This window comes from Paenibacillus campinasensis, assembly GCF_002272015.1.
Classification (GTDB): Bacteria; Bacillota; Bacilli; order Paenibacillales; family Paenibacillaceae; genus Paenibacillus_AQ; species Paenibacillus_AQ campinasensis.
The window spans coordinates 1-57,671 of the sequence record NZ_NPBY01000011.1 but is presented as its reverse complement, the minus strand read 5'-3'; the positions used below and the strand labels follow the sequence as shown (position 1 = coordinate 57,671).

Sequence of the window (57,671 nt, the reverse complement as noted above, 5' to 3'; positions counted from 1 at the left end):
ATACGGAGCTCTGATCGGGGCATCGGCAGACAGCTCGAGGCTTCCGCCCTGAATGAATGTTCCAGCTGCCATAATAACCGGATGCTCGTAACCCGGCATATCCCATGGTTCCGGAACGACATGACTGTCGACCGCAGCCGCCTTCTGAATGCCCTGGACAAATGAGATCAGCTGATCTGCACTGGCAAATGAGACAGCTTGAATCAGATCCGTCCGCGATTCCTGCCAGCTTGGCTTCGTCTGAAATCCCACCTCCTCAAACATCGCCGCAGCAAAAATACTTCCTTTAATAGCTTGTCCAACCGTGGACGGTGCCATAAACAACCCCTGATAGATGCCTCGGGTCGTCCCGAGCATCGCTCCAACCTCGCGCCCGATACCCGGCGCTGTCAGACGATAGGCCGCCTGATCCACATAACGCGCCTTGCCGCAAATATAACCGCCGGTCTCGGCCAGCCCGCCCCCCGGATTTTTAATAAGCGAGCCCGCCATCAGGTCAACACCGACTTGGGTAGGCTCCAATTCCTCGGTAAACTCCCCATAGCAATTGTCCACAAACACGATCAGATCGGAACGGATCGCCCGAATACGCTCTACCATTTCGCCGATCTGTTGAACGGTAAAGGAAGCCCGCCAGTCATATCCGCGAGAACGCTGAATCCCGATCACCTTCGTAGCCGGGCTGACCGCTGCCTCAACAGCCTCCCAATCCACTTCTCCATCCGCTGTTAGCGCAACTTCGCCATAACCGATGCCAAAGTCACGCAGCGATCCCGTTCCATCTCCAGGTTGTCCGATCACCTTGTGCAGGGTGTCGTAAGGACGCCCCGTAATGTAGATCAGCTCATCGCCGGGCCTTAGCACCCCGAACAGCGCGGTGGATATCGTATGCGTTCCCGACGCAAAATGAGGACGCACCAGAGCCGATTCGGCCCCGAATACGTCCGCGTATACTTCATCCAGCACTTCGCGGCCACGGTCATTATAAGCATAACCCGTGGAACCGGAAAAATGAAAATCGCTGACCTGACGGCGCTGAAACGCCTCGATCACCTTCCATTGATTCGTATCTACGATGTGATCGATCTCCCGCACTTTCCCTGCGATCTTCTCTTCTACAGTGCGGCCCAGTTGCAATAATTCCTCCGAAAATGTTGCCATAACCAGCTGTTCTCTCCCCCGTCAGCACGTGAAATAATAATGAATGCCGCCCTGCTCCTAAGCTTCCGCCAGCAGGGCGGCTTGATGCTTACAACAATCCCTTACTTATCGATAAAATCTTCAAGCAGATAACCGGATTTCTCGTAATCCGCTGTATTGATCCGCACTTCATAGATCAGGTCATTCTCGTCGAATGACTGTTCCAGCACGTCCCCGACACGATAGACGACAGCATGCAGGTCACCGCGGTCAGCCGGAATCCGGAACCTGACATTGCCTCCGGACAGCCGGTCCTGAATCACTTCCCGGACCGTATTCAGATCGGCTTCATCATAAGCGCTAATCTTCAAGTATCCATCCCCCGATGGCAACATCTCCAGCTGTTCAGGTTGACACGCATCCTTTTTGTTAAACAGAACGATCTGCGGCTTCTCGGCCGCGCCAAGATCCTCCAGAATCGACTGCACAACGTCCATTTGAGATTCCCGCATCGTCGAGGATGCATCCACCACATGCAGAATCAGATCCGCTTCATTAGCCTCCTCCAGCGTCGCCCGAAAAGCTGCGATCAGGTCATGCGGCAGATTTTGAATGAAACCGACGGTATCGGTCAGCACAACTTCTTTGCCGCTCGGCAGCTCAAGCACTCTCGATGTCGGATCAAGCGTCGCAAACAGCTGATTCTCCACATAAACGTCCGATGCGGTTAAGCGGTTGAGCAGTGTAGACTTGCCTGCATTCGTGTAACCGACGAGCGCGACCTGAATCGCACCGCTCTTTTTCCGGCGCTCCCGGTGCAGCTTGCGATGACGAGTCACCTCGTCAAGCTGACGCTTCAAATCGCTGATCCGGTCCCGGATATGCCGGCGATCGGTCTCCAGCTTGCTCTCACCAGGTCCCCGCGTCCCGATGCCTCCACCGAGACGTGATAGATTCTTCCCGTGACCTGACAGTCTTGGAAGCAAATAGGTGAGCTGTGCCAGCTCGACCTGGATAATCCCTTCCCGTGTTTTGGCCCGCTGTGCGAAAATATCCAAAATCAACTGCGTACGGTCGATTATCTTCACATCAAGCGCTTCCTCCAGGTTGCGGACCTGGGCGCCTGAGAGCTCCTGATCAAAGATCGCCGTGGATGCGCCCAGGCCGTCGATCGCCATGCGCAGCTCTTCCACTTTGCCTTTACCGATAAACCATTTGGAATCCGGGGTCTCCCGGTTTTGAGTAATCACATCAAGCACTTCCACGCCTGCCGTCTCGGCAAGCTGCACAAGCTCCTGAAGAGACTCCTCGGGATCAATGCCCGAACGCTTCACACTATCGGTCACCAAACTGACCAGAATTGCTTTATCCTCAAGCGCTGATACGGTGTCATGTGTCTTGTTTGCCATGTATCCTGCTCCTTTTTGCCTGTAAAGTCTCTTGTAACATACCAAACCGCGGGCGCGGTTATGAATCAGCTCTCTTCTCCCTTGCAAGCTTGCAAGAGAGCCGTTGTTGCACAGAGCGGCACGCGGTATGGCGGTAAGTTTATTATCAACGCTGAATGGTCATAAATCATGGTATTTTTCCGTTAAACCTGAAGTCTTCCGGCCTGAGTGTCATCAGTTCCAGCTTCCCCGGATTCCCGGTCACGTACTGATTCAGCAAGCGCACCGATTGATTTCGGATGGATTTCTCGATTAGATTGCGGACGTAGCGGGCATTGCTGAACGAATGACTCCCGTTCTCCCGTTCGTTCTGCAAATGTTCTTTCAGCTTGACGAGCGACTGCGGCATCAGAATATAATCCCGCTCCTTCGCCATCAGTTCTGAAATTTGGATCAGCTGGTCCAGATTGTAATCCGGAAAATCCATCTGAATCGGAAACCTGGAATGAAGCCCGGGGTTCGTGCTCATAAAAAAATCAATCTCTTCACTATACCCCGCCAAAATCAAAATAAATTGATTCTTATGGTCCTCCATCGCCTTTACAAGCGTGTCAATCGCTTCCTTGCCAAAATCTTTCTCCCCGCCTCTTGCCAGGCTGTAAGCCTCATCAATAAACAGGATTCCCCCCAGCGCCTTTTTTACCAAATCCCTTGTTTTTTGCGCTGTATGCCCGATATATTCGCCGACCAGATCGGCTCGTTCCACCTCGACCAGATGGCCCTTGCTGAGCACGCCCATCTTCTGAAACAGTTTGGCAACGATGCGCGCCACCGTTGTTTTGCCCGTGCCGGGATTCCCCTTGAAAATCATATGGAATACATGTCCGTCGCTGATGAGCCCGGCATCTGAGCGCATGCGGGCAATCTGAAGCAAAGCGTAAATTTCAAATACCAGCTCTTTAATCTGCTCCAGACCAACCAATTGGTCCAGTTCCTTCTGAATGTCCTGGAATAGACTGTGCTGTGAAACGGCGTTCGGGGAAGGAGCCGGTTCGCGCTCGGGAGCCGTGCTGCTGATCAGCGGCGGTTCGCTGCTGCGGAGCACGACATTGATCTGTCTCGATGGCCGTCCTTCAGACCGGCCGCCAGCGGCCGTTGCACGCCCGTTCATTGCTCTCACCTCTTTATCCAAAGGGCTGACTATCTATTCCAATGTATTCTATTGACAGCCTGCATATTAGAAGTTTCGCCTTATCGCCAGCCTAGCGCCAGAAGCGCTCTGTCCATCTTCCATTTGGTATAAGCAAGAACCTCTCTCGACTTATGCTTGGCCATCGGCAGGACGGTAGATTCCGTCAAGGATATCGTAGGCTCCTGATACCCCAGCACACGAGCAATCTCCATCGCCCTTGACCCGTGGTAGTCATGGGTCATAATCAGAGCTGTTACCCAGCCCTGCTCCTGCATGATCTGTTGGCTGAACAGCAGATTTTCATATGTGCTTGTCGCTTCATTTTCAAGATAGATCCGCTCTTCAGGCACCCCAGCCTGCACGAGATAGTTGCGCATCCCTTCCGCCTCCGTATACTTCATACCCGGGGCATCCAGACCGCCGCTGACGATGAAGCTCTCAAACCGCCCCTGGCGGTATTCCTCCAGAGCATGTTCCAGTCTCTCGCGCAAACCCGGGCTCGGCTCCTCTCCCCACATGGAAGCGCCCAGTATGATGCCGACATCGGCCTGCTCCGCTGGCGCACTAACCGCGCTTTCGATTTTCCATACGATGTAACCTGTCCACATGGCGCCCAGCAGCAGTAGGCCAATGCCGACGAATACAAGCCTGCGCCCAAGCCGGCTTCGTCCCTGGCGCCTCTTCCGCTTCTGCCCTTTCTGGATCGCGGCGGTCATGCGCCTCAGATACACATCCTGTTCCATCATTTCTGCCTCCTAAATTCCCCGTTATGAAACAGCCGATTGCGATGTTTCAGAGACATCATGAAATACGGGAATTCATGCGCATCAATCGCCCGCAGCAGCTTGCGCGCCGTCGCCTTCGCCAATTGATAATCGTCGCGGGTGATATCATTTCGCTGCAGCGCTTCCTCCAATTCATCTTCATCCAGCAGGAACACCTCGCCGTTGCTGACGACAACGACATCAAGGTACAGATCATCAAACCAGGGAACCCCTTGATCGGTCACGCCTTGTTTCTTGCATATATCGATGTACCACTGGATAATATTCCGTTTGTCATCAAACATGGCGGTCACAATATAATGACTGTCCTTCGGATAGTACTGAAGCCAGGAGTAACCTTTATCCGCTATGCGGTATGTATGGCTGCCGTAAGTTTTCCATAAAGGTTCCTTCAGTCCATATATGGTATATAAAGTGAGATATCCTGTGAATTGCTCACATTCCACATAACGGGAAGTGAAGTGCCGACGGGTGATTCGGCGCCAATTTGCCCGATCTCCGAATTTACGTTTCATGGAACTTTTCCTCCCCATATCGTATTCTCAGCTTACCACATTTGGATTGTACACTCAAAATCCGTCATTTACTCAACCGCATCAGGCCAACCGCAAGCCCTTTCTATAAATTCCTTCCTTCGCAGGCTCGCTATGAACCGAAAAAAACGCGAGCCAGAGGGGGGACACCCCGCTGCTCGCGCTTCATTCATGGATTGTCGGTCGGTTCGGTTGGCTGTTCCGGTGTCACTACCGTTCCGGGTACCGTCTCCACTTCCGGCTCCGATACGCTGTCACCAGTGTCTTCACCGGTATTGGAGTCGCCCCCGTTCTCAGAGCCGTCTGGGGATCCTCCGGCCCCGTCTCCGGCACCTGGACCATTGCTGCCGGGACCGTTCCCCTGACCTGGACCACTGCCATTGCCGCCGTTTCCATTGCCACGGCCCGGCCCTTGGTTCTGGTCCGGGCTGCCTCCTTGACCTTGGTCGCCCTGATTACCGGGATTATCGATCATGCCCGGATCTTCAATCCCGTCCGTCCCGTTATCCGGGATGTCAGGATCGATGATATCCTCTGAATCCGGCTCCTCCGGGCCCTCTGGCGGCAGCTCGCCGGCAGCGACAATCTGCACGATGTTGGAACGCTCGGACTCGGTATCTGTAGCTGGATCATAGGCCGTCACATAATACTCGTATGTCAGGCCTTCCAATGCGCTCATATCATCCATAGAGGTTCCGCTCACATCCAGAATCCGCCTGTATTCAGCCTCTGACGTTTCCTTGCGATAGACGCGGTACATAATACCGTTTCCTTCAACCGGGTTCCAGCTCAGCTTGACGCTGAGGCTCTGCTCATCATACGAGCCCGTCAGACCGGTTACTGCGGCGAGCTCATGGTTTTGCTCCGGTGGAGGCGTTTCGGCTTCCATGCTCGGGAATGATTTCGCTTCATAACCCTGCACCGCCTTCTCCATAATCTTACCCCACATCGCCGCGGACATCGAACTGCTTCGCTTCAGCAGATGCTGGCGATCGGGCTGATCATAACCCATCCATATTGCTGCCGTCAGCTCCGGCGTATATCCGACGAACCACACGTCACGGTTCGAGCTGATGCCTTCATAACCACTCTGCGTGGTGCCTGTTTTACCGGCTACCGGCCTGCTGATTCGGGCATTGCGTCCAGTACCGTCCTGAACGACGCGCTGCATCATTTCCGTCATCTGAATCGCTGTTGATTCGCTCATGACGCGTTCGGCGTTGCGTCCCTTGTTCTCGTAAATGATTTTGCCTTTGCTGTCTTTAATCTGCTTAATGGCAAACGCTTCGTTCAGCTGGCCTCCATTGGCAAACGCACTGAACGCCTGGGCCATCTCAAACGTATTGGTGCCTGTACTCATCCCGCCAAGGGCAAGCGACAGGTTCATATCCTTTTCGGTCATTTGAATGCCGAGCTTCTGAGCAAAATTAACGCCGGTTTTCACACCGATATGATTCAGCAGCCACACCGCCGGAATGTTCTCCGAGTTCTGGATCGCATCCGACATACTGATCGTCTCGGAATAACCGTGTAGGTTTCTCGGACAATAGTTGCCGAAGCACTGCTGCTTGTTGCTCAGCCTGGAATCCTTGCTGAACTCTCCGCTCTCCAGCGCTGGCGCGTAAGAAACGATCGGCTTCAGGGAAGAGCCAGGCTGACGGCGGCTGTCCGTCGCCCGGTTGAATCCGCCCCGCATATAGTCTCTGCCGCCGGAAATCGCCACAATGCCGCCGGTTTCCTGGTTGATGATAACCATGGAGCCCTGCACGGGCTGATCATCCGGGCTTTCCTCAAAGTTCGCCGGATTGTTGAACTCATCTTCGACCGCACGCTGTGCGTTCATATCCATCGTTGTATAGATTTGATAGCCGCCAACGTTCAGATCATCCTCGGTTAAGTTCAGCTTCTCCTCCGCTTCTTCCATCACATAATCGATAAAGGCGGTGTAATGCTGCTTGCTTTCAGGCGGCTTGTACGTATAGTCCACCTTCTTCGCTTCCTCCGCCTCTTCTTGCGAGATGTAGCCCTGCTGCGCCATCAGCGTCAGCACAACCGCACGCCGCTCCTTGGAAAGGTCCGGGTTTTTGAGCGGATTGTAGCGGGAAGGCCCCTTCGGCATAGCCGCCAGTGTCGCCATTTCCCATAGCTCCAGATCATCCAGATTGGATTTGCCAAAATAGCGAATGGAGGCCGCTTTAATGCCATAATACGGACCCCCGAAGTTGATCCGATTCAAATACATCTCCAAAATTTCTTCTTTGGTATGATTCCGCTCAAGCGCCAAGGCGATCGACATCTCCGTCGCTTTCCGGAAGAATGTCTTGTCACGCGTGAGGAATATGTTTTTCGCCAGCTGCTGGGTGATCGTGCTGCCGCCCTCGACCATCGAGCGGGCCATAATATCCTTTACGGCCGCCCGTCCGATCGCCCAGATGTCCACCCCGTTATGCTCATTGAAGCGTTTGTCCTCTGTTGCGATAAACGCCGCCACCAGCAATTCGGGAATATCTTCATATTTAACCGGGTCGCTCTTCTGAATGGACAGTTCGCCCATAAGGACACCGTTGCGGTCATATACTTTGGAAGTTCCGTAAGCCGTCAATTTATCCTGATTTTGCTCCAGCAGCTTCTCGCCGCTGATCATGATGAACAAATAGCCGGCCAGCGCACAAAATATTGCAAATACAGCTGTGAAGAACAAAGCCCATGCAATGCGCTTCCCTCTGCCTTTTTTCTTTTTGGCTGTTTTTTTGCCAGCTGCGGGTGTTGGTTTATTTTTCTTTACCCTGGACATCTCGTTATCTTTTCCAGCCATTTGTCCCCCTCCTTGCTCCCTTGCGGGATATACTAGAACCTGTTCGCATCAGATGACGTCGGAACGAAAAGAACAACCTTTTCAGGTTGCTCTCTGCACTCCTTATACAACTAAACGAATTATAGACGAAAAAGTTTCAAATGCTTTTGTAACCGTATGTTTCGGACCCAGGGAATCAATCAGCAGATCGGGTTTATTCTTCGCTGCTGTTATCCTGCATCAGGGAAACATTGCGCTGCGGCATGAACGTGGAGATGGCATGCTTGTACACCATTTGCTGACGGCCATCGCTGTCGATCACGATCGTAAAGTTATCAAATGCCTTGATCGTTCCACGGATTTGAAAACCGTTTGTCAGGTATACCGTGGCCGGAATGTTCTCTTTGCGCAGTTGGTTCAAGAACGTATCTTGGATGTTAATGGACTTGTTCATTAGCCGTACCCCCAATGGATCAATTAGATTGTTTTGAAGTATATTCAAGATTTGAGCCGAACTTTCCTGCTATTATAGCACGGATTTTTTCATAATTAGCCGAAAAATTTGCCGGGTTCGATACATCCACCCATTCGATGTCCTTCATATGCCTGAACCATGACAGCTGGCGTTTTGCAAATCGGCGCGTATCCCGCTTGAGCAGCTCGACCGCATCTTCATAGCTGCATTGTCCTTGAAGATACGAAACGATCTCCTTATATCCGAGTCCCTGCATGGACACGAGGCTCGGTCCAAAGCCTCTGCCAAGCAGGAACGCCACCTCGTCAACGAGTCCCTCGCCCAGCATCTGATCGATACGTTCTTCAATACGTTTATATAGCATTTGCCTATCCATTGTCAAACCGATAAGGCATAGTTGATAGGGAGATTCCTTCTTTTGGGACGCCAATTGGGCTGACAGCGGGACACCTGTCAAATGATATACTTCCAGCGCCCGCACGACCCGCCGCAAGTCATTCGGATGAAGCTTTCCGGCCATCTCCGGATCAATTTGATGCAGCCGCTGATGCAGCGCTTCGGCCCCGTGCTCCTCCGCATAGCGGAGCTGCTCCTGCCGGAACGCCTCGTCGGCGCCCCCTTCCGAGAACCGGAAGCCGTAGCAGACGGATTCAATGTACAGCCCGGTGCCGCCCACAATGAACGGCAGGCGTCCCCGGTCTCCTACTTCCTGGATGATGCGGGTCGCCTGCTCCTGAAATTCGGCCGCCGAATAGGCATGTTCCGGATCATGAATATCAATCAGATGGTGGGGGATCCCCTCCATCTCATCCGGCTTGATTTTGGCGGTTCCGATATCCATCCCCCGATACACCTGCATCGAATCTCCGGATATGATCTCGCAGCCGAATGCCTTGGCGATTTCGATGCTCATTCTCGTCTTTCCGACCGCTGTCGGGCCGATCAGCACGAGCAATTTCGGTTTACTGTCAACTGTCAATGGAAATCACTCCGTACGTTATTTTCGATGTTCCCCGCTCCGGGACCGCAAAGCCCAGCCGCTCAAACTCCCCGCTGAATCTCGATTCCTTCATCACCACGGATTTTCTCGCTACCCGGACCGCTTCCCTGACACTGTCAGCATCCAGCGGCTCCCCATTGGCGTACAGCCGGAGCGGATGGATCGCAGCGGAATCCGTGAGCGGCTCGCGAAACATCGGGTCAAAATAGACGATATCCACGCTGCGGTCTGGCAAAGCGCGCAAATAGTCGAGATGATGCCCGTGCCTGACCTCAATACGCCGCATCGCGTCATCGCTGGCCTCCAGCTGGCTCTCATAGCAGCGCAGCCCCTCCTTGAGCAGCGCATACAGCGGCAGGGAGCTTTCCAGCGCGACGACCCGGCCACGAGGCCCGCTCTTGACCGAGAATACAAGCGAGTCTGAGCCGAGACCGGCCGTACAATCGATGACCGAGTCGCCTTCCTCCATCCCTGCTGCTTCCAGCATCGGGTCCGGGATGCCTTTCAGCACCCGCTTCAGTCGAATAAACCCCATGCTGGGATGAAACTCCATCACCGCACCGTCCGGCCCGCTGAGCCGGACATTGCCGCTCAGCACGACCAGAACGGTATCGTCCCCGGCTTTGGCAGCCAGCTTACGAACCGACATGCCGCAGCGCCGGACGTACCGGCAACCGGTTTCCCTGGCGAGCTGCCGTGCGCGCTCCACAATGTCAGGCGCCTCGGCTTCTCCAGTAGTTATAATCATGATACTCCTCCTTGCCGTCTACATAACACGCTTGAACATTTTCTCCAGATCGTAGGCGGAAAAGGAGACGATAATCGGTCGCCCGTGCGGGCAGGTATACGGCTGACGGCAGGCAGCGAGCCGCTCGATCAGCTTCATTGCTTCCTGCTCGGTCAGCTTCTGATTGGCCTTGATCGACGCCTTGCAGGAGCAGAGAATGGACGATTTCTCCCGCAGCTTCGCAACATCAATATTGCGCTCGCTCAACACCCATTCCGCCATTTCCTCAATCAGCTCCTTCTCATCGCCTTGAGGGAACCAGAACGGATGGGATCTGACCAGAAACGTCTGCCCGCCAAAAAACTCCAGATAAACGCCCGCCTGTTCAAACCAGTGCAGCCGCTCCTTCAGCTTCTCCGCTTCAGCTGGCGTAAACTCCAGCGTTATCGGCAGCAGCAGCTCCTGCGAAGCATCCGCCGGATTGCCAAACTTCTCGTAATAAAACTCGTAGTTGATCCGTTCATGTGCGGCATGCTGATCGATCAGATACAGGCCGCTGTCATTTTGGGCCACGATATAGGTCCCGTGGTGCTGCCCGATATAGGATAGCTCGGGAAACGCCGGTATTTCCGGCGTCGGTCCGGCTGCGCTCTGCAGCCATTCCCGGGTCACAGCAGCCACATTAGGGCTGCCAGCGGATGCAGGAGCCTTCCGGTAATCCGACTGATAACTGGAGGCTGCTGCCGTCTCTCTCATTTGCGCAGACGAGGCGGATGACCCTTGCCCTGCACGATAGGCCTGCCCATCCTGTGGCGGCCTTGTCGCGGCGCCTTGGGCGCTGCCGGCGGCGAATCCGCCTCCCCACGGCTCCGAAGGGAGCGATGCAGCGTCCCGGTCTACCCGCGCAGACGCGTTCCCGGATGACGGCGGCGAGGCTGGTGCATCCATCTCCCTTGTGTCCCGCTCAGGGGAAGCAGAAGGCGATGTCTGTCCTGGCGCAAACCGCAGCTGTTCCTGAATATACCCGCCGTCTCCTTTGCCAATCTGCTGTTTGGCCGGTCGCGGAATCAGCACCTCCTGCTGGTGCGCTCCCCGGATCTCTTCCTCGACAAACGAGTACAGCTCCGGCTCCTTGCTGAACCGGACCTCCAGCTTCGATGGATGGACGTTGACATCCACCAGCGACGGATGCATCGTCAGCTGCAGGACGGCAAGCGGAAAGCGGTTGATCGGCAGCAAGGTGTGATACCCTCTCAGAATGGCCTGGAACAGGCCATAATTCCGGATGTACCTGCCGTTGACGATGAGCGACATCCCGTTGCGGTTGGCACGCGTAAAGTCCGGACGGCTGACGTAGCCGCTCAACGTGTAGTCCATATTCTCCGCTTGCACCGCAACCATCGCCTTGGCCGCCTGGGTACCGTACACCGCCGCGATGACCTGCAGCACATCGCCATTGCCCAGCGTCTGCAGCAATGTATTGCCATTATGGCGAAGCGTGAAGGCGATATCGGGCCTGGACAGTGCCAGCCGGTACATGTAATCCGAGATGTGACCCAGTTCGGTCTGGATGGTCTTCATATATTTAAGCCTTGCCGGGGTATTGTAAAACAATTCCCTAACCAGAAAATCCGTTCCTCTTGTTGCAGCCGTCTCCTCATTCACCCGCAGATGGCCGCCCTCGATCTCAATCTTTCGTCCTTGCCCATCGCCCGTGCTGGAAGTAATAAGGCGCACCTTCGATACGGCGGCGATGGACGGCAGCGCTTCGCCGCGAAATCCGAGGCTCGTGATCCGGAACAGATCGCGCCCTTCAACAATTTTGCTGGTGGCATGCCGGTAAAATGCCGTCTCGCAATCCTCCGGATCGATTCCCGAGCCGTTATCGGTGACACGTATGCTGGCAAGACCGCCTTCTTCCACCGCTACATCGATTCTCGTGCTGCCGGCGTCAATCGCATTTTCGACCAGCTCCTTCACGACCGATGCCGGCCGCTCCACCACTTCACCCGCAGCAATCTGGTTGGCGATATGCTCGTCCAGCACATGTATTTTTCCCATGGTTCCACCTCCGTTACGGTAACGATCATCTATGATTCTTATGAATAAACGGCAAATCCGTTTACAAGTCTCTGGCTTTCTGCTTCAGCTCATTCAGCAATTGCATCGCCTGAAGCGGAGTCATATTCATGACATCCGCTCCTTTTACCGCATCGATAATGCCCTTCACCTGAGGGTCGAATGCTGCGGCCTCGGCTGCGGCCGCTGTCTGTCGCCGGGCATCCGCATACTCTGCAGCCGCCGTATCCGCCTCGTCAAAAATCGACAGCTGGATCACCTCGCCCGGCGCTGGCCCGCGCTCTGCGGCAGCTTCAGCCGTCCCGCTAGCGATGGCGACCGCTTCATCAGCCTGCGCCTCTGGCTCGCTGCGCCGCAGCTCCTTCAGCGGGGCAGCCCCGCCAGTTTCATGCGGGCGCGGGCTGCCATCGCCAGGCAGCCCACCAGCAGCTGCGGCTGCTCCCTGACCGGCGCCAACAGCCAGCAGCGATACCTGCTCCAGTCCCTGCAGCAGCCCGTAGGCGCGCTCGATAATGCTGTGCGGAAGACCGGCCAGACGCGCACAGTAAATGCCGTAGCTGCTGTCTGCCGCGCCCGGAATAAGCTTGCGCAGAAAATGCACCTTATCCCCGCTCTCCTGCACCGCCATCGAGAAATTCCGCAGGCCAGACAAGCTCTCCTGCAGATGAGCCAGCTCGTGGAAATGCGTGGACACCAGCGCTTTGCAGCCAATATGGTCATGAACGTATTCGATGACCGCCTGGGCAATCGCCATCCCTTCGCTGGTCGACGTTCCCCGGCCCAGCTCGTCAATAATGATCAGACTGCGCGGCGTTGCCTTGTCTGTCATCACCTGAATGTCGGCCATCTCCACCATGAAGGTGCTCTGGCCGCCAATCAGGTCATCGGCTGCTCCGATCCGGGTAAAGATGCGGTCGACCATCGGGATGACCGCCCGCTCCGCCGGAACGAAGCAGCCGATCTGCGCCAGGATCGACAGCAGCGCCACCTGGCGCATATACGTGCTCTTCCCGGCCATATTCGGGCCGGTGATGAGCAGGATGGACGAGCCGTCCTTCCGCAGCTCCGTGCCGTTGGCGACGAAGGACGTGTCCTTCATGACCGCCTCCACCACCGGATGGCGGCCGCCCTCGACGATCAGATCGTACCCTTCGCTCAGCTCCGGCTTGACGAAGCGGTGCTCGGCGCTGACCGCAGCCAGCGATTGATACACATCAATTTCCGCGATTTTCTCAGCCAGCTTCTGCAGCCGGGATACTTGGGTGTTCAGCTTGTCCCGCAGTTCAGTGAACAGCGCATACTCGAGGTCCACCATCTTCTCCTGCGCCTCCAGAATCAGGCTCTCCTTCTCCTTCAGCTCCGGTGTGACGAAACGTTCCGCATTAGCCAGCGTTTGCTTGCGCTCATAGCGTCCCTCCGGCAGCGAGGACAGATTGGACTTGGTCACTTCAATGAAGTAGCCAAACACTTTGTTATAGCCGATCTTGAGCGATTTGATGCCCGTCTCCGCCCGCTCTCTGGCTTCCAGCTCCGCGATCCAGCGCTTGCCGTTCGTGCTGGCCTCGCGCAGCTCGTCAAGCCGTTCGTGGAAGCCCGGCTTGATAATGCCGCCATCGCGTACCGAGACCGGCGGATCATCGACAATGGCTTCCTCGATCAGCTCGCGCAGGTCCTCGCAGGCGTCCATCTCCGCCGCCAGGCGGCGGAGCGTCGCCGACCCGGCAGTGCCGCACATCTCCTTGATGCCCGGCACCTGTCCCAAGGACAGCTTCAACGCATTCATATCCCGGCCGTTGGCGCTGCCAAAGGCGATCCGCCCCACGAGGCGCTCCAGATCATATATCTCCTTGAGCGCCCCGCGCAGATCCTCGCGGAGTATGTACTGATGATACAAATATTCAACCGCCTCCAGCCGCTCCTCGATCCGGCTCTTGGACAGCAGCGGCTTGTCGATCCGGCGGCGCAGCAATCTCGCGCCCATCGAGGTTTCCGTCCGATCCAGCAGCCACAGCAGCGATCCTTTCTTGGAGCGCTCGCGAACCGTCTCCACCAGCTCCAGATTGCGTCTTGTGAACGGATCAAGCACCATGTATTGCCCCGGTTCATACGACGAAATCTCGGTCAACTGACCGAGCGAACGCTTCTGTGTCTCACTTAAATAAGAGATCAGCAGCGAGACGCAAATTCGGCGCTCCTCCTCCAGACGGGCCCAGGCAGCCTCGCCGAACTGGGATTTCACCAGCTCGTCCTCCCGGCGTTCCCAAGGCGTATACACCACAGCCCGGCCTCCCGGCGGCATCTGCCCGGAGATGACGTCCAGCAGGTCGGCATCGCCGATCATTTCAGACGGCTCATACAGATTGATCTCATCGCGCAGCCATTCCTCCGATGCCGGCACCGAGGTCACGTACAGCTCCCCGGTTGACAGGTCGCACGCGGCAAGCGAGTACAAGCCGCCAGTGCCGGTCACGCACACCATATAGTTGTTGGACCTGTCGCCAACCACCTTGCTGTCCATGATCGTGCCGGGTGTCACCACCCGGACGATTTCCCGTCGGACCATACCCTTGACAGCGGAGGCATCCTCCATCTGTTCGCAGATCGCCACCTTGTAGCCTTTTTCAATGAGACGTTGAATATAGCCCTCGGCGGAATGGTAAGGGACACCGCACATCGGGATGCGCTCATCCCCGCCCCCTTCCCGGCCGGTTAATGTAATTTCCAGCTCTTTCGAAGCCAGAATCGCATCATCAAAAAACATTTCATAAAAATCGCCCAAACGGAAAAAAAGAAACGCATCCTGCGCTTGTTCCTTTATCTTTAAATATTGTTCAATCATCGGCGTATATTTAGCCATGACGTACCTCCATACCTCTCAAGCTTGACCTCTATTATAACAGAAATTGTCGGCATGGACTTACGGCTTGACCGGAATGTTCCATAGCGGGCGAATATCCCGGCTCTCATTCCAAGTCCGGCTCTCCCGGATGAATGCCATCAGCCGCTCGATCTCCGATGCGTATTTCGGATATTCCGGCAAGGAAGACATATCCCGATGCCACCCCGGCATACACTCCTTTAATAAATCGACGTCACCTTCGTAAAAAGCCCGGTGGTACCGTTCCGTATTCAGCGGTCTGGCCTGCAGTCGGTCGCTGTAGCGGGCAACCAGATAGGCAATGGAGAGCGCAACCTTCGTCACAAACGGCGACACCAGAAAGCTTGGCAGCGTACGATATTCAAACCCGCCGTGGGGCTGCCTGCGAAAATCGCCGAGAAAGCCGTAACGAGGTCTTCGGCCCCTCGCCCGCGGGTCCTCCACAATCAGGAGCGGCAGCGCCAAATAATTGTCCAGCGCCTGCAGAAGATGCAGCGTTAACGGTACCCCGCTGAAATGGATATGGCCGCCAAGCGGATAATCCGGTACAGGCAGTCCTCCTGCTTTCCAGGCGAGCGAGCGGTCCGTCACAATTCGGGAGGCTTCCCGCAGCGCCTTGCGCATCTCCAGCAGCAGCGCCTCCGGGTCCGGCTGCGGATCTGGCCGCAGCTCTGCCAGCGGGTAGATCAGCTGATCCTGGTCGCGCACCGAATCGCATCCGACCGTTCCGACCCTGTCCATGAACTCGGACGCGAGCACAATCTGTCCATCCCGCACCAGCACAAACTCCGGATCCATCCCCATCAGCAATACGGCATCCTGCTGGCCCTCCATGTTTACAACTGCAGGAGACGAACCCTCGGTACGCACAGGCCCAGCGCTCATCACCGCTTTTCTGCTGCTCTCCTTCTGCCATACCTCATCCACCACGTAACCGCGTCCCGGCAGGACTGTCAGCTGCACCTCGCCTTCCTCTGCGCCGAGCGTGTAGAGCGTCCGCACCGCCGCTTTGCCTAACCGTCGATGCAGCCCGTCTGCGAACAGACCCGTATGCGGGTCCGGCTCATGCTGGAACGAGCTGCCTCCTTGCAGATGAAGCTGGATGAAGGCCGGCATCAGCTGCCTGACCCTTACCGTGTAGCTGGCGGTATAGCGATCCTGTGGCCGCTGCCGGGAAACGATTCGGGACGGAATGCCCGACCGTTCAAGCCGGGACTGGGAAGCCGATGCCGCCGCCTCGGCCACGCGGACATATTCATGACGGGATACGGGGTTGTCGAGCTGTCTAATCAATGTCAATCCACCTCCAAGAAAAAAATAAAAAAGAGGGCATCCGCCCTCCGCAAAGCTGCCCTCACCGCATATGCTGTAATACAACCGGTTCGGAGGAGAGCTTACAGTTCATCCTCCAGATTTTCAAACTCAAGGTCTTCATAATCCTCCACTTCTTCACCGAGCACGTAATCGAAATCTTTGTCTTCGTAGTCGCCGTGCTGATGCTCGCACACCTTCACCAGAACCTTCGTCTCCGCCACCAGTTCCACCGCATACTCCCGTTCTACCCGCAGAATGACACTGGTGCCATTCGAGGACACGGTAGCCTCCACGCAGCTCGGCTCCTGTGTCGCTTCTGCCGACACTTCAACCGTTGACGCACGATGCTTCGGATCCAGATAGGAAAGAGGCACGCGTTCTACATACGATACCGTTTCTTTTGCCACATCCGTCTGTGAATTTTTGTTATGCGAGTACCAGATGTTGAGATCGTAAGTACCTATAACTTCAATTCCGTCTCCGGCGGCAACCGCCTCGTATTGATGGTTTATAATCCAAGCCCCCAAAATACTGGTCGGATTATTAGGCGGAGTCACGGTATGTGTTACGGTAGAGAATTTACGACCTTTGCCACAGATCGCTTTTGTGATGATTTCTCTACATTGGTGTTTATGACTCAATGACATCTTCGAACCTCCTCCATACAATCATTCCATACATGTGTATGCAAGACATGGGCGAATGTTGAATGAAGTGGTCCAAATAAATTCATATGATGCCAAAAATATTAGAAAAAAGTTCGACCCTGCCGCATTTAATCTGCGTTTTCCGCTTTCTCCCGAGCTTTTTTCGACGTGGGCGCCTTGTATTTCTTCGAAATGTTCAGATAATACTCCAGCTCGCGGCACAGCTGCATAATCGCTGCCCGCAGTTCAAACTCCTCACGCGTCGTCGGCAGCTCCATCTCCCTGAATTTGGCCTGCAGCTCACTCAGCAGCACCTCGGTTTGGCCGGTGTACCCTTCGGATATGACATCCTTGCTCAGCTGCTCGAACAGCGCGGAGGCCAGCACCCCGTGCGGGAGCTTCTCGTAAATTTGCGAAATCTGATGCATCATGCTCTGGACGATCTCCATCTGCTCCTTGCGCATATAGAAATATATGTTCCAGCTGGCGCTCGGATGAATGATTTGATTCTCCATCGTCCGATTCGCCTCCTGGATGCCCCGCTCGATTTGGCGGCTTGCTTCAATTAGCTCGCGTCCGTCCCATACATGGGTCGGATCTTTTAATGTAAGTGAGAAATGCTTGAAGATGACCGAGAAGAGCCCGTCCACCTTGTGGCGAATTTCCGTCATGGAGCCTTGGCTGTTCGGCATGTAGATCAAATTGACCACCATCGCAGAACCGAGGCCGATGATCAGCAAGGCAATCTGGATCAGCAGGATGTCCAATCCGATCTCCTCACCGGAAAACACCCGGAACACAACGACCGAGCTGGTGATGATGCCTTCTTTGAAGTTCGCTTTGGCAATCGCCGGAAACGCCAGAAGAATATAGAGGGCCAGAACCCAATAATGAAATCCGAATGAATAGAATAAAATACTGGCCAGCAACAGTCCCAGAACAGATGCAAAAAAACGGGCGCTTACCGAGCGCACGCTCCGCTTCCGGGTGACGTCCACCCCCAGAATCGCTAATAGACCGGCGGACGTCGCGCCGGGGATGTTCAATGCGTCTGTAATTAGAATAGCCAGCAAAGATGCAACCGCTGATTTAATGACTCGAAATCCCATGTATGCCTCCGCTAGGATGATATGGTTCTCCTTCTCATCCTAGCGGATTTTCCTTCCATTCACAACTGCATCCATCACATTGGGCCGCCCTAGCGGTGGGCCAGCAGTTTTCTTTCAATATAAACTACGATTTGATACATCGCCGTCGCCACCACCGCAATAATGAGCAGACTGGAGAGCACCAGCGTGAAGTTGAACACCTGGAAGCCGTACATAATCAGGTACCCAAGTCCGGATTTCGCCACCAAAAACTCGCCGACAATGACGCCGACCCAGGCCATGCCGACATTCACCTTCAGCGTTGAGACGATCGCCGGGTAAGAAGCAGGCAGGATCACCCGCTGAAAGACCTGCGGCTTCGTTCCGCCAAAGGTGCGAACCACCTTGATCAGATTGGCATCGACTTCATTAAAGCTGTTGTAGACGACCAGCGTCGTTACGATGATGGTGATGGACAGCGTGGTGACCACAATGGCGTTGAAGCCGGCCCCGAACATGACGATGAAGATCGGACCGAGCGCCACCTTGGGCATGCTGTTGAACACAACCATGTACGGATCCAGCACCTTCGACAGGAATGGAGACCACCAGATGCATACCGCCAGCAAGGTGCCCAGCAGCGTTCCGAGCAAAAAGCCGACGACCGTCTCCCCGACGGTGATGGCCAAATGCCCCCACAGCTCACCGCTGATCATGTAATCCCATATATTCGCAAAAATACGGGTCGGATAACTGAATAGCAGCACATCAATCCATTTCCATCTGCCGGCCATTTCCCACCATACAAAAAACAGCAGCAGCAAACTGAGCTGTACTGTCAATACCCGGGCCTGCAAGCCACGCTTTTGCCTCATGTGCATCCGGTGGATGTGATCCAGCCACTCACTTGAAGATGAGCCTTGGGAAGAGGAACTTTGATCGGAAGGATTGCGATTGTTGTTCGCCATGTCAGTCCACTCCTTCACGGGTCGTCATTTGCATCTCTTGCCATATTTCCTGGAATAACTCATTGAAGCCCGGCTGGTTGCGTGCATGAAAAGGCTGTGCCTGACGAATATGGTCCGGTATGACAAACATGCGATGGATCCTGCCCGGATTCCGGTTCAGCAGCACCACCTTATCACTCATGGCAACCGCTTCGGACAAATCATGGGTGACCAGAATCGCCGTTTTCCCCCGCTCCTTGAGCGTTTGTACTATCAGGTCCTCCAGCTGCAGCTTGGTCTGGTAGTCCAATGCGGAGAATGGCTCATCCAGCAGCAGCAGCGCCGGGTCCGTAGCCAGTGTCCGCACGAGGGCAACCCGCTGCCTCATCCCGCCGGACAGCTGGGCGGGATACAGTGTTCCGCTGTTCCCCAGCCCCATCTCCTGCAATAGATTCTCAATCCGGCCCCTGCTGTCCGGCGTCAGCCTCCCGGTCAGCTCCAGGCCGATCATGGCATTCTCCATAATGGTCCGCCAAGGAAACAAATAGTCCTGCTGCAGCATATACCCCACCTCAGAGGTCGGCCCGTTCACCGGCTTTCCGTGAACGAGCACTTCACCCCGGGAGGGCTTTAACAGCCCGGCAATGACGGACAGAATAGTTGTTTTCCCGCATCCGCTCGGCCCGACCAGGCTGATGAACTCCCCTTTTCGAACCTGCATATCAATTCCTTCCACAGCCAGAGAGGCTTCCCGGTCGGTGACGTACACATGGGCGATGTTTTTCATTTCCACGACAGGTACCATGGCGCACTCTCCTTTCTGATATGGCTTAGAAGTACCTCTTACTTGCTTTCCATCGCTTTTTCGGCAAAGGAGTTATCCACGATGGCCTCCGGCGCGACCCGCTCCCTGAGCTCGCCTGCCTGGTCCATTACATCCAGCAGATTGTTCCATTCCTCTTCATCCAGAATCGGATCGGTTGCGTACGTTCCTTGTTCCTTGTAGCGCTTGACGGAGGATACGACAATGTCCCGGTCTGTATCTCTGAAATACGGCAGGATCGCGTCGGCGATCTCCTCCGGCGAATGGGAATCGACCCACTGCTGCGCTTTATAGAGCGCCGTCGTAAACCGCTGGACCGTATCTTCTTTTTGGCTGATATAGCTCTGTTTGGCCATGAATGCCGTGTACGGCAGCTTGCCGCTTTCAACCCCGAAGGAAGCAACGACCTTGCCGCGCCCTTCTTTCTCGAAGATGGAAGCTTGCGGTTCAAAGAGCTGTACGAATTCCCCCGTTCCGGAAGCGTAGGCCGAAGCGATGTTGGCAAAATCGATATTTTGAATCAGCTCCAGATCCGCATGGGGATCCACCCCTTTTTTGCGTAGCGCAAATTCTCCGGCCATCTGCGGCATGCCGCCTTTACGCTGGCCGAGGAAGACACTTCCCTTCAGCATCTCCCAGTCAAATTCAGTGTCGGTGTTTCGCGCCATCAGAAACGTTCCATCCGTCTGTGTCAGCTGGCCGAAATTAATCACCGGGTCGTCTGAGCCCTGCTGGTATACATATATGGAGGTTTCCGACCCGACCAGCGCTACATCGATCGCATCGGACAGCAGGGCCGTCATTGTCTTGTCTCCGCCCGGTGTCGTCTGCAGCTCTACATCAAGTCCTTCCGCCTCGAAAAAACCTTTTTCCAGCGCAACATATTGCGGAGCATAGAAGATCGACCGCGTAACTTCACCGATCCTCACTTTGGTCTTGTCACCGCTCCCGCCGCAGCCGGACAGTACTGTACCGCACAATAACAGCAAGGCCAGCGTCAGCCCAAGCCATGCGTGACCCTTCTTATGAAGCTTCATCGTACGTCCCCCTCCATTCCTTGACCCTGCATTTCTATCAGCATATGCACAGTCTCGGTCAAAGGTTAAACAGCCTGGATACCGCAAGGGCCCGATAGGCAAGGAGGGTGCGGATGAGACAAAAAAAACGCCGAAGACCGCAGCCATACATAGGCCGCAATCTTCAGCATTTTCGCAAATATTCCCTATTCCTCAATCCCGTCAAGCCGGAATAAAGATACGAACTACAGCTTGTAAATCTCCGTATATTTGGCTTCCAGATAGTCTGCCAGATAATCCGGGTTCAATTCCTCGCCGGTGACACGTTTAATAATCTCAGCCGGCTTCTCGCTTTTGCCGTACTTGTAGATTTTGTCGGTCAGCCATTCCTTGATCGGTGCCAGCTTGCCCTCTTCAATGAGATTATCCAGGTTCGGAATCTCTTGGCGCATCGTGTTCAGAATCTGGGCCGCATACATATTGCCCAGGGAGTACGAGGCAAAATAGCCGAAGTCTCCCCCGGACCAATGAACATCCTGAAGGACGCCGACGCCGTCATTCGGAGGTGTAAGCCCGAGGTAGTCCTGATACTTGGCGTTCCAGGTGGCCGGCAGCTCCTTGACGCTCAGCCCTTCGTTGAAAATCATCTTCTCGATTTCATAGCGGATAATGATGTGCAGATTATAAGTCAGCTCATCCGCTTCGATCCGGATCAAAGAATTCTCTACCCGATTGGCTGCCAGGAACAGCTGCTCAGCTGTAACGTCCTTCAGCTGTTCCGGGAAATGCTGCTGCAAATCGGTAAAATACCGGTTCCAGAACGGACGGCTGCGGCCGATCATATTTTCCCACAGGCGGGATTGGGACTCATGGATCCCCATGGACGTTCCGCCCGCAAGCGGCGTGCCTGCCAGCTCGATGTCCACATTTTGCTCATACAGGGCGTGCCCGCCTTCATGCAACGAGCTGTAGATGGCGCTAAGCACGTCGTCCTGATGGAACTTGGTTGTAATCCGCACATCGCGCGGATTCAGGCCTGTTGCGAACGGATGGACGCTCTCATCCAGACGCCCCGCTTCAAAGTCGTAGCCCATCTGCTCCAGCAGGAACAGGCTGAGCTTCTTCTGCTGCTCTTTCGGGAACAGCTGCTTCAGGAAGCCGGTCTCCGGCTCGAATGTGGATTTCTGGATGGCCTGTACCAGCGGAACGAGACGGGCTTTCAGCCGGTCAAAGATCGCGTCCAGCTTCTCCACCGTCATCTCCGGCTCATACATATCCAGCAAAGTATCGTACCGGGTATCCTTTACCCCCCAGTAATCAATAAATTCTTGCTTGAGGGCAACGATTCTGGACAGATACGGCTCGAATCCGGCAAAGTCGCTATTCTCCTTCGCTTCCTCCCATTTCACTTCCGACTGCGAAGACAGGATCGTGTACTCCTGGAATTTCTCCGGCGGGATGGATTGGCTCTGCTCATAGTTTTTGCGAACCTCGGCGACCATACGGCGGCTGCGTTCATCCAGCTGCTGTTCATTTTGTGGCTCGGCAAAAATCGCCAGCAGCTGTCCCATCTCCTCAGACACCTGCAGCTTAAAGCCTTCCGTTGACAAAATGCCGATCGTTTCCGAACGGATATCCGTCCCTTTGCGCGGTGCGCCTGTTCGCAGATCCCAATACAGCAAACCAAGGGCTTCGTTATAGCTTATAATTTTGCGAACGAGCTGCTGAAACTGCTCCCAATGTTTATGTAACTGTGCATCCATCCATATCACCTGCTTATACAATTTATAGGATTCGCCCCTACTCTATTGATGATACTTTTTACTAGGTATATAATCAACTTTCAGAAAGCATAAATTCATACTTACATACAAAGGAGTGTCATGGGCCCATGAAATTACAGTTAACCCCTTTAGCGGAACGAAGGTTGAAAGAGAAGATCGGGACCGCTGCCGGCGGCGTCAGGCTGGTCTATGACACCGATGGCTGCGGTTGTGCCGTCAATGGTGTTCCCGCACTGCAGATCATTCACAAGGCTTCCGAAGACGATATCGCTATGGAAACCGACAGCCCGATCCCGTTTTATATGAACAGCAGGCAGGCCGTCTTTTTCGAAGAACAAATGAGGCTTGAAGGCAACGAAAACACCTATTCTTTCCAGCTGGACAGCAGTTCGCAGAACTATGGCACCAACATTCGGATCGTTGATAACCGCGATTAATTCAAGTGACATTTCGAGGAGGAAACCTAAATGACAACGAAACATCTTCATAGCATTCTGGAACATAACCGCAGTTTTGTAGAGAACAAGGAATATGAATCTTACGTAACCGGCCGATTCCCGGACAAGAAAATGGTCGTTATCACATGCATGGATACCCGTCTTGTTGAGCTGCTGCCCAAAGCGATGAATTTCAAGAACGGTGATGTAAAAGTCATTAAAAATGCCGGGGCGATCATTTCCCAACCGTTCGGCAGTGTTATGCGCAGTGTGATGGTGGCCTTGTATGAGCTTCAGGCCGAGGAAGTGGTTGTCGTTGGCCATCATGAATGCGGCATGGCCTCCCTCAATGCTGAAGTGATGATTCAGCATATGCGGGATCGCGGCATTTCCGATGAGGTGCTTGCAACGCTTGAAAACTCGGGCATCCGGCTTAACAAATGGCTGCGCGGCTTCGATAACGTGGAGGACGGCGTGCGCAGTACGGTCAGCCTGATCAAGAATCACCCCCTCCTTCCACCGGATGTACCGGTTCATGGCATGGTCATTCATCCGACGACCGGGGCGCTTGATCTTGTTGTGGATGGGTACGAGAGCTAACTCGCGCCCTCCGGCCTCTGGTTCTATGCAGCGTTCTACGGATTGTGCATAACAGCCAAGGAGCGTGTTCTGTCAAGACTAACGATCTTGCAGAGCACCTCCTTTTTTTGTTTCATTAAAGCTGCTTTAGCCGGCGTAAAGCCCGTCACGCCTTTGCCCATTTTTGGTCACAAATTTTCCATATTATTTCACTCAAGGTCTACTTTCAGTTGTCAAACCATACAGTTTCAGTGTACACTTTGATCAAACGGACCAACAGGCGAATGACGCATCCTCGCCCGGGTCCACGATATGCGTTTCAAAGGGAGTTATGTCCATGAATACGTTGTCATACGGATTGCTAGGATTAGTGGCCAGAAAAGAATCATCCGGATATGATCTGATGCTAAGGATACAGCCGTTCTGGCAAGCCAAGCACAGTCAAATCTATCCTCTTCTCGCCAGCATGGAAGACAAGCAGCTGCTTTCTTCCTATTGGGTACAGCAGAATGACAAGCCTGACAAAAAAATATATGCCATCACGGAAAAAGGCCTGCAGAAGCTGCGTGAATGGATGTACCAGCCGATTGCCCCAGCGGTCACGAAGGATGAGCTCTCGCTTCGCACATTCTGTCTGTGGCTCGCCGAGATCGGTGTCGCCATCGATATATACGAAGATCGCAGAAGCATCTATACGGAGAAGAAGCGATTCTTCGAGAATATATTAGAGGGTATTCCGGAGGACAGCCGTGAATTCGGAAGCAAGACTTTCAGCAACTATATTCTGGCTACCAAAGGGCTCATGTTGGCTGAAACCGAGCTGAAATGGTGCGATTGGGTCCTCAGTTTGCTGAAACAGCATCAGTCATCCAGTTCAGGACAATCATGATCCTATTTATTTGAAACCATGTCGTGACTCGTCCGTATGTACTAGATGTACACTAAATTTTTTCTGGGAGGCTCAACAGAACGATATGAAAAAAGTACTGGCGATTCTAGTGGTATTTACACTTTTCTTTGTAACGCTGGCGCCTGATTCCGCAGATGCAAGACGAGGCGGCGGATTCAAGTCCGGAACAAAGTCTTACACCAATACGCCGAAGAAGAATGACAGCAACGTTCAGCAGAGCAATTCGTCCAACAACAACACGGGTGCAACTGCTGGCTCGACAGCGAACCGTACAGGCGGTGGCGGTCTTTTTGGCGGCGGCGGATTCATGAAAGGCATGATGATCGGTGGTCTTGCAGGACTTCTGTTCGGCGGCATGTTTGCTGGTATGGGCTTCATGGGTGAGCTTCTGGGTCTTCTGATTAACCTGGTCGCCATCTGGGCCATCATTATGGTCATTATGGCTATCGTGCGCACGATCCGAAATCGTCGCAAGCCAGCTGTAGAGCAACACAACAACAATCATCATAATAACAATCGGTATTAATCAATGATTCTCAGCATGGACGAAATCGTCAATGCCATTTGCCTGCATCAGGCAGAGCGCAAAGGCGTCAAACCGACAGATGTTACTGTGGAGCTCAGCTGGGATGAAGATACAGGGTATACTGCCGAGGTATGGGTTCACGGCCGCAGTCAATACTTGATTGAGTCTAACCTTACGGAGGCGATTCTTCGCTACCTGTATACCGAATACAATATCCGGGCCTACCGTGAACAGATCAGGCTGGAACTGGAAGACGAAATCGTTGCGATTGTACAGCAGTGACCGATTCCATCAAGATGCCCCGCAAGATGAACTTCTTGCGGGGCATCTTTTTTTTCGCTATCGTTGGATGGTAATAACATGGTATTGTAGTAGAGTTTGGTAGATTGATATAATGAAGCTATTATTAGGTTTGTTAGGGGGAACGAATGTGTCGAATCGTAATCACCCATCTACCATGAACGCCAGCCATGTGAAAGCATTAATCGAAGAAGAACAGGATTTCGGGTTTGCCCGTGTGTATGCGGCAGAGCTGATATACAAGAAGAAGCCCGTATTGGATCCGGAGACACTTCAGCGCAATATGGAGCGCTATACCGGGCAAGTCAGTGCCCCCGAGCCTGAGGGGCTCACTCCTTCTATTGAGTATCACGCGCAGAGGGAGAACATTCAGAAAGAGCAGCTGCTCCATTATTTCCACCTCGACTATATGGTGCAATATGCGGAAGGCGAGCTGCCTGCACAGACAAGCCTCATTCCGATCTCCCAACGTCCGATAAGCAAATATGAATCGTCAATCCAGCACAGCAGGCACTGGCCGGAGGCGGCAGCCGTGATGAAGGAAAGTTCCTATACATGGCTGCTCGTGGACCTGATGGCCTCCGGGCTAGAGCCAAAATCCAGGCTGCAGCTGTTTACCGATGCTCTGCTGGCAGTGCTAGAGACAGCGCCAGCAGACGCGATTTATTTCCGTGAGAGCGACAAGCTGGTAGAGCCCGCTGCATGGATCGCGGCGGTTCAGAAGGGGGATTTACTATACGGGGCGATGAATATTCGTTTCTTCCCGATGCAGCATGGCGAGCACGCGCGGAAGGAAATGCTCATGGATTCTATCGGCCTTGCCGCTCTGGGCATCCCTGATGTGCAATGCCATTTCTATGACCTGGATCCGGACGAGGTAGCCAGCCGCTTGACGAGCTTCGGTCACGATCTCTTCGAACACGGCAAGCTGATCTCCGTCCTGGGCGCCAGCTCCGTCCCTCCCCTACCTGGCGCAAGGCAGTGGCGGTATGAGCACCAATATGCGCTGGCCGCACCGCATCGTGTCGTCGTGGACCTAGACCCGGGAGATCCTTATTATGCCGGGCGGCGCAACCAGCCGCACGGGAACCGTTGAACTTGATTTTAGCCCTTAGCTTCATGCCACTGAACGCTTACATCTTGTAGCCGTTGGGTGCGGGAATAGGCACGGCCCGCGGCAGCCGCGTCGCAGTCTGTTATACATGCATGAAGAGCTCTTCCCTGCTCCACCGGACCGGGAAGAGCTGCTTTTTATATTGCACGCTTCCTTCCTGGTCCACCAAGCCAAAAAACACCACTTTCGTTGTATTGCATATTCATACAATAGCTGATAGGATAGCTTTTGGAATATGTACATAACGCGATACAGCGATCTCTATTACTTAGAAGCAGGTGAACACATTTTGAAACTGTTAAAGGAATTTAAGACCTTCGCCCTTAGAGGAAACGTACTGGACTTGGCGATCGGGGTCATCATTGGCGCTGCATTCGGGAGCATCGTATCCTCTCTGGTCAATGACATCATCACACCGCTGATTGGGCTTCTGCTAGGCGGAATCAACTTCTCCGGCTTGCAGGCTACCGTAGGAGATGCCGTCATAACCTATGGCGTGTTCCTCCAATCCGTCATTGACTTCCTGATCACGGCGTTTGCAATCTTTATGTTTATCCGGTTGATCAATCGTTTCAAGCATAAGGAAGAAGAGAAGGCCGAAGAGCCACCTGCCCCTTCGAAAGAGGAAGAGCTTCTCTCCGAAATTCGTGATCTGTTGAAACAGCAAAACAACAAGCCGTCCTAAAGGCAGCACATACAGACAAACCCGCCTCCCCGGAGTATTCTTTCCGAAGCTGGCGGGTCTTTTATTTCATGTTCCGGATGAATGATTCGGCATCAGCCTCTTCTTGCTCACGGCATCAGTCCTCGTCAAAAACGATGCGGGTTGCTTTCCCGTAGGCTCGCGGAAGTCTCGGCAGCACCCGGATATCGCAATCGATATGGAGCTTCTCCTTCATATGCTCCGAGACTTTGTCACTCAGCTCGCGATCTCCCATATCGGTTTGGTACGGCTCGATCTCGATGATCAGCTTCTGAGTCGCTGTAATTTTGAAGTGATACCAGAATCCGACCTCAGGCACCTGAAGCAGGTAATGCTCCAGCATGAATGGCGAGAACATCTCACGATCCAGCATAATCTGGTTCTCCTGACGTCCTCTTAAATGAATGATTTCCAGCGGATTTCCGCAGTTGCAGCGCGCTTGCTGAAGATAGCCAATCTCACCGCTGCGATAGCGGATCATCGGCATGCCTTCTCTCAGCAAGGTCGTCACCACGATCTCCCCAACCTCCCCGTCATCGAGCAAGCGGCCGGTGTTCGGTTCAACGATCTCCACGATGACATGACCTTGAGCGACATGGTAGCCGCTGTGCTCGCTGCATTCAATCCCGATCACTCCGCATTCGGAGGAACCATAGAAGAAGGAAACCTCACAGCCCCAAATATGCTCCAGCCGCTCCCGAAACGTCGGAGAACAGCCTTCGCCGGTCAGAATGATCCGTTTCAAGCCAATCTCTCTCCGCAAGTCCATTCCAAGCTTGTCCGCTTCCTCTGCGAGCATCACCGCATACGATGGCGTAGTGGCCATTACCGAGGCTCGGAATTCCTTCATCAATTCCAGGGATTGATCGACGGGCGCCATGTAGCTGCCCTTGCCGAGCGACAGCACCATACTTCCAAAAGCGAATTGATACAATCTTTGGAAACCGAGGCCGGGAAGCGCAAATTCATAAGGCAGGGCCACCGCCACGACATCCTGCTCATTCTCCGGGAACAGCTGCGTATACTTCGGCAGCAGTTCATACACATACTGATCGTTAAGGGTGAAGGAAGTATAAATCGGCCCGCCTGTCGAACCGAAATTAACATGAACCTGGCCAACCTCCCTCCGATCACAGCACAGCAGCTTGGATTTCTCCCCACGAATATCATCCTTGCTCAGAAACGGAATACGTGTCATTTCCCCCAGATCAGCAATTTCAGGCTTGCTTAACCCCGCCTGTATGAACGCATGGCGATAGAAATCATTGTGTTTCCAGGCATGGCGTAATGTGACGTTGAGTGCATGCAGTTGATACTCTCTGATCTGCTGGCTGCTAAGCATTTCGAAGCTCAACCCGCTGCGCTCCAGCTCGTCATAATAATCCAGCAGCGGCTGCAGCGCAGGCGCAGCATCGCCCACCTTGAGCAGTATCTTTCGGGACGGTTTCCTCTGAATCAGCACTCGCCAGATCCTCCTTCGCTTCTTCCATATTTTTATGAGATTGGCTTTCCTAAATCTTCAATCAGGATTATGAAGGACGACATCCGGTCCTGCCGGATGATTCATATTTACGAAAATAACGGTTCGGGGAACAGTAAGCCGTGTGAACGATAGCGGCTTCGGGGAATACGAATTTCGCTTAACAGGGGCATATTTCTAGTATTTATTCTATTTTTGGCTTGATTATATCATTGGCGTCTAGATTTGAGTATGGGGAGAAATTGTCGTAGCATCTCTGTTTCTGTCGAGTAGATCCATACCATCTATCTCCTGCTGGACAAAGATTGCCGCCGTCTATTCACGAGGTTATCCAAGTAGAAAAAGGAGTCTCCCCCAGACCATCCGGCCTTCGGGGAAACTCCGATCCTTTTTATCATCCGCTTGTCGATCCGTTTATCACTTGCATCATGGCTCTGTAACAGCGCAGAGTCCTGCTCACATCATCCGAATCTCTCTAGATGGATGGCCCGGCATTCAAGCCGCTTACCCGCAGCTGCGACCAATCCGGCTCTATTCCTTCCGGATGCCGGATCAGCACTTGACGGCTTTCTCCCGGCAATAAATCGAAATAGTTGTCGCTGAATCGCAAATTTCCGAGCGGCAGCTCCAGTTTTACGAACCGGACAAGGCCCTCCTTGGCGGTCACGGTTACCATCCCCTCATCCGGATGGACCGCAGCCTCAAGTCGCGCGTTAGGCAGAGAAACTTCCTTCGGATCACGGAGATAGTAGCGGCCGGCAGGCGCGGCGAATCCGGCAGCCGCAAGCTCAATCAGCACCTGCCCTGGCTCATGCCCGCTCAGCACCTCAACTTCGGATCGTTCACCGAGGAGCGCTGTACTCTGCCCCGGAACCCCCGCCTCAAATGCTGAACGATGAATGACCTCACCTGCAAAAGAATATACCGTCAGCGTCACCGTTCCTTGAAGAGATTCAAGCCTGTCGTTGACCAGCCACACCTTCAGCGATTCGCCTGGCTCATGCTCCAGCGACAGCAGCACAGGATGGAAGAACGTTCTCGCATAATAATACGAGGCCTTCGGCAGCAGCTCATAATCGATCATCGACCAGCTTGTCCCCGGCCAGCTGTCGTTCAACTGCCACACGAGCGCGCCGCGGTTGCGGTGATTGTTCCGCCTGAAATGCTCAATCCCGTATTTCAGCCCTTCTGCCTGCGTCAGCATGGAGAAATTCATATATTCCTCGATATGATGCGGAATGCCGGTATAACCCTGCATCAGCAGAATCCCCTTCTGATGATTGGTATCCTTGTTGCGGTGAGCCATCTCCGGACTGCCCCAATAGAACTGCCCTTGGGGGATGTTCTTCTCCAGCGTATAGCGGTTCGCCGAAGCATGCATCCCGAATTCACTGCTGAACAGCGCATCATCCTTTTTGTAATTTTTGAAGGTCACGCCTTCCACGCTGTAGTCAAGCAGCGGCGCTTCCCCATATTTTCGCGGATAGACGGAGCCGTGCCAGACCTGCCAATTATGACGATCTCCGCAGTCCGGATCATTGACATCGTTGTCCCCGCTTGCTCCATACGGCGAAGAAGGCCAGTATGGGCGATTCGGGTCCAGCTCCTCCAGCAACGACGGGATCAATTCATGATAGATGCTCTCTCCGAAGAACGGGCCGGTAATATCCCCTGCCGCCGATTTCATGTCATACAGCCAATCAATTTCATTGTTTCCGCACCATAGCGCCAGGGAGGCACGATTGCGCAGCCTTTTGACATTGTCGATCACTTCCGCGGTGACGTTGTTCATGAAATCCTGATTGAAGTCCGGGAACAGCGCATTGGCAAAAGCAAAATCCTGCCACACCAGCACGCCTTGACGATCGCATTCGTCATAGAAAATATCTTTCTCGTAAATGCCCCCGGCCCAGACGCGGAGCATGTTCATATGTACTTCCACAGCCAGCTCTACCAGTCCGCGATAGGTCGATTCCCGAATAGCGCCGATCAAGTGATCTGCCGGAATCCAGTTCGCTCCCTTCGCATATACCTTGACACCATTTAATACAAAGGTAAATGTGTCATTCCCGTCCGGATCCTGGAGCGCCAATTCGATGGTCCGGATTCCATAACGGGTCACGTAATGATCCACTTCCTGACCATCTACCAGCAGCTTGACCTCAAGCGTATATAAATAAGGCTCACCCAGGTCATGCGTCCACCATAGGCGGGGATGAGGTACAACCAGCTCACGCTCGGTCCTTCCCCGCTCCATATTCAGCTCTGTTGAGACCACCGCCTGTCCATCCGCGTCAATCAGACAGACAGAGACAGTTGCAGCAGCATGCTTCCTGTAGGCCTTCATCCCTGCTTCGAAGCGGATGGTCGCTTCCTCTGCGCTCGCCTTGATCGTGCTTGCATATACGCCCTCCAGCTTGGCCGCATGACGGCGCTTCAGGTGGACCTTGCCCCAGATCCCGACCGTCACCATCCGCGGCCCCCAGTCCCAGCCGAAATTCATCGCTGCCTTCCGTATCCAGGGCCGCTCCTTCGTATACGAGGACCACTCGAACTGCTCCTTGTCACGATGGTGAAGGAACAGCGGATCAAACCGGACGGCCAGCGAGTTCCAGCCAGCACGAACGATACGGGTAATATCAAACGTGTGAGACATCAGCATATTGGAGGCTGATCCGATCTCATGCCCATTTACATAAATTTTGGCGAAGGTGTCCAGCCCCTCGAACACGAGCTCAAACCGTTCGTCCTGATGAGCCGCTTCGTCCACGGTAAACGTCGTCCGATACCACCATTCCTTCTGCTCGATCCAGCGGCATTTGGCATCGTTATGGCCAAAGTACGGCGGATCAATGATTCCTCGCTCGATCAGGGCCGAATGTACATCGCCCGGCACCGCAGCGCCGATCCAGAAGCGGTCATCCAGTCCGGGTGCCGCAAGCTCAAGCGGATGCTTCTCTCCCACCTCATAATGCTGTATTTTCCAAGGACCTGTCAGTTCCATGCCTTAACCTCACTTCCTACCTGTGTCTCTTCCCGATATTCGCTCGGCGTTTTTCCGACATGCTTCTTAAACAGCCTGCTGAAATATTTCACATCTTCATAACCGATCAGCAGTGAAATTTCACTCACCTTGGCCGGCGACGCTGCCAGCAGCTCCATCGCTCGCTTCATGCGCAGCTCGGTCACATAATCCCCGAATGTCGTGCCGGTCACCTTCCGAAACAGCTCCCCCAGATGCCCAGGGTGAAGATGCAGATGCCCGGCCACCTGCTGCAAGCTGATCTCCCGTAATGATGAAGATTCCACAAACGCTTTGGCCCGCCTCACATGCGCCTCGCTACCATCGCCCAGATGAGTATGATAATGATCCATAATTTCATGCAAGTAACGGAACAGGGCGCCCCGAGGCAGCAGCCCCTCCCTTTCGGTTTGCAGCCATGGCTCCATGCGGAGCTCTTCCTCCCGCCCGGTCGTGCGCAGCGTTCTTTCCAGCCAGCGATAGCCTGCCACGGCCGCCGATTGCAGACAGGCCTCCGCGGATTCGAACGTGCTCTGCGGATCAGCGGACAGCGTCTCGTACAAGCCTTCCACCCACCTGTTCAATGCCACTGGATCGTTGTCCAGCAGCAGCGTGCCAAGCGCCGTTTCCTCCTCCTGGGAGAGCAGCATTTTCCCGCCCTGACGGCTGGCAATGACCCGGTAATCCAGCACCTTTGATGACAGCAGGTGAAAATAGCGGAAGACGGAAGCGGCAGCCGTATAGCTTTGATGCGCCTGCTCAACGCTCGTCACCGTTTCTCCGATCGCCAGCCGGATATTGCATTTCAGCAGGTTCTCTACCCTGCCGATCAGATGCAGCCATCCGTCTTGCGGCTCGGCACCAGCCGGCTCTCCGCCTGCGCCAACCGCCATCAGGCCGACCAGGCTATCCTTCTGGATTGCAAATGCACTGTATGGGAGCAGGTCCTGAAGCATGTTCTGGACAGCAAACAGCAGCAGCGAAGCGGAATAACCTGGCCCATTCCAGCCCTGCGCCTCCAAGATGAGCACCTGCCAATGATAAGCGCCGGGATCCTCTCCCGCTCGTGTAAACGATTCCCCGATAAAGGAAGGCAGCTCTCCGGGCACCGGCTCTCCTTGAATCACCCATTTGTAAAATTGCCGCTCCTTCTCATCGCGGGCCATGCGGTCCTCCCGGGTCTTGTCGGCCCAGCGCTCCTGGAGCCGCTGTTTCGCTTTCAGCACGGTCTGGATAATATCCTCCGGCGGGCTCGTTTTCAGCAGATAGTCCACCACGCCCTGCCGGATCGCCTTCTGCGCGTATGCAAAATCGTTATGGCCCGACAAAATAATAATCTCGACGTCCGGCAGCCGCTCTTTCGCTTCATCCGCCATCTCAAGCCCGGTTATGCCGCTCATCCGGATGTCTGTCAGAATAATATGCGGCTTATCAACGGGCAGCCGCTCCAGCGCTTCCTCGGCCGAAGAGGCCGGCGGCAGCAAGGTGAGCCCAAGCTCGCTCCATGAAATGACACTGGACAACCCTTCGCGAATGATTTCCTCATCATCAACGATCAAAACTTTCATGGCGCCCCCTCCAACATCGGAATCGTGAATGCAATCCGGGTACCTCCGCCCTCCCGGCTGTCCACCTCAAGCTGAGCATCCGGACCGTAATGCAGCATCAGACGCTCATTCACGTTGCGCAGGCCGTAGCCGCCTTCCTCAGCGGCCCCTTCCTGATCCAAATCATTGTGATCCAGCGGCTCGTGCAGGGATCGGCGAACCTCTTCAAGCCGCTCCCGGCTCATGCCGACACCGTCATCCAGAATCAGAAAGCTCATCATCCGCCCCTCCGGACGGATCATGATCAAGATCGTGCCCGGCCCGTCTTTCTTCTGCAGCCCGTGGATCATGGCGTTCTCCACCAACGGCTGCAGGAGCAGCTTCAGCATCATTTGGTCCTTCAGGGATGCATCCACCATATAATCGACCCGGAATTTGCCGGAGTAGCGAATGTTCTGCACCCGAGCATATTGGCGAATATGATCCACTTCCTGTTCCACCGGGCAATATTCCTTGCCTTGATTCAGACTCAGCCGCAAGAACTGGCTGAGACCCTCCACCATATCTGCAATCCGCGCCTCCTTGGCCATCAGCGCAATCCAGTGAATCGAGGACAAGGTGTTGTACAGGAAATGCGGGTTGATCTGCGCCTGAAGCGCACGCATATCCGCCTCCTTCTTCCGTGCCTCTCCTCGAATCACATCCTGCTTCAGCTCCTCAATATGAGCTCCAAGCAGATTGTAGCTTTCGCCAAGCTTGCCGATCTCATCATCCGTAGTCACCGCAAAATGCGGAAGCGGACGATGCGGATTAATTCGGGTCAAGTGGCGGGCCAGCAGCTGCAGCGGACGCGTCGTTCGGCGGACGGTGAACCAGACGAGCAATACGCTGACCGCTGCCGATATGCCGACCGCAATCCCGGTCAGTCCCAGAATATAACCGTTCTCAGCACGGTACTGATCGTAGGGGATAGTGCCGATCAGAATCCAATCGGTGAGCCCTTCACGATAATACAGCACCGTGCGTTTGCCCTCATCTTCTCCGTATACCGCAGATCCGCTTTCCGCCTGCGAGACAATGGAGAAGAGGCCTGGATCATATTCGTCCAGCCTCTTCCCGAGTCTCGATTTATCCGCCGATGACAGAATGATGCCATCGGCATTCACCAGTTCAATGCGCCCCTCGCCCCGCCCGAAATCCGGACGAATCAAACTGCGGGACAGCACCCTCTCGCTCAGGCTGATGGACATCCAGCCCAGGTGGGCATAATCATGGATACTGCGAATCGGCCTCATCAAGGTGATCACATGCTGCTCCCCCGAATAGTTTACAATCCGGTACACGTCGGACCAGAACTTGCCGGGCTTCCGCTCCTTCGCAAGGCCAGGGTTCGGCAGATCGGATTCATACCAGTTGCCCGTGGACAGCTGTGCATCAAACCGCTCGGGGTAAATCGAAATATTGGCGATATAGGGCTTGGAGGTAGCCAGATTGGTCATCCGGCCCACGATCTCTGTCCGCTCATCCTCCCGGTCCTCATGCCGGAGCAAATAACTTTGAATATCCCTTTCCCCAATCAGATAGATGGATATGTTCTCGATATCCACCAGCATAAAACGAAGGTTGGCATCCAGCTGCTTCAGCATATCGATGCCGGACAGCGTAGCCTTTTCTTCCGTAATTCGGGATGAGGTTACAAAAGCGAACAGTCCGAGCGCCACCAGTGGTATAACAACCGACCCGGCAACAAGCAGAGACAGCTTCCGCCGAAGTGATGAACGAAGCCAGCGTCGCAAGGCGGATCCCCCCTCCCTATGTACTCCCTTATCCTTTCACAGCCCCGGCCGTCATCCCTTTCATCATCTGCTCCTGGAATAGAAGATACAGCAGCACCGTCGGAATGACAGAGAGTGTCATCGCCGCGAGCGTCAGCCCGTAATCGGTCTGATATCCGTCGGCGAAGTTGGCAATGGCCAAAGGCAGCGTCTTGAGTTCTGTCTTGTTAATAAATACAAGGGCGAACGAAAAATCGTTCCATGCATGCAAAAAGCTGAGTATGGTGACCGTCGCCAGCGCCGGCAGCGACATGGGCAGCATGATCCGGAAGAACAGCCCCCACAGGCCGGTGCCGTCAATAAAGGATGCCTCCTCGATGTCCCGCGGTATGCTGGTCAAATAAGCGGTCAGCACAAAAATCGCGGTCGGAAGCGCAAATGCCGTATATGGCAATATCAGAGCCCAGTATGTATTGAGCAGGGACATCTGTTTCATCAGAATGAACAATGGAACGAGGGTGCTGTGGATCGGAATCAGCATTCCGACAACAAAGAAAGCAAACATCCACCCTTTCCATTTGAACTGGAATCTGGCAAGAATAAATGAGGCCAGCGCGGCGATAAACAAGGTCAATACCAGCGACCCCAGCGATACGATGATCGAATTGACGAAGGCGCTGCCGAGCCTTGAGCTGGCCCAGGCATGGCTGAAATTGTCCCATCTCCAGATTTCAGGCAAGCCAAACGGCCGGCTGTAAAAATCCTCATTCGTTTTAAACGCGCTTATCACGAGCCAAAAGAACGGATACAACGTTAAAATACCATAGATCGTAAGGATTAGCCAAAAGATACTTTGGCCCGCTCTGCGAACGATCGAGCCTGCTCCGGCTCCGGACGGTCCCGGCTTGGCTGCGGTTGTGGCTGTTTGCATAACTCCCGTCTCCTCCTCTCTCTATAACACCTCTATCTATCTGTTTACAGCGTACGTTCATCTCGGGGATAAACGCGGATCGGCCGATGATTACACCGCATCTTTCTTCCTGGAGGCCAGCCATTGACTCGTTCCGATCAGCAGCAAGCTGATGATCACAATCGTCGTTGAGATGGCACTGCCGAAGCCATAGCGGTAAGTCGTAAATGTGGAGTTGTACATATACGTAGCCAGCAGCTCCGTTGCGTGAGCCGGTCCGCCCTTGGTCATGATGAACACCAGGTCAAATGACTTCAAGCTTCCCGATATGCACAAAATGATGGCGACCTGAACCGTGTTTTTGATCATGGGCAGCGTGATACTGACCAGTTTTCTCAGACCCGATACACCGTCGATTTTGGCAGCGTCATGAATTTCGCTTGGAATGTTCTGCAGCGCCGACACGAAGATGATCAGATACAGCCCGACAAAACTCCAGATCAGCGGCGGCACCAAGGAATAAATGGCGATCACCGGATCGGACAGCCACTGCAGTCGCCAGCTATCCAGCCCCAGCGTGTTCAGCAGAAAGTTCAAGATGCCGATCTGCGGATGATAGATGTACTGCCAGATCATCCCGATCACAACGGTGGACAGCACCATCGGCAGAAACACAGCCGAACGGAGAAATCGGTGAAGCAGGCTGCTTTTATGCAGCAGCACAGCCAGTACTAGCGCAATCGGAATCTGTCCGAATACCGAGGCGAGAACGAATATAATGTTGTTTTTTAACGCTCGCCAGAATATCGGATCACGCCATATTTCAGCATAGTTTTGCAGCCCGATATAGCTGGCCTCGCCAATGCCGGACCAATCGAAGAATCCGTAATACGCCGACCATATTACCGGGACAAAAACGAACAGGGCGTAAAGAATCACCGCCGGCGCCAGCCCTGTCATAATAAAGCGGCGGTTTTGCAGTAGGTTCATCCAGCTCACACTCCCTTGAAATGAAATTCCCCCTCCCTCACCGGGAAGGGGGATCGCTTGACGTAAAGCTTACTTGCCTGCGGCCTGCGCCTGGGCATCCTGGAGTTTTTGAGCAACATCCTCGGCTTTTCCGTTCATCAGCAGATCTTGCAGGCCGTTGTTGATCACCTCTGTTGCCGCCGATCCCAGCTTGGAATCGTATACCGGTGTAATCTTCACATCCTGCATCAGCTCATACAGCTCCACAAACAACGGATGGGCCTTGCTTCTGTCCAGTTCAATGTTGTAGCTGACAAGCGTGCTGCTGTCCAGCGTAGCTTTCTGACCGTCAGGTCCAGCCAGCGCATAGAACAGCTTCATCGCTGCTTCCTTCCGCGCTCCTTCGAGCTTCTTGCTCACGCCAAGACCCGTTCCAACCACTCCGGAAGTGACGTTCGCCTCGCCTTTACCGCCGTCAATGGCCGGCAAAATTGTAATATGCGTGTTGTCCAGCACTTCTGCCGGCGCGTTGTTCACCAGGTTCGCAAGCGCCCAACCGCCGTTGATCACCATCGCGGCTTTGCCCTGGAAATACAGCTGCATCATCTGGGTTTCGTCAATGCTGTTAAACCCTTCCTGGAAAGCACCGGCCTCACCCAGGCTTTTCAGCACGTTCAGCGCTTCAATGAACTCAGGATCGGTAAATTTCGCGCCGTCCTGCTCCACTGCTTTCAGGAACCAATCGGTGCCGGTAATGCGGTCAGCCAGCGTGCTGAACAGGGTGGATTGAACGACCCAGTTGGCCTTGTTCCCAAGCGCAATCGGAATGACATCATTGTCATTAAAAGTCTGAATCGCCGTCTCCAGCTCTTCCCAGGTCGTTGGCACCTTGACACCATATTGGTTGAAGATCGCCTCGTTGTAATAAATAAAAGAAGTAGGTGCCAGGTTCATCGGCACGGAGTAGACTTTGCCATCCACGGTATAGCCATCCAGCGCATTCGGAATAAAGTTGTTCTTCCATTCCGGATTAGCTGCAAGCTCCTCATCGATTGGCTGAAGCAGATCGCCGTTCACGAACTCCTTCGTCATCGCATCCGGCCACATTACGAACAGATCCGGCATTTCGTCGGCGGCAGCCACCGTGCGCAGCCGTGTTCTCAACCCGTCCGTAGGCAAGCCTTCGTCAACAACCTCAATATTCGGATTGTCATTTTTGAAATCCTCGATAATCTGGCGCATCGCTGTCGCCTTGGCATCCTGCCCGGTCCAGTTATGCCAGATGCTGATGCGCACCTTTCCTTCACTGCTTCCGCTGCCGGTGCCGTTTCCTCCTCCGCATGCGGCAAGCAAGACAGATGTGATCAATGTGAAGCAAAGCACGGTTATCCATTTTTTCATCTCTAGTAAGCCCCCTTTCATTTGCTAGACTCATTGTAATGGTAGCGCTGTCTTTTGGTAAGGGGACGAATGGCGGTCACAGGGTAGAAAAATTACGGTCTTCCATGTCTTCCGTATATAGGCAGTCGCCATTGTGCCGCACCGCACATACAATAAACCAATGTTCGCGTGTAAGGGGGTTCGAAGATGAACACGATGTCCAATGCGCCTCAGAATGCTTTTGTCCATTATATCGGGCCGAGCCCGGTCACCAGCTTCCAGCCGAAGTCCATGTATCCTGCGATTGATCCAACCGCATTCGTGGGGCCGTTCAGCAGCGTCATCGGGGATGTGACGATCAAGCCGCATGTGTTTATTGCTCCGCATGCCAGCATCCGTGCCGATGAAGGCTCCCCTTTCTATATAGGAGAACGCGCCAGCCTGCAGGACGGCGTGATCCTGCATGGCCTGTACGATGAGCGGGTTGAGGTTAAAGGGCGCCATTATTCCATCTATATCGACCGTGATGTTAGTATAACGCACGGGGCGATCGTACACGGGCCGGCCTACATCGGGGAGCGTTCCTTTGTCGGTTTCCAATCGCTTGTGTTTCAGGCCATCGTCGGAAGTAATGTGTATATCTCCAGCAACGCTGTCGTCACCGGCCATATCGTTGTAGACAGCCATCGCTTCGTTCCGCCAGGGGCCGTCATTGATACCCAGCAGAAAGCCGATGAACTGCCTCCGATCCCGCGTAATGCCGATGAATTTGCCGCAGCCGTACGCGCAGTGAATCGCGAATTCACCTCCAGCTATACCTTGCTGTTTGGCAATCGCCGCTGTTCCTGCGGCCTGGCCTGCTCGTAATCTGTCTAATTTTTTCCGCTCTAAGCGAGAAGTTCAACATGATCCGGCTTATACGGAATATATATCTATTGAATTTATGTAGCTTGCGCTATCAATAAAGGGGGACTTTCGTTGCCTGATCATGTAACCACCTCCCGCTTCATCCTGCAATCGGATGCCCGGAGGGATCATCTGATCCACCCGTTGCCGCCGGTATGGTGGAGCCGACCGTATGAATATGCCTGGGCTTTGTCATTTGCTCGCGAGGACGATGTGCTGCTGGATGCAGCATGCGGGATATCTCATCCATTCAAGTTTGCGCTGGCTGAGGTCAGCCGGGAGGTTCATGCCTGCGATATCGACCCGCGAATCACATCCCGGCCGCAAATTCTGGAGGACATCGCGCGCGATTTTGGACTGGATGCTGCGCAGCGGCAAGCCAGCGATTGGCAGCATCGACTGCATCTTGCCCATGCCAATCTGGCGGATCTGCCTTATGACCGCGAGAAATTCGACAGGGTGTTCTGCATCTCGGTGCTGGAACACATGACGCCTGAGGACCAATCAGCAGCCATTGGGGAGTTTTACCGCACTCTCAAACCTGGCGGATTGCTGGTGCTTACTTTCGACTATCCAGCGGTTCATCTGGAGAACATCCAGCAGACACTGCAGCAGGCTGGCTTTGCCTTCGCGGGGGAGACCGATTTCAGGCTGCCGCCTGACGCGCTATATACCGAAATGTGGGGCGGGCTGCACTGCTTCCGGGCCGTGCTTCATAAACCTTCTGACGCCTGAAGCGGCAGCGGCAGCCGAGGATCATAGGTAATGAGCCGATATCGACACCAAAAAAATCCTTAGCTTCTGTATCGATATACAGACAGCTAAGGATTTTGGTTGTGTGCAATCAAGCGTCGGCCTTCGATTCGGCAGCTTGGTATTCGCGCTGGCCTCTACTCGGCCTATCCGTCTTCGTTACCCTTCCAGCGACTGCAAGTATTCTCTCACCTGGGTCGGCGTTTTCGCAAATTTGCTGTGCAGATGGGCTACTTTCTCTCCGTTTTTATAGACAAGCAGACTCGGGATGCCGCGCACCTCATTGGCTTCGGCAATCGGCTGGAACTGCTCCGCATCCATCGCATAAAATTCCTTATCTGCATTCTCCGCGATAATATCGCCGATAAAGCGGTCCAGATTTTTGCAATCCGGGCACCACGTCGTATCAAACTTCAACACCGTATATTGATCACGCTGAATCAATTGCTGAAACTGTTCTTCTGTTAGGATTCTGTCCACTTGCAGCCTCTCCTTTTAAACATCGTTGTCGTCGGTATATAGGTCACTATATAACAGTAAGTGAGAAAACACAACCTCTCGCCCAGTTACTCTCATATAGCCCCCTCCCCGTCAGCATACGATCCGCCGCCAGCCGGCAGCGCTTAACCACGCCATTACCCTGTAATCGCCTTGTACATTCTCGATTCGGGATGCTGGCGCTGCAGCTTATACAGCAGAATGCATATTGAGCCGTGCGTCCGCAAGTCTCGCCTGGTCAAGAAGCGGGTAATCGTATAGCATGCCTTCATATACGACGGTCAAGGCCGGATGAAGCATGAAATCATGCGGTGTCACCACCGTCGATGAACGATCCCAGAGCCGAACCCCGCTCTGCCGCAATGTTTCTGCTACGAACTGCGAACAGAAATAGCTCTTGTCCCTCGTAATATCCAGCCTCATCAGCAAGCCGAACAATCCGATCAAATTATAGCGATAATCGTCTTCTTCTTCCTTATAATGCCGAATGACCCGATTCACCTCGTCATACTGAAGCTGCGACAGTTCCAGACGGAGCAGGGCACATCTCGTGCTTGGAAAGTTACGAAACGTCCCTTCATATACATTCTCTTCTACAAAGCCGCCAATCCACGGATTGCCCGGACATTTGCGTCCAAAACTGTAGACCTCCGACAGCTTCTCGTCCAGTGCAATCGAGGCATGATTGTAAGGCGCAGCAGTGACCCTTTTGATCAGGCGTGTAAACATCGTCCCCGTATCCGTCAGCAGCACATAAATGTTTCGATTCCCGTTCATTTCCCGTTTCCCCCATACCTTAACGTTCGGTTTAACCTTTCGGTAAACATTGATTAACTTCATTGTATGAAAGGCAGACCCGGGACAACACCGACCCAGGCAGTGAATCTGACCTGGACCTTGGAGCGATGCAGCCCTGGACCAAAGTCTGGGAAGCTTAGGATGAACTTCTTATCCGTTACAAAAGGGCCGTGTGCTAACCGTTATACAATCGGCGGTAAGCCGACGGCGTCATCCCTTCATGCTCCATAAACTTCTTGTTAAAGTAACTGACGCTGGGATAGCCGGCATCCACGGCAATGGTGCCAATCGTGTCCTCCTTCCGCTCCACCAGCCACTGCTTAGCCATCTGCAGCCGGCAGCGGGTGATGAACTCCATCGGCGTCATCTCCATCACGCTGCGGAACAATTTGCAGAAATAATAGGTGCTCACCCCAATCCGCTCCGCCCATTTCTCCAGAATGAACGGCTGCACCGCTTCCTGCTGCATCATCGGCAGAATCTCCAAAATCCGATGTTCCGAAGTCCCCGACTTCGGGCCGGACAGCGGGGAAGCTTGCTCTACGAATTCTGTCAGCAGCGCATAAGTCAGTATCGATAATCGTCTCGGGTTCAGCATCCGGTGCTGTTCCGCCTCGTGCAACAGCTCTTCATGGGCCTGTTCAAAGGCAGCGCGCTGCCGGATGGTCCACAGCTGGCTTTTGTGGAAGCCTCGTTCAATGAGATAATGCCGCAAACCGCTGCCGTAAAAATGAAACCAGCGCACATCCCAAGGCTCGTCCTCGCTGCTGTAATAGCGCTGCTGCTGCATCGGAAAATAGAGCACCGCCTCCCCCGGTCCGAGCGGATAGACCTTATTGTCGAGCTCAACATAGCCCTTCCCTGAAGCGACGTAATGAATATTAAAGTTGTTGAGTGCCCCCGCAGAACGGGATACGCTATGATCAGGTTCATCCTGGTAGACGCCAACCGATTCCGGGAAGCAGAAGAAGGGCATTTGCGGAAGTGTGAGCAGCACGATTTGTCGTTTCATCCCGTCCCTCCATAGAACAATATTGTTATAATCGATTGCAAAATAATATTATATCAATTTTAATTTCTGTCTTTTATAATCGCAATATAATCTTAATCGTATCCGAGGAGTTGATTTCGAGCCATGAGCGCACCCAAGCTGAAGTGGGGAATTCTGGGCTGTGCCAGCATAGCCAAGCGTGCTGTCATTCCTGGTGTTGCCAATTCCCGTCTGAATGAAGTTGCAGCGATAGCAAGCCGCGACGAAGAGAAAGCGAAGAAGACGGCGGAGGAGTTGAATATTCCTACAGCCTACGGAAGTTATGAAGCACTGCTGGAGGATCCGTCCATCGATGTCATCTATGTTCCGCTCCCGAATCATTTGCACAAGGAATGGAGCATCCGGGCACTTGAAGCAGGCAAGCATGTGCTGTGCGAGAAGCCGCTGGCACTGACTGAAGCGGAAGCTGCCGAGATGGCAGATGCTGCTGAGCGGACAGGAATGCACCTGGCCGAAGCATTCATGTACCGCCATCATCCGCGTTACGACATGATCAAGAAGCTGATCGTTGAAGGAGCGATCGGCGAGGTTCGCGCCATCCACAGTGCCTTTACCTTCAACAGTGCCGGAAATCCGGGCAATGTTCGTTTCCGTAAAGATTGGGGCGGCGGCTCGATCTATGACATCGGCTGTTATCCGATTAATGCGGCCCGGCTGCTGCTTGGACAGGAACCACAAGCCGTCACCGTGCAAGCCCTCTTCTCGCCTGAGCATGATCATGTCGATATGATGGCTTCCGGATTAGTTGAATTTGAAGGCTCCGTCTCGCTTACCTTTGACTGCGGAATGTGGGCTGCCTTCCGTAATCCGCTTGAAATCATCGGGACAGAGGGCATCATTGAAGTGCCTCATGCCTACACATTCCCCGAAGGCGGCGGCCACTTCTTCCTCACGGCCAAGGGGGAGCGCCATCAGATGGATGTCCCCCATGTAAACGCATACAGTGAGCAGGCCGACGAGCTGGCGGAGGCGATCATATCCCGCAGGCCGCTTCGTTACCCTGTGGAAGATGCCGTGCACAATATGCGGGTGATTGATGCCTGCCTTCAATCCGCTCATGAGCGGACCAGAATCACATTAAATGCATATCCAGGAGAGGAGCTAAAAGCATGAAGTATATTTCAATCCAGGGATTAAACAAACCGGTCTCCGTACTAATGAAAGGCTCGGACTACTTCTATCATGATAACTATGAGAAGGCTGCGGCCAATCTCGACGCCTTCCTAGCCATTGGCGGCAATTCGATTGATACGGCACATATCTACTGCGGCGGACAAAGCGAAGAGGTGATCGGGCGCTACATGGAGGAAAGAGGTAACCGGGATCAGCTCGTCATTCTGACCAAAGGCGCTCATCATGATCAGAATGGGCCCCGGGTAAACCCGAAGGCGATTCAACAGGATATTCTTACAAGCTTTGAACGGCTTCGCACCGATTTCATTGATTTGTATGCCCTCCACCGTGACGATCCTTCGGTTCCGGCCGGCGAAATTGTGGAAGCGCTGAATACCTATATCAAATCCGGCCAGGTCGGCGCCATCGGTGTCTCCAACTGGACGTGGCAGCGCATTCAGGAAGCCAACACGTATGCCGCTGAGCATCAACTGGTCGGTTTCACATTCAGCAGCCCCAATCTGAGTCTGGCCAAGCCGAATGAGCCCTTCTGGACAGGCTGCGTGTCAGCAGACCAAGAGACTTGCGACTGGCATGAAGCCGAGCAGTTCCCGCTTCTGTCGTGGTCATCCCAGGCCCGCGGATTTTTCACCGGGCGCTTCACGCCTGAAGTGCGCGATAATGCGGATCTCGTTCGCGTCTTTTACAACGACGACAACTGGGAGCGTCTGGAACGGGCGAAGCAGCTGGCCAAAGACAAAGGCGTAACGCCGATTCAGATCGCGCTTGCCTATGTACTGAACCAGCCGTTTCCGACCTGTGCCCTGATTGGCGCCCAGACGCCAGAGGAACTGCGCTCCTGCGAGGAAGGCGCACAAATTGAGCTGACGCGCGAAGAGCTGAACTGGCTCGATCTGAGTGCAGACCGGTAACATCTAGGGGCTTATCAGCTTACCGCCCTAATTCGTATCAATCGCTATGCATACAAACGGCCCTTCTCACATCATGAGGAGGGTCGTTTGTACTTCTGTTTCATCGGCAGCCTCGTCCATCTCCCCACGAAAAAAAACCTGCGCTGTGCCGCAGGTCAAATCCACGATAGAAAGGTCACTTCTCCTATAAAAGGCTCACTGCCAGCAGATTAAAAAGGGCCAATGGAAGAATCACGTTGGAGTAGTACGGATTGGCAGGATACGGCGGGTATCCGCCATATGGAGGGTAAGGCGGTCTAGGCCGTGGCCCGTATGGGTACAGTCCCCTTGGATCATGCTCGATATGGATGTAGACATTTTTTGCATCCACATTGATAATGACCCCTTCAACGATCTCGTCATCCATCGTATGCACTCTTACCTTGTGATGAAGCGCCTTTTGCAGCGACTGGTACGCATGCTCTTTATGCTTCTTCATCGAATTGACCAGCTGGTGATCACACTGGAACAGCAGCTGTTGTCCCGGGTAGGTTGACATGGTACTCCTCCTTTTATATCATCTCACCGTAATGTATGCATTTGCCTTGACGAGGGTGTTCGCCTACCCGCTTCTTTTTCCGTTTAAATTCACCATCAGACGGGTAATACAAGCAAGAAACATATATTCAAGGAGAAAGTCTGGGGGATGTCGTATATTTACATAGAGCAAGTATTTCATTTCCGGGTTTGATCAAGCGCGATGGAGTTTTGGGCTGCCTTTGCCATGCATGCTATCGTTTCATTTCATCTTATTACAGTTCATGTAAGTGTAAGTTGACGGGGGTGAGCCTTTTGATATTTTTTTCATCACAGGAATGGGTTTGGGAACAGCTATATAACGAGTTACCGGTTGGTCTTGCGCTCCTGTCTCCGGAACAGGACGAATGGGTATGGGCCAATCGCAGCTTTTATCAATTTTTCGGGGGCAGCGAAACAGAATTTATGCAGACGAAGCGGAAGGAAATCCGCGAATTCTCTCCGACGTTCATTCACAGCGCATACGAGCAGCTTCGCACCGGGCACAAGCCAGTGGTTGAAACGGTTCTGGACATGCTCCGGCCCGATCACCGCTTAGACACCTTATCCTTGAAATATACACGCCTGCGAAGCCCCTCCGGCGACCAGGAGCTGCTTCTTATTACATGCCATCCCACCGGCGTGAACCAGCGGTTCCTCAAAAACCAGAACAAATACCGACAGATTATTGAAAACTCTCAAGACTTTATATCCAGGACGACCTTGGATAATGCCGTCTTCCTCTACTGCTCTCCCGCCTGCTATAAGCTGCTGGGATATCATCCGGAAGAGCTTCAGGGGAACAGCGCCTTTGACTATATATATCCGGAAGATGTCGCGCCGCTGAAGGAATACTTGCAATTCTGCCAGCACAGCGAACCGCCGAGGCCGATTACGTTTCGCTATATTCACAGGGATGGCAGGCACATCTGGTTTGAAGTCAACTGCAAGCCGATCATCGGCCGCGAGGAAGGCGAGCATACGGAAATGCTGTACATTGCCCGCGATATTTCCGAACGCAAGAGAATGGAGTTCAAACTGAAGGAAAGCGAGCAGCGTTACCGCTCCCTGTTTGAATACAATCCATCGGCCGTGTACTCCATGAACCTGGACGGCGAATACATGACCGCCAACCGCAATCTGCAGGAGCTGACCGGCTACACGCTGGACGAGCTTATCGGAATGTATTTCGGCCCGATTGTGGCCGAGAAGGATTTGCCCAAGACGCTGTATCATTTCAACATGGCGAAAGAGGGCAAGCCTCAAAGCTATGATCTGACGATCAAGCACAAAGACGGGCATCTGGTTGAAATCAACACGGTCAATATCCCAATTATCGTGGACGACGAAGTGGTGGGCGTATATGGCATTACGCGGGACATCACCGATCGCATTCGCTCCCTGGAAGAAAACAAGAAGCTCAGCCGCGAACTGACCCTTCTGCTCAATACCGTCTCCGAAGGAATTGTCGGTCTGGATCAGGAAGGTCGGGTAGCTTTTATTAATCCGGCAGGGGCCGCTATCTTCGGCATCGCGCCTGCATCCATCATCGGACTGAGCTGCTATCACCTTATCAGGGAAATGCGCCTGGACGGGAATTTCTATCAGGAGGATTCACCGATCGTGGAGGCTGTGAGAGGCGGCCGATCGCTGTCGCGCACCGAGATTGTGCTGTGGAGACAGGACGAAACCAGCTTTCTGGCAGACTATCAGGTCAATCCGATATGGGACCAGGGCGAGCTGAAAGGAGCGGTGCTTGTATTCCGCGATATTACGAGCGAGAAGGACATTATCCGCGCCAAAGAAACCGCCGAGCGTGCCGATCAGGCCAAGTCCGAGTTTCTGTCCATGATGAGCCATGAGCTGCGGACGCCCATGAACGGGATTATCGGCATGATCGATTTGCTGTTGAACACCAGTCTGGATGAGGAGCAGCAGACGTTTACGAAGATTCTGAAGGAAAGCAGCACCTCCCTTCTGCATACGCTAAATGAAATACTCGACTACAGCCGAATTGAAACCGGTAAAATGACGTTGAACAAGGAACCGATTGACCTGCGGGCCCTGATGCAGAGCGTGATTGATCTGTTCTCCGGCAAGGCCCGGGAAAAAGGGCTGCAACTCACTTGCAGCCTCGACGCCGAAACTGTCCCCAAAGTCGTCATCGGGGATCCGATCCGGCTGCGCCAGGTGCTTGTGAATCTGATCAGCAATGCCGTCAAGTTTACGGAACGCGGCAGTGTCTTCATGTCTGCCAAAGGAATGACCTGCTCCGGCAAGGAGGAGATTACCCTCGCTTTTGAAGTGAAGGATACAGGGATCGGCATTCCGATTGAACAGCAGCATCAGTTGTTTCTGTCCTTCTCCCAGCTCCACCCCTTCTTGAACCGAAAGTATGGCGGAACCGGCCTCGGCTTGGCCATCAGCAAAAAGCTTGTCGAGCTCATGGGCGGCGCCATTGGCGTAGACAGCCGTGAAAATGAAGGGTCCTGCTTCTATTTTACGGTTCCTTTGGAATTGTGGGATGAGCGCAGTCACACGGCTGAGAGGTCAGATCCCCCCTCGGTTCCGCATGATATGGGAAAACCTGCCGATGCTTAAACTGAAGCAACCCCAAGGGCCCTTCACAACGGGCCCTTGGGGTTGTTCTCCTATATATGTTGTTCGCTTAATGTCATGAATTCCGGATATGACTTACTCGTACAACGCTTCAAGCTCATCGATCAGGGAACCGACATACGCAACGGCGCGGGAGATCGGCTCGGATGTGGACATATCCACTCCGGCCAGCGCCATCAGCTTCAGCGGCTCCAGGCTGCCTCCTGCTTTCAGCACCTCAAGCCAGCGGTCCACCGCAGGCTGGCCTTCCTCGCGGATCACTTGGGCCGCCGCCGTCGAAGCGGTCAAGCCCGCAGCATACGTATACGGGTACAATCCCATATAATAATGCGGCTGTCTCATCCAGGTCAGCTTCGCCCCTTCATCCAGTTCAAGTGCGTCGCCCCAGAAATCAGAGAGCACCTGTCCCTTCAGCTCGGACAGCTTATCGGCTGTAATCGCATGATCCTCACTTGCCCAGCGGTACACTCTTCTTTGCAGTTCTGCTTCCAGCAGATGGGTCACATAGTTGTGATAGTAGGTGCTGAGAAGCTGCTGAATAATGAAGCGGCGCATCCGTTTGTCTTCCGCGTTCTTCATCAGATGATCAGCCAGCAACAGCTCATTCATCGTCGACGGAGCTTCAATGAAGTACATCGATGGACGGGCATTGGTGATGCGCTGATTGCGCCCTGCCAGCATCAGATGTCCGGCATGCCCGACTTCATGCGCCAGCGTGAAGGCGCTGCGCATGTTGTTCGCCCACGTCACAAGAATGTAGGAGTGCACACCATACGTTGAAGAGCAGAAGGCTCCTGTGGATTTTCCGATATTGTCGGCATAGTCAACCCAGCGCTTCGTAAAGGTGGAATCCACGATCTCCCCGTATTCCGGTCCGAGCACCGCAAGCGCACTGCGGATGGTCGAACATGCTTCCTCATAGGAAATGCTTGGATTGAAGTCCGGATCCAGCGGTGCTTTCAGATCACAGAACAGCATTTTGTCCAGGCCGAGCACCCGCTTTTTCAATTTCATCAGCCGACGCATATGTGGAGCCAATTCTGTCAGGATCGTATCATGAATGAGATCGTACATCTCGGTCGTAACCTGCTGCGGCTTCAGCAGCATCTCCGTTACGGAGGAGTATCCCCGCAGGCGGGACAGGATGACCTGCTTCTTCACTTCGGTTGCATAGGCTTCGGCAAACGTGTGGCGCGACCCTTGCAGCGACTTGCTGAAGGAAGCATAAGCCGCACGGCGCAGTTCGGTATCCTCGCTCATCTCATATGTATTCTCATAGAGGCGGAACGATACGGGCTGCTTCTCCTCGCCTTCGCCGATATCCTCAAAGGTCATATCCGACAGCTTGCCGCGTAAATAGATCCGGTAAGGTGCGCCAAGCACTTCGCCCAGTGAGGCCAGCACCTGCTCCGTTTCAGAGGTCAGACGATGCGGCTTCGTGTCAAGCAGCAGCTTAAGGCTGCGTTCGTACGAGGCCAGCCCCTTCTCTTCTTGTAGATACCTGTCAAGCCAGCCGTCTTCAAGCTCCAGCAGTTCGGATTCAACAAAGGTCAGCGATGACATAATTCTAGACATCACATCGCCGGACTTCGCCGAATTGGACAGATTCAGCGGATTGGTGCCGTCCTCGGATTGCCGAAGCCGGGCATAGGCAGCCGCTTTCCCCGCTTCCTCCAATAGCGCCTCCTGTTCGTTCAAGCATTCCAGCAGCACGGAGGCTCCTTCGCCAAGGCGCCCTTTGAATCGGGTAAGTGATTCTGCCTGCTTCAGAACAGCTTCCAAGCCTTTCTCAAATGCCTCTTGTGACGGAAATAAGTCGGTCAGGTCCCACGTCTCATGGACAGGAACCTCTGCGCGTGTCAGCATTTTCCCCATAAATACAGTTCCTCCTGTCTCTCCTCGTTAAAAAATCCCTAATGTTACTAATTCCAGCGTAACGCAATCTGAACGACAAAACAAGTTTGGAAGCAAATGAAACATTTTATGAGTCTGCCTATTGACTTCCGCATCCCCGCAGTTTTATAGTTAGGCCATACCCTTTCATATAAGGAGAGATTTTGATGTCGGTGAATGTTCTTAACTAACCAAATTTCATATGGATGGAGCTTGCCAGTTTTTATGTGCGTGTCCCGGATTTCGGGCATGTTTATTTTGCTGTGCCGATTCTGTCCGTTGAATTAGTTAAGAACTACGGATATCAATTGAAGCCCTTTTCGGGTTCACTCTGATAAGATACATTCGAGCCGTGCTGTAGTTCAGCACGGTTTTTTTGCCTTCTGCTTTCCCCGGTCAGCACCGCTCCGGTGCCCACCCCTGACCGAAGGCAAGGCTTGTTTCAAGTATCTTGTGAGCGTGTACCCTTCTTCCGGCGGCAAGTGAACCCTGTTCACTTGCCGCTTTTTTATATGGGCTCGATATTGTATGCAAGGGAACTTACCTATCAAAGGAGCGAGAAGCGATGAATAACCAAATAATGAATGAAGCGATGAGCAAACTGGAGTTTTCCAAAATTCGGGCGGAGCTGGAGCACTATGCGGTCACTTACCTCGGCCAGCGACATATCCAGCAGCTCGCCCCGTTAACGCAGCCGAAAGCGATCAGACACCGGCTGGGGGAAACCGAGGAAGCACGGAGGCTGCTTGAAGCAAGGGCCAGCGTCCCCCTACCTTCACTCGAGGGCATTGAGCTCGTGCTGGATTTGCTCGGTACCGGGTATGTGCTGACCGAGCGCGATTTAGGGCATATTGCCCAGTTTTTGCGGAGCTGCTGCCAGCTGATCAAGTATATGGCCGCCAAAGGCGAGCTCGCCCCCACCATTTCAAGCTATGCAGCCTCCATGCAAGAGCTGGACCAGCTGCTGAATGAAATTGAAACCAGCATTCACGGCGGCCGCATCGTCGATCATGCCAGCAAGGAGCTCGCCAAGATCCGCAAAAAAATCCAGGTGACCGAGGAGCGGATCAAACGAAAGCTGGACCAGCTGCTTAACCGTCATCAAAGCATCTTGATGGAGCATGTCATCAGCAAACGTGCCGGGCGCTACGTGCTCCCTGTCAAGAAAGAGTATCGCAAGCAGATCAAAGGGACCCTTCTTGACGAATCGGCCAGCGGCCAGACGGTATTTATCGAGCCTCAAGAGTTGCTTTCGCTCCAGATGGAACTGAGCCTGCTGCAAAGCGAGGAAGCCAAGGAGGAAACAAAAATATTAAGCGAGCTGACCGGTCTGACGGAGCGATATGAACAGGAGCTGAGAATCAATGTCGATACGGTTGGCATGTATGATTTTATACTCGCAAGGGGCAAGTATGCACTGGCCATCGGCGGGCGCAATGTAAGCCTGAATCAGGAGGGATACATCCATCTGATAGGAGCGGTTCATCCGCTGCTTGGCGCGGCCATGATTCCGCTGGATTTTCGGATTGGCCGGGGCTACAGAACTCTCATCATTACCGGTCCGAATACCGGCGGCAAAACATCGGCGCTCAAGACGATCGGGCTGATCACATTGATGGTGCAGTCCGGGCTGCTGGTGCCGGTTCAGGAGGGAAGCGAATGCGCCATCTTCGAGGAAGTGGCTGTCGACATCGGAGACGGTCAGAGCCTGGAGCATGCGCTCAGCACCTTCTCGGCCCATATCCGGAATATCAAAGATATATTGTTAACGGCCGGCACATCCACGCTTGTCCTGCTCGATGAAATGGCCTCCGGTACCGATCCGGGGGAGGGCGTTGGATTGTCCATCGCCATACTTGAGGAGCTCCACCGGCGTCAGGCAACCGTCGTGGTCACGACCCATTTTACCGAGATCAAAAATTTCGCCGCCCGTTCCCCGGGGTTTGAAAATGCCCGCATGGAATTTGATACCGAAACGCTGGAGCCGCTATACCGTCTGCGTATCGGCGAAGCCGGACACAGCTACGCCTTTGTCATCGCAGCCAGGCTGGGCATCCCGGAAGCGATCATCGCCAGATCCCGGGAAATTTCACAGCTCGGCCGTAGCGTCGATCTGTCTCTGGACCATGAGCCTGATCGCATCAGCGAACGCGGATCGGACCAGGACGCACAGGACGCATCCCTGGGCGAGACGGTCATAAGCAGCCAACCGGCGGTGCCAGATAGCGAGGAGACTGCACTTCCCTCCTTCCGGCAAGAGCCAGCGGTTACGGAAGCAGAACATGCCGCCAATGAAGCAGCGTCCCGGCCGAAATTTCGCTTGGGCGACAGGGTATATATCCCCTATTTGAAACGCAGCGGCACGGTGTATGACCTGCCCGACGGAAGAGGGAATGTCGGCGTCATGATCCAGAACGATAAGATACGGATCAATCACAAGCGGCTGAAGCCCTTTATCGGTGCGGAGGAGCTATATCCGGAGGAATACGATCTGGACATCGTATTTGAGAGTAAGGAAAACCGCAAAAAGCGAAATTTGATGAAACGCAAGCATGTCGAAGGGCTGACGATTGAAACGAAGCCGGAATCCCCATGATGCAAAGCAGAGGTTTCCGTATCTGCTTATGTTCGAACTTACGGATCTAGGCGGGCGGCTCTTTAGCCGCCTCCTTTCCATCCGGCTGAAACGAACACTCAGCTCCTCCCTGCTTGGTAGCATTTCGCGTACCATTTGGTGTACAATAAAATCCAAATGACGTTTAGAGGATGGTTATCAACATGTATGTAGCTCAAGATTGGCAAGATTACGAGGTCATTGATACCGGAGGCGGCGAGAAGCTGGAGCGCTGGGGCGATGTCATTCTTCGCCGGCCCGATCCGCAAATTATATGGCCGATCAAGCAAGAGGACGGATTATGGCGAAATGTGCACGGGCATTATCATCGCAGTTCGTCCGGAGGCGGACAGTGGGAGATGAAGAAGCAGATTCCCGAACGGTGGACGATTTCCTATGACCGGCTCAAATTTTATATTCGTCCGACCAGCTTCAAGCATACCGGGCTGTTCCCTGAACAGGCAGCCAACTGGCGCTGGATGATGGACAAGATTGCAGCCGCTGGACGGCCGATCCGGGTGCTCAACCTGTTTGCATATACGGGCGGGGCAACGGTAGCCGCCGCATCGGCGGGTGCGCAGGTCGTTCATGTCGATGCCGCGAAAGGCATGGTGCAATGGGCGAAGGAGAATGCCGCATTGTCCGGGCTGGCGGATCACCCGATCCGCTATATTACGGATGATGTGTTCAAGTTCGTACAGCGCGAGCAGCGCCGCGGCAATCGTTATGACGCCATCATTATGGATCCCCCATCTTACGGGCGCGGTCCCGGAGGCGAGACGTGGAAGCTGGAGCACAGTCTCTACCCGTTCCTGGAGAGCTGTCTTGAGATCATTTCCGATCAGCCGCTGTTCATGCTTATCAATTCCTACACAACAGGAATTTCCCCGTCCGTGCTGAACAATATGCTGACCATGACCATGAAGCCGAAATTCGGAGGGACGATTACCGCGGGTGAAATCGGGCTGCCGATTACCCGTTCAGGGTTAAACCTTCCATGCGGCATTCTCGGTCGCTGGGAGTCGTAAGCGATGAGCGGTGAACACCGCACAGTCTATCCGCACATCGACGTACTGTTCGAGGATAATCATGTGCTTGCCGTAAGCAAGCCGGTAAACATACCTTCCCAGGAAGATGCGACCGGCGACCCGGATATGCTGACGATTCTGAAACAGGATCTCAAGGAACGCTATAACAAGCCGGGCAATGTATACCTCGGACTTGTCCATCGCCTTGACCGACCAGTCGGCGGGGCTATGGTCTTCGCCAAAACGTCCAAGGCAGCCTCACGCCTGTCGGAAGCCGTCCGCAGCCGCAGCCTTCGCAAACGTTACGTTGCCGTCGTTCACGGCACTCCGTCCAAAGCGAACGGTCGTCTGGTGGATATGCTGTACAAGGATTCCAGAACCAATACGGTGTCCGTCGTCCCGAAAGGAACCGAGGGAGCCAAGGAAGCGGTGCTGGATTACACCGTACTGGCCACAAATGACAAACTGTCTTTGGTGCTTATCGAGCTTCATACCGGAAGGCCTCACCAGATTCGCGTTCAGTTAAGCCAACTGGGTCACCCGCTGTACGGGGACCAGAAATACGGCAGCCGCTTGAACAAGGCGGGCCAGCAGATTGCCTTATGGTCCGTGCAGCTCGGGTTCCCTCATCCGACCAGCAAGGAAGAGATTGTGATCCAGGCCATGCCGCCTGCGGCGCATCCATGGAGCCTGTTCCAGCCGAAGCTGATCCAGCGTGCACTGCAGCTGCGAGACTGACCCATTCAATTATAAGAGCCCCTGGTGCTTGAAGATGGAATAGCATCCTATTCCCTTCCTGCATCAGGGGCTCTATGTCTGTTAAGCCTCCACCAGCGCTTCCTGGGGCGCTGTGCTGATCTTGCCGAGCAAATAGATAAGCAGCTGCTGATTATGCGACGATATCCGGCTTAACACCTGTGACAAATACTCGTCGCGGACTTCCAGGCCCCGCTTGTACTCTTCCTTCCCTTTATATGAGATCGTGACCCACACAATGCGTCGATCCTCTTCATCCCGCTCTCGCAAAATAAGGCCGTTCTTCTCCATCCGGTCCAGGAGCATCGTGACTGCCGCAGGGCTGGTGGCCAGATAAGGAATAAAATCCGAGGGCTTCATGCGCTGCTGCTCCTCCAGCACCTCAAGTACGGTTAACTGCGCTTCCGTTAACGAGGGCGCGAGCCCCCCCTCCATATGCAGCTTGTAATCCTTGGCCAGCTTGGACCATACCTTGGCAAACTCGGCTGTATACATCGTTATCCCGTCCTTTCCGGTTGCGCACCCGCTTGGGATACACCCCGTCTTCCTATTGATGTAATGGCATACATAGTTCCTGTTTATTTATAGGATTAACTTTCGCGCTTGCTCTTCCATATTCCTGCTTTTTTCGTAAAAAAATATAATTTCCAACAATACGACATTTCCTGATATCCCTTGTCATTCAAGGCATCTCATGTTTCCATTTAATTCGACACATAGTTACTTATGTAGTATAGTGCAAACTAAATTCGCGGAGGTAACCTGCGATGAATCTGCACTCGCACACACAAAAATCCCCTGAAAATGCCATTGGATTTACCAATGAATTTCCAGGGGATGGTTCATAACAACCGATCAGGCTTACAAAATTGCGACAATCGTCCCCGCCGTCAGCCTTCCTTGTTCTGCTCCGGCTTCGGATGCACGACCAGATCCTGCACAATACCGTTCTTGCCAACATCCACCAGCAGCTTGCCGACAGATTTGCGTTCGGCAATCGGAACTTTCTCCGAATGAATCAGATAAGGCTGCCCATGCTGATCATACGCCGTAATATCCATCGGTTCACGGCAGTAGAACGCACCGACAATAACATTTCCGTTCGGTTTGACGCGCTTGCCTTCCTTGAATTCGAAGGTGACGATGCCTTTGCCTCCCCGGCTTTGCGCCGCATAATCGATGAGCAGACTGCGCTTGCCGTAGCCGAGATCCGTTATCGTGAGCACTTCGCCTTCATCTTCTTCAACCCAAAGCGAAGCCACGACTTCATCGTCATCCCGAAGCTGAATGCCGCGTACGCCGCCGGACACGCGTCCCATGCTGTTCACCTCCGACTCACGGAAGCGAATGCTCATGCCACCCTTCGTTACCAGCATCATTTCCTTGGTGCCATCACTCATCGTTACGCTCAAGACCTGATCATCTGCAGCCAGCTTCACCGCCGCTACCGCGCCGGTCCGCTTCGTGGCATAATCCTTCAGCTCTGTCCGCTTGACCTGTCCCTTGCGGGTAACAAACACCAGGGTTTTGCCAGCCTCATCAAGATTGGACACCGGAATCACAGAGACGATGGAATCTTCCTTCGGCAGCTGGATAACATTCACGATCGCCGTTCCCGCATCCTTCCATTTGTACTCCGGAATTTGGTGAACAGGCAGCAGGAAATACTGTCCGCGATCGGTGAAGATCAGCAAGCTATCCAGCGTGTTCACTTCGAACAGACGTGTAATATAATCGCCTTCCTTCACGCCCGAGCTCTCAAGCTCACCGCCGGAGCGGGTGAAGGACAGCATGCTGGTCCGCTTGATGTAACCATCCTTGGACAGTGTCACAAGCACATCCTCCGCGTTAACGAGCACTTCAAGATTCACCTTGATCTCTTCCACTTCATCCTGAATGTCGGAACGGCGGTCGACGCCGTACTTCTCCCGGATTTCAAGCAGCTCCTTGCGAATCACGCCGATCAGCTTCTTGTCATTGTCCAGAATGGAGCGTAAATTGTCGATCTTCTTCTTCAGCTCATCCAGTTCCTTCTGAAGCTGATGAATTTCAAGATTGGTCAGGCGGTACAGCTGCAATGTCAGAATCGAATCTGCCTGCCGCTCCGTAAAACCAAACATCCATTCCAAATTCTTCTGCGCGTCCTGGCGGTTCTTGGAGGCTTTAATCGCATTGATGACCTCATCCAAAATGTTCAAGGCCTTCACAAGCCCTTCAAGCACATGCGCACGGTCTTCTGCACGCTCCAGCTCATACTGGGTACGATGGGTCACCACTTCGCGCTGATGGGCGATGTAGGCTTCCAGCATCGCCTTCAATCCGAGCTGCTGCGGCGTTTTGTTCACAATCGCCACCATGTTGAAGTTATAGTTGACCTGAAGATCCGTCTTCTTGAGCAGGTACGCGAGAATCCCGTTCGCATCCGCATCCTTCTTCAGCTCAACGACGATCCGCTGGCCGTCGCGGCCGCTCTCATCCCGAACTTCAGCGATGCCTTCAACCTTCTTCTCCAGACGGATGTTCTCCATCGCAGTCACCAGTCTCGACTTGACCACCTGATACGGAATCTCGGTAATGACGATTTGCTGCTTGCCGCCGCGAAGCGATTCAATCTCGGTCTTCGCCCGGATGTATATGCGTCCCTTGCCGGTGCGATAGGCATCGAGGATGCCTTCCCGCCCCATGATGATGCCGCCGGTTGGAAAATCCGGCCCTTTGATAAAGGTCATAATGTCAGCCAGCTCAATATCTGGCTTCTGCATGACCGCGATACACGCATCGATCACCTCACGCAAATTATGCGGCGGAATTTCCGTGGCGAATCCGGCGGAAATGCCGCTCGCTCCGTTCACCAGCAAGTTCGGATAACGCGAAGGAAGCACGACCGGCTCCTTCGCCGTGTTATCAAAATTATCCTTGAACAATACGGTGCGCTTCTCAATGTCGCGCAGCAGCTCCATCGCAATCGGAGACAGGCGCGCTTCCGTGTAACGCATAGCCGCCGCCGGGTCATCATCCACAGAGCCCCAGTTCCCGTGACCCTGCACAAGCACATGCCCCATCTTCCACGGCTGGGCCATCCGCACCATGCCTTCATAGATCGCGCTGTCGCCGTGCGGATGATAGTTCCCCATCACGTCTCCGACCGTCTTGGCCGATTTGCGATATGGCTTGTCCGGGGTATTCCCGGAATCATACATCGCATACAGAATGCGGCGCTGAACCGGCTTCAGGCCATCGCGAACATCGGGAATCGCCCGGTCCTGAATAATATATTTCGAGTACCGTCCAAAACGGTCACCGACAACCTCTTCCAAATACGCGGGTAAAAACTGCTCGGATAAACTCATTCATTCACCTTCTATTCCTCAGACTCGGCAAAATCGACGTTCTCCACGATCCAGCGCTTGCGCGGATCGACCTTGTCTCCCATTAGCGTCGATACGCGCCGTTCCGCTTTGGCCGCATCTTCAATCTGGACCTGCAGCAGCGTCCGTGTCTCCGGATTCATGGTCGTTTCCCACAGCTGATCCGGGTTCATCTCGCCGAGCCCCTTATAGCGCTGCAGCTCATAATTTTTGAATTCCTTCAGATAGTTAGCCAGCTGCTCCTCCGTCCACGCATATCGCACCGTTTCCAGCTTGCCTGAACGGCTGGCGATTTTGTAGAGCGGCGGCTGGGCTATATAGACCCTGCCCTCATCAATGAGGGGCTTCATGTACCGATAGAAGAACGTGAGCAGCAGCACCTGAATATGTGCGCCGTCGGTGTCCGCATCGGTCATGATAATGATCTTGGAATAATTGCTGTCCGACGAGGAAAATTCGGTGCCGATTCCAGCTCCAATCGCCGATACAATCGCCCGGTACTCCTCGTTTTTCAAAATATCAGCC

At 53.8% G+C, this 57,671-nt stretch carries 48 protein-coding genes (1 of these 48 running past the window's edge); 15 read left to right on the top strand and 33 right to left on the bottom strand.

The window, feature by feature from the left end; all coding sequences use genetic code 11:
* The 18 genes from CHH67_RS03750 to CHH67_RS03665 form a co-directional block, all read right to left on the bottom strand.
* Positions 1 to 1,161, bottom strand: the 5' portion of a protein-coding gene (locus tag CHH67_RS03750) for a methionine gamma-lyase family protein (RefSeq protein WP_095263648.1). The gene continues 93 nt to the left of window position 1, outside the view; 1,161 of the gene's 1,254 nt are visible here — the first part of the coding sequence; it begins with the start codon at positions 1,159 to 1,161; its stop codon lies beyond the left edge, outside the window.
* 101 nt (positions 1,162 to 1,262) lie between these two features.
* Positions 1,263 to 2,549, bottom strand: coding sequence for a GTPase HflX (hflX, locus tag CHH67_RS03745; RefSeq protein ID WP_095263647.1), 1,287 nt, complete (start codon positions 2,547 to 2,549; stop codon positions 1,263 to 1,265).
* A 166-nt stretch (positions 2,550 to 2,715) separates the two neighbouring features.
* Positions 2,716 to 3,699 carry an AAA family ATPase gene (locus tag CHH67_RS03740; RefSeq protein ID WP_095263646.1) on the bottom strand — a complete coding sequence of 328 codons (984 nt, stop codon included), beginning with the start codon at positions 3,697 to 3,699 and terminating at the stop codon, positions 2,716 to 2,718.
* 80 nt (positions 3,700 to 3,779) lie between these two features.
* Entirely contained in the window at positions 3,780 to 4,463 is a 684-nt protein-coding gene (locus CHH67_RS03735; RefSeq protein ID WP_095263645.1) for a YdcF family protein, read from the bottom strand.
* A complete protein-coding gene (locus CHH67_RS03730) occupies positions 4,463 to 5,020 on the bottom strand; it encodes a ribonuclease FAU-1 family protein (protein ID WP_095263644.1) in 558 nt (185 codons plus the stop codon). Before CHH67_RS03730 ends, CHH67_RS03735 begins: the two co-directional genes overlap by 1 nt.
* 187 nt (positions 5,021 to 5,207) lie before the next feature.
* Positions 5,208 to 7,853, bottom strand: a complete 2,646-nt coding sequence (locus CHH67_RS03725) for a transglycosylase domain-containing protein (protein WP_095263643.1) — start codon at positions 7,851 to 7,853, stop codon at positions 5,208 to 5,210.
* A gap of 193 nt (positions 7,854 to 8,046) precedes the next feature.
* Positions 8,047 to 8,286: an RNA chaperone Hfq gene (hfq, locus tag CHH67_RS03720; RefSeq protein ID WP_095263642.1), complete on the bottom strand. Its 240-nt coding sequence runs from the start codon at positions 8,284 to 8,286 to the stop codon at positions 8,047 to 8,049.
* 19 nt (positions 8,287 to 8,305) lie between these two features.
* Positions 8,306 to 9,286, bottom strand: coding sequence for a tRNA (adenosine(37)-N6)-dimethylallyltransferase MiaA (miaA, locus tag CHH67_RS03715; RefSeq protein ID WP_095263641.1), 981 nt, complete (start codon positions 9,284 to 9,286; stop codon positions 8,306 to 8,308).
* Positions 9,276 to 10,055, bottom strand: a complete 780-nt coding sequence (locus CHH67_RS03710) for a class I SAM-dependent methyltransferase (RefSeq protein ID WP_095263640.1) — start codon at positions 10,053 to 10,055, stop codon at positions 9,276 to 9,278. Before CHH67_RS03710 ends, miaA begins: the two co-directional genes overlap by 11 nt.
* 18 nt (positions 10,056 to 10,073) lie before the next feature.
* On the bottom strand, positions 10,074 to 12,095 hold the full coding sequence (gene mutL, locus CHH67_RS03705; RefSeq protein WP_095263639.1) for a DNA mismatch repair endonuclease MutL: 2,022 nt from the start codon (positions 12,093 to 12,095) through the stop codon (positions 10,074 to 10,076).
* Positions 12,096 to 12,156: 61 nt separating this feature from the next.
* The gene (mutS, locus tag CHH67_RS03700; protein WP_095263638.1) at positions 12,157 to 14,970 is read right to left on the bottom strand and encodes a DNA mismatch repair protein MutS; all 2,814 of its coding nucleotides are present in this window, start codon (positions 14,968 to 14,970) and stop codon (positions 12,157 to 12,159) included.
* 60 nt (positions 14,971 to 15,030) lie between these two features.
* A complete protein-coding gene (locus CHH67_RS03695; RefSeq protein ID WP_095263637.1) occupies positions 15,031 to 16,284 on the bottom strand; it encodes a putative amidoligase domain-containing protein in 1,254 nt (417 codons plus the stop codon).
* Positions 16,285 to 16,385: 101 nt separating this feature from the next.
* The gene (locus CHH67_RS03690) at positions 16,386 to 16,952 is read right to left on the bottom strand and encodes an outer spore coat protein CotE (protein WP_095263636.1); all 567 of its coding nucleotides are present in this window, start codon (positions 16,950 to 16,952) and stop codon (positions 16,386 to 16,388) included.
* 128 nt (positions 16,953 to 17,080) lie between these two features.
* Complete coding sequence (locus tag CHH67_RS03685; protein WP_095263635.1) at positions 17,081 to 18,061, bottom strand: aromatic acid exporter family protein; 981 nt, start codon at positions 18,059 to 18,061, stop codon at positions 17,081 to 17,083.
* Between the two features lie 89 nt (positions 18,062 to 18,150).
* A complete protein-coding gene (locus CHH67_RS03680; RefSeq protein WP_425320428.1) occupies positions 18,151 to 18,915 on the bottom strand; it encodes an ABC transporter permease in 765 nt (254 codons plus the stop codon).
* A gap of 94 nt (positions 18,916 to 19,009) precedes the next feature.
* Positions 19,010 to 19,792, bottom strand: a complete 783-nt coding sequence (locus CHH67_RS03675; RefSeq protein ID WP_095263633.1) for an ABC transporter ATP-binding protein — start codon at positions 19,790 to 19,792, stop codon at positions 19,010 to 19,012.
* A 38-nt stretch (positions 19,793 to 19,830) separates the two neighbouring features.
* Positions 19,831 to 20,847 (bottom strand): ABC transporter substrate-binding protein, encoded by a 1,017-nt coding sequence (locus tag CHH67_RS03670; RefSeq protein WP_095263632.1) that lies wholly within the window; start codon positions 20,845 to 20,847, stop codon positions 19,831 to 19,833.
* A 224-nt stretch (positions 20,848 to 21,071) separates the two neighbouring features.
* Positions 21,072 to 22,589, bottom strand: coding sequence for a carboxypeptidase M32 (locus CHH67_RS03665; RefSeq protein WP_095263661.1), 1,518 nt, complete (start codon positions 22,587 to 22,589; stop codon positions 21,072 to 21,074).
* A 128-nt stretch (positions 22,590 to 22,717) separates the two neighbouring features.
* Between CHH67_RS03665 and CHH67_RS03660 the strand changes: the two genes are divergently transcribed.
* The 7 genes from CHH67_RS03660 to mscL all read left to right on the top strand — a co-directional run bounded on the left by CHH67_RS03660 (position 22,718) and on the right by mscL (position 27,161).
* Positions 22,718 to 23,047, top strand: coding sequence for an iron-sulfur cluster biosynthesis family protein (locus CHH67_RS03660; protein ID WP_095263631.1), 330 nt, complete (start codon positions 22,718 to 22,720; stop codon positions 23,045 to 23,047).
* 30 nt (positions 23,048 to 23,077) lie between these two features.
* A complete protein-coding gene (locus CHH67_RS03655; RefSeq protein WP_095263630.1) occupies positions 23,078 to 23,647 on the top strand; it encodes a beta-class carbonic anhydrase in 570 nt (189 codons plus the stop codon).
* Between the two features lie 316 nt (positions 23,648 to 23,963).
* Positions 23,964 to 24,515 (top strand): PadR family transcriptional regulator, encoded by a 552-nt coding sequence (locus CHH67_RS03650; protein ID WP_095263629.1) that lies wholly within the window; start codon positions 23,964 to 23,966, stop codon positions 24,513 to 24,515.
* 85 nt (positions 24,516 to 24,600) lie between these two features.
* Positions 24,601 to 25,062: a hypothetical protein gene (locus CHH67_RS03645; protein WP_095263628.1), complete on the top strand. Its 462-nt coding sequence runs from the start codon at positions 24,601 to 24,603 to the stop codon at positions 25,060 to 25,062.
* 3 nt (positions 25,063 to 25,065) lie between these two features.
* Positions 25,066 to 25,344 (top strand): YxcD family protein, encoded by a 279-nt coding sequence (locus CHH67_RS03640; protein ID WP_095263627.1) that lies wholly within the window; start codon positions 25,066 to 25,068, stop codon positions 25,342 to 25,344.
* A 148-nt stretch (positions 25,345 to 25,492) separates the two neighbouring features.
* The gene (locus tag CHH67_RS03635) at positions 25,493 to 26,458 is read left to right on the top strand and encodes a DUF4261 domain-containing protein (protein ID WP_244908073.1); all 966 of its coding nucleotides are present in this window, start codon (positions 25,493 to 25,495) and stop codon (positions 26,456 to 26,458) included.
* Between the two features lie 313 nt (positions 26,459 to 26,771).
* On the top strand, positions 26,772 to 27,161 hold the full coding sequence (gene mscL, locus CHH67_RS03630) for a large conductance mechanosensitive channel protein MscL (protein ID WP_144029236.1): 390 nt from the start codon (positions 26,772 to 26,774) through the stop codon (positions 27,159 to 27,161).
* 115 nt (positions 27,162 to 27,276) lie between these two features.
* Here mscL and CHH67_RS03625 read toward each other — a convergent pair whose 3' ends face one another.
* The 7 genes from CHH67_RS03625 to CHH67_RS03595 form a co-directional block, all read right to left on the bottom strand.
* Positions 27,277 to 28,641 carry a phenylacetate--CoA ligase family protein gene (locus CHH67_RS03625; protein ID WP_095263624.1) on the bottom strand — a complete coding sequence of 455 codons (1,365 nt, stop codon included), beginning with the start codon at positions 28,639 to 28,641 and terminating at the stop codon, positions 27,277 to 27,279.
* 493 nt (positions 28,642 to 29,134) lie between these two features.
* Positions 29,135 to 31,663 carry a beta-mannosidase gene (locus CHH67_RS03620; RefSeq protein ID WP_095263623.1) on the bottom strand — a complete coding sequence of 843 codons (2,529 nt, stop codon included), beginning with the start codon at positions 31,661 to 31,663 and terminating at the stop codon, positions 29,135 to 29,137.
* Complete coding sequence (locus tag CHH67_RS03615) at positions 31,654 to 33,249, bottom strand: response regulator (protein WP_095263622.1); 1,596 nt, start codon at positions 33,247 to 33,249, stop codon at positions 31,654 to 31,656. The genes CHH67_RS03620 and CHH67_RS03615 overlap by 10 nt, the downstream gene beginning before the upstream one ends.
* Positions 33,246 to 35,024 carry a sensor histidine kinase gene (locus CHH67_RS03610; RefSeq protein WP_095263621.1) on the bottom strand — a complete coding sequence of 593 codons (1,779 nt, stop codon included), beginning with the start codon at positions 35,022 to 35,024 and terminating at the stop codon, positions 33,246 to 33,248. Before CHH67_RS03610 ends, CHH67_RS03615 begins: the two co-directional genes overlap by 4 nt.
* 28 nt (positions 35,025 to 35,052) lie before the next feature.
* On the bottom strand, positions 35,053 to 35,934 hold the full coding sequence (locus tag CHH67_RS03605; protein WP_095263620.1) for a carbohydrate ABC transporter permease: 882 nt from the start codon (positions 35,932 to 35,934) through the stop codon (positions 35,053 to 35,055).
* A gap of 90 nt (positions 35,935 to 36,024) precedes the next feature.
* Positions 36,025 to 36,903, bottom strand: a complete 879-nt coding sequence (locus CHH67_RS03600; protein WP_095263619.1) for a carbohydrate ABC transporter permease — start codon at positions 36,901 to 36,903, stop codon at positions 36,025 to 36,027.
* A 69-nt stretch (positions 36,904 to 36,972) separates the two neighbouring features.
* On the bottom strand, positions 36,973 to 38,283 hold the full coding sequence (locus CHH67_RS03595; protein ID WP_095263618.1) for an extracellular solute-binding protein: 1,311 nt from the start codon (positions 38,281 to 38,283) through the stop codon (positions 36,973 to 36,975).
* A 186-nt stretch (positions 38,284 to 38,469) separates the two neighbouring features.
* Here CHH67_RS03595 and CHH67_RS03590 point away from each other — a divergent pair, with 186 nt between their 5' ends.
* Both CHH67_RS03590 and CHH67_RS03585 read left to right on the top strand, forming a co-directional pair.
* A complete protein-coding gene (locus tag CHH67_RS03590) occupies positions 38,470 to 39,129 on the top strand; it encodes an LbetaH domain-containing protein (RefSeq protein ID WP_095263617.1) in 660 nt (219 codons plus the stop codon).
* Between the two features lie 111 nt (positions 39,130 to 39,240).
* Positions 39,241 to 39,903 carry a class I SAM-dependent methyltransferase gene (locus CHH67_RS03585; protein ID WP_095263616.1) on the top strand — a complete coding sequence of 221 codons (663 nt, stop codon included), beginning with the start codon at positions 39,241 to 39,243 and terminating at the stop codon, positions 39,901 to 39,903.
* A 177-nt stretch (positions 39,904 to 40,080) separates the two neighbouring features.
* On the opposite strand, the gene CHH67_RS03580 is transcribed toward CHH67_RS03585, so the two are convergent.
* From CHH67_RS03580 to CHH67_RS03570, 3 genes are all read right to left on the bottom strand, one after another.
* A complete protein-coding gene (locus CHH67_RS03580; protein ID WP_095263615.1) occupies positions 40,081 to 40,401 on the bottom strand; it encodes a thioredoxin family protein in 321 nt (106 codons plus the stop codon).
* 207 nt (positions 40,402 to 40,608) lie between these two features.
* Positions 40,609 to 41,196 (bottom strand): hypothetical protein, encoded by a 588-nt coding sequence (locus CHH67_RS03575; protein WP_095263614.1) that lies wholly within the window; start codon positions 41,194 to 41,196, stop codon positions 40,609 to 40,611.
* 196 nt (positions 41,197 to 41,392) lie between these two features.
* On the bottom strand, positions 41,393 to 42,229 hold the full coding sequence (locus CHH67_RS03570) for an AraC family transcriptional regulator (RefSeq protein WP_095263613.1): 837 nt from the start codon (positions 42,227 to 42,229) through the stop codon (positions 41,393 to 41,395).
* A 123-nt stretch (positions 42,230 to 42,352) separates the two neighbouring features.
* On the opposite strand from CHH67_RS03570, the gene CHH67_RS03565 reads away from it, so the two are divergent.
* Both CHH67_RS03565 and CHH67_RS03560 read left to right on the top strand, forming a co-directional pair.
* Complete coding sequence (locus tag CHH67_RS03565) at positions 42,353 to 43,381, top strand: Gfo/Idh/MocA family protein (RefSeq protein ID WP_095263612.1); 1,029 nt, start codon at positions 42,353 to 42,355, stop codon at positions 43,379 to 43,381.
* A complete protein-coding gene (locus CHH67_RS03560; protein ID WP_095263611.1) occupies positions 43,378 to 44,313 on the top strand; it encodes an aldo/keto reductase in 936 nt (311 codons plus the stop codon). The genes CHH67_RS03565 and CHH67_RS03560 overlap by 4 nt, the downstream gene beginning before the upstream one ends.
* 184 nt (positions 44,314 to 44,497) lie before the next feature.
* Here CHH67_RS03560 and CHH67_RS03555 read toward each other — a convergent pair whose 3' ends face one another.
* Positions 44,498 to 44,851, bottom strand: coding sequence for a hypothetical protein (locus tag CHH67_RS03555; protein ID WP_095263610.1), 354 nt, complete (start codon positions 44,849 to 44,851; stop codon positions 44,498 to 44,500).
* 293 nt (positions 44,852 to 45,144) lie between these two features.
* On the opposite strand from CHH67_RS03555, the gene CHH67_RS03550 reads away from it, so the two are divergent.
* Positions 45,145 to 47,469, top strand: coding sequence for a PAS domain-containing protein (locus CHH67_RS03550; protein WP_244908072.1), 2,325 nt, complete (start codon positions 45,145 to 45,147; stop codon positions 47,467 to 47,469).
* Positions 47,470 to 47,562: 93 nt separating this feature from the next.
* Here the strand turns inward: CHH67_RS03550 and pepF are convergent, their stop codons facing one another.
* The gene (gene pepF, locus CHH67_RS03545) at positions 47,563 to 49,362 is read right to left on the bottom strand and encodes an oligoendopeptidase F (protein ID WP_095263609.1); all 1,800 of its coding nucleotides are present in this window, start codon (positions 49,360 to 49,362) and stop codon (positions 47,563 to 47,565) included.
* Between the two features lie 598 nt (positions 49,363 to 49,960).
* On the opposite strand from pepF, the gene CHH67_RS03540 reads away from it, so the two are divergent.
* The 3 genes from CHH67_RS03540 to CHH67_RS03530 all read left to right on the top strand — a co-directional run bounded on the left by CHH67_RS03540 (position 49,961) and on the right by CHH67_RS03530 (position 53,760).
* A complete protein-coding gene (locus CHH67_RS03540) occupies positions 49,961 to 51,976 on the top strand; it encodes an endonuclease MutS2 (protein ID WP_095263659.1) in 2,016 nt (671 codons plus the stop codon).
* Positions 51,977 to 52,158: 182 nt separating this feature from the next.
* On the top strand, positions 52,159 to 53,022 hold the full coding sequence (locus CHH67_RS03535; RefSeq protein WP_095263608.1) for a class I SAM-dependent methyltransferase: 864 nt from the start codon (positions 52,159 to 52,161) through the stop codon (positions 53,020 to 53,022).
* 3 nt (positions 53,023 to 53,025) lie between these two features.
* Positions 53,026 to 53,760, top strand: coding sequence for an RluA family pseudouridine synthase (locus CHH67_RS03530; RefSeq protein WP_095263607.1), 735 nt, complete (start codon positions 53,026 to 53,028; stop codon positions 53,758 to 53,760).
* A gap of 81 nt (positions 53,761 to 53,841) precedes the next feature.
* On the opposite strand, the gene CHH67_RS03525 is transcribed toward CHH67_RS03530, so the two are convergent.
* The 3 genes from CHH67_RS03525 to CHH67_RS03515 form a co-directional block, all read right to left on the bottom strand.
* Entirely contained in the window at positions 53,842 to 54,273 is a 432-nt protein-coding gene (locus CHH67_RS03525; RefSeq protein WP_095263606.1) for a MarR family transcriptional regulator, read from the bottom strand.
* Positions 54,274 to 54,668: 395 nt separating this feature from the next.
* Entirely contained in the window at positions 54,669 to 57,128 is a 2,460-nt protein-coding gene (gyrA, locus tag CHH67_RS03520; protein WP_095263605.1) for a DNA gyrase subunit A, read from the bottom strand.
* Between the two features lie 11 nt (positions 57,129 to 57,139).
* A partial coding sequence (locus CHH67_RS03515; protein ID WP_244908071.1) for a toprim domain-containing protein occupies positions 57,140 to 57,671 on the bottom strand: 532 nt, incomplete at its 5' end.

Coding starts and splice junctions, on each gene's coding strand:
- CHH67_RS03655 (WP_095263630.1), top strand. CDS start 23,078: ATGACAACGAAACATCTTCATAGCATTCTGGAACATAACCGCAGTTTT.
- CHH67_RS03650 (WP_095263629.1), top strand. CDS start 23,964: ATGAATACGTTGTCATACGGATTGCTAGGATTAGTGGCCAGAAAAGAA.
- mutS (WP_095263638.1), bottom strand. CDS start 14,970: ATGGCTAAATATACGCCGATGATTGAACAATATTTAAAGATAAAGGAA.
- CHH67_RS03670 (WP_095263632.1), bottom strand. CDS start 20,847: ATGAAGCTTCATAAGAAGGGTCACGCATGGCTTGGGCTGACGCTGGCC.
- CHH67_RS03615 (WP_095263622.1), bottom strand. CDS start 33,249: ATGAAAGTTTTGATCGTTGATGATGAGGAAATCATTCGCGAAGGGTTG.
- CHH67_RS03710 (WP_095263640.1), bottom strand. CDS start 10,055: ATGATTATAACTACTGGAGAAGCCGAGGCGCCTGACATTGTGGAGCGC.
- CHH67_RS03575 (WP_095263614.1), bottom strand. CDS start 41,196: ATGAACGGGAATCGAAACATTTATGTGCTGCTGACGGATACGGGGACG.
- hflX (WP_095263647.1), bottom strand. CDS start 2,549: ATGGCAAACAAGACACATGACACCGTATCAGCGCTTGAGGATAAAGCA.
- CHH67_RS03645 (WP_095263628.1), top strand. CDS start 24,601: ATGAAAAAAGTACTGGCGATTCTAGTGGTATTTACACTTTTCTTTGTA.
- CHH67_RS03555 (WP_095263610.1), bottom strand. CDS start 44,851: ATGTCAACCTACCCGGGACAACAGCTGCTGTTCCAGTGTGATCACCAG.
- CHH67_RS03565 (WP_095263612.1), top strand. CDS start 42,353: ATGAGCGCACCCAAGCTGAAGTGGGGAATTCTGGGCTGTGCCAGCATA.
- CHH67_RS03560 (WP_095263611.1), top strand. CDS start 43,378: ATGAAGTATATTTCAATCCAGGGATTAAACAAACCGGTCTCCGTACTA.
- CHH67_RS03590 (WP_095263617.1), top strand. CDS start 38,470: ATGAACACGATGTCCAATGCGCCTCAGAATGCTTTTGTCCATTATATC.
- CHH67_RS03540 (WP_095263659.1), top strand. CDS start 49,961: ATGAATGAAGCGATGAGCAAACTGGAGTTTTCCAAAATTCGGGCGGAG.
- CHH67_RS03685 (WP_095263635.1), bottom strand. CDS start 18,061: ATGGGATTTCGAGTCATTAAATCAGCGGTTGCATCTTTGCTGGCTATT.
- pepF (WP_095263609.1), bottom strand. CDS start 49,362: ATGGGGAAAATGCTGACACGCGCAGAGGTTCCTGTCCATGAGACGTGG.
- CHH67_RS03620 (WP_095263623.1), bottom strand. CDS start 31,663: ATGGAACTGACAGGTCCTTGGAAAATACAGCATTATGAGGTGGGAGAG.
- CHH67_RS03690 (WP_095263636.1), bottom strand. CDS start 16,952: ATGTCATTGAGTCATAAACACCAATGTAGAGAAATCATCACAAAAGCG.
- CHH67_RS03595 (WP_095263618.1), bottom strand. CDS start 38,283: ATGAAAAAATGGATAACCGTGCTTTGCTTCACATTGATCACATCTGTC.
- CHH67_RS03600 (WP_095263619.1), bottom strand. CDS start 36,903: ATGAACCTACTGCAAAACCGCCGCTTTATTATGACAGGGCTGGCGCCG.
- CHH67_RS03535 (WP_095263608.1), top strand. CDS start 52,159: ATGTATGTAGCTCAAGATTGGCAAGATTACGAGGTCATTGATACCGGA.
- CHH67_RS03680 (WP_425320428.1), bottom strand. CDS start 18,915: ATGAGGCAAAAGCGTGGCTTGCAGGCCCGGGTATTGACAGTACAGCTC.
- mutL (WP_095263639.1), bottom strand. CDS start 12,095: ATGGGAAAAATACATGTGCTGGACGAGCATATCGCCAACCAGATTGCT.
- CHH67_RS03530 (WP_095263607.1), top strand. CDS start 53,026: ATGAGCGGTGAACACCGCACAGTCTATCCGCACATCGACGTACTGTTC.
- CHH67_RS03570 (WP_095263613.1), bottom strand. CDS start 42,229: ATGAAACGACAAATCGTGCTGCTCACACTTCCGCAAATGCCCTTCTTC.
- CHH67_RS03660 (WP_095263631.1), top strand. CDS start 22,718: ATGAAATTACAGTTAACCCCTTTAGCGGAACGAAGGTTGAAAGAGAAG.
- CHH67_RS03605 (WP_095263620.1), bottom strand. CDS start 35,934: ATGCAAACAGCCACAACCGCAGCCAAGCCGGGACCGTCCGGAGCCGGA.
- CHH67_RS03725 (WP_095263643.1), bottom strand. CDS start 7,853: ATGGCTGGAAAAGATAACGAGATGTCCAGGGTAAAGAAAAATAAACCA.
- CHH67_RS03640 (WP_095263627.1), top strand. CDS start 25,066: ATGATTCTCAGCATGGACGAAATCGTCAATGCCATTTGCCTGCATCAG.
- hfq (WP_095263642.1), bottom strand. CDS start 8,286: ATGAACAAGTCCATTAACATCCAAGATACGTTCTTGAACCAACTGCGC.
- CHH67_RS03740 (WP_095263646.1), bottom strand. CDS start 3,699: ATGAACGGGCGTGCAACGGCCGCTGGCGGCCGGTCTGAAGGACGGCCA.
- CHH67_RS03525 (WP_095263606.1), bottom strand. CDS start 54,273: ATGTATACAGCCGAGTTTGCCAAGGTATGGTCCAAGCTGGCCAAGGAT.
- CHH67_RS03675 (WP_095263633.1), bottom strand. CDS start 19,792: ATGGTACCTGTCGTGGAAATGAAAAACATCGCCCATGTGTACGTCACC.
- gyrA (WP_095263605.1), bottom strand. CDS start 57,128: ATGAGTTTATCCGAGCAGTTTTTACCCGCGTATTTGGAAGAGGTTGTC.
- CHH67_RS03665 (WP_095263661.1), bottom strand. CDS start 22,589: ATGGATGCACAGTTACATAAACATTGGGAGCAGTTTCAGCAGCTCGTT.
- CHH67_RS03730 (WP_095263644.1), bottom strand. CDS start 5,020: ATGAAACGTAAATTCGGAGATCGGGCAAATTGGCGCCGAATCACCCGT.
- CHH67_RS03735 (WP_095263645.1), bottom strand. CDS start 4,463: ATGGAACAGGATGTGTATCTGAGGCGCATGACCGCCGCGATCCAGAAA.